General features: G+C 61.0%; 65 protein-coding genes (1 of these 65 cut by a window edge). 37 read left to right on the top strand and 28 right to left on the bottom strand.

Translation table 11 applies throughout. From position 1 onward, the window contains the following. Nucleotides 1-15: 15 nt before the first annotated feature. From ACE3O2_RS16605 to ACE3O2_RS16580, 6 genes are read right to left on the bottom strand one after another with little or no spacing between them, the layout of a single operon-like run. A complete protein-coding gene (locus ACE3O2_RS16605) occupies nt 16-1416 on the bottom strand; it encodes an RNA polymerase factor sigma-54 (RefSeq protein WP_374339406.1) in 1401 nt (466 codons plus the stop codon). Between the two features lie 9 nt (nt 1417-1425). Further along, a complete protein-coding gene (lptB, locus tag ACE3O2_RS16600; RefSeq protein WP_168878521.1) occupies nt 1426-2148 on the bottom strand; it encodes an LPS export ABC transporter ATP-binding protein in 723 nt (240 codons plus the stop codon). A gap of 40 nt (nt 2149-2188) precedes the next feature. Next, the gene (lptA, locus tag ACE3O2_RS16595; RefSeq protein WP_374339404.1) at nt 2189-2755 is read right to left on the bottom strand and encodes a lipopolysaccharide transport periplasmic protein LptA; all 567 of its coding nucleotides are present in this window, start codon (nt 2753-2755) and stop codon (nt 2189-2191) included. Next, nucleotides 2739-3317 carry an LPS export ABC transporter periplasmic protein LptC gene (gene lptC, locus ACE3O2_RS16590; protein ID WP_374339402.1) on the bottom strand — a complete coding sequence of 193 codons (579 nt, stop codon included), beginning with the start codon at nt 3315-3317 and terminating at the stop codon, nt 2739-2741. The genes lptA and lptC overlap by 17 nt, the downstream gene beginning before the upstream one ends. A gap of 2 nt (nt 3318-3319) precedes the next feature. After that, nucleotides 3320-3856 (bottom strand): KdsC family phosphatase, encoded by a 537-nt coding sequence (locus tag ACE3O2_RS16585; RefSeq protein ID WP_374339400.1) that lies wholly within the window; start codon nt 3854-3856, stop codon nt 3320-3322. Between the two features lie 11 nt (nt 3857-3867). Further along, nucleotides 3868-4875, bottom strand: a complete 1008-nt coding sequence (locus ACE3O2_RS16580; RefSeq protein WP_374339398.1) for an SIS domain-containing protein — start codon at nt 4873-4875, stop codon at nt 3868-3870. A gap of 129 nt (nt 4876-5004) precedes the next feature. Here ACE3O2_RS16580 and ACE3O2_RS16575 point away from each other — a divergent pair, with 129 nt between their 5' ends. The 26 genes from ACE3O2_RS16575 to tatC all read left to right on the top strand — a co-directional run bounded on the left by ACE3O2_RS16575 (nt 5005) and on the right by tatC (nt 23414). After that, nucleotides 5005-6987 (top strand): monovalent cation:proton antiporter-2 (CPA2) family protein, encoded by a 1983-nt coding sequence (locus ACE3O2_RS16575; protein WP_374339396.1) that lies wholly within the window; start codon nt 5005-5007, stop codon nt 6985-6987. 105 nt (nt 6988-7092) lie between these two features. Then, nucleotides 7093-7899 carry an ABC transporter ATP-binding protein gene (locus ACE3O2_RS16570; protein WP_374339394.1) on the top strand — a complete coding sequence of 269 codons (807 nt, stop codon included), beginning with the start codon at nt 7093-7095 and terminating at the stop codon, nt 7897-7899. Continuing rightward, nucleotides 7896-8687 carry a lipid asymmetry maintenance ABC transporter permease subunit MlaE gene (gene mlaE / locus ACE3O2_RS16565; RefSeq protein WP_168878527.1) on the top strand — a complete coding sequence of 264 codons (792 nt, stop codon included), beginning with the start codon at nt 7896-7898 and terminating at the stop codon, nt 8685-8687. The genes ACE3O2_RS16570 and mlaE overlap by 4 nt, the downstream gene beginning before the upstream one ends. Next, nucleotides 8687-9157 (top strand): outer membrane lipid asymmetry maintenance protein MlaD, encoded by a 471-nt coding sequence (mlaD, locus tag ACE3O2_RS16560; protein ID WP_374339392.1) that lies wholly within the window; start codon nt 8687-8689, stop codon nt 9155-9157. The genes mlaE and mlaD overlap by 1 nt, the downstream gene beginning before the upstream one ends. Before the next feature lie 58 nt (nt 9158-9215). Next, complete coding sequence (locus tag ACE3O2_RS16555) at nt 9216-9797, top strand: phospholipid-binding protein MlaC (protein ID WP_374339389.1); 582 nt, start codon at nt 9216-9218, stop codon at nt 9795-9797. Nucleotide 9798: 1 nt separating this feature from the next. Further along, nucleotides 9799-10104 (top strand): lipid asymmetry maintenance protein MlaB, encoded by a 306-nt coding sequence (locus ACE3O2_RS16550; protein WP_374339387.1) that lies wholly within the window; start codon nt 9799-9801, stop codon nt 10102-10104. A gap of 52 nt (nt 10105-10156) precedes the next feature. Next, nucleotides 10157-10912, top strand: coding sequence for a VacJ family lipoprotein (locus tag ACE3O2_RS16545; protein WP_374339385.1), 756 nt, complete (start codon nt 10157-10159; stop codon nt 10910-10912). A 66-nt stretch (nt 10913-10978) separates the two neighbouring features. Continuing rightward, complete coding sequence (locus ACE3O2_RS16540) at nt 10979-11890, top strand: ABC transporter ATP-binding protein (protein WP_374339383.1); 912 nt, start codon at nt 10979-10981, stop codon at nt 11888-11890. Beyond that, a complete protein-coding gene (locus ACE3O2_RS16535; protein ID WP_374339381.1) occupies nt 11887-12642 on the top strand; it encodes an ABC transporter permease in 756 nt (251 codons plus the stop codon). The genes ACE3O2_RS16540 and ACE3O2_RS16535 overlap by 4 nt, the downstream gene beginning before the upstream one ends. A 20-nt stretch (nt 12643-12662) precedes the next feature. Then, nucleotides 12663-12908 (top strand): BolA family protein, encoded by a 246-nt coding sequence (locus tag ACE3O2_RS16530; RefSeq protein WP_168878534.1) that lies wholly within the window; start codon nt 12663-12665, stop codon nt 12906-12908. Beyond that, nucleotides 12884-13021: a hypothetical protein gene (locus ACE3O2_RS16525; RefSeq protein WP_374339378.1), complete on the top strand. Its 138-nt coding sequence runs from the start codon at nt 12884-12886 to the stop codon at nt 13019-13021. The genes ACE3O2_RS16530 and ACE3O2_RS16525 overlap by 25 nt, the downstream gene beginning before the upstream one ends. Before the next feature lie 48 nt (nt 13022-13069). Next, nucleotides 13070-14323, top strand: a complete 1254-nt coding sequence (gene murA / locus ACE3O2_RS16520; protein ID WP_374339376.1) for a UDP-N-acetylglucosamine 1-carboxyvinyltransferase — start codon at nt 13070-13072, stop codon at nt 14321-14323. Nucleotides 14324-14328: 5 nt separating this feature from the next. Next, nucleotides 14329-14706, top strand: a complete 378-nt coding sequence (locus ACE3O2_RS16515; RefSeq protein WP_374339374.1) for a hypothetical protein — start codon at nt 14329-14331, stop codon at nt 14704-14706. Nucleotides 14707-14712: 6 nt separating this feature from the next. Further along, on the top strand, nt 14713-15354 hold the full coding sequence (gene hisG / locus ACE3O2_RS16510; protein WP_168878538.1) for an ATP phosphoribosyltransferase: 642 nt from the start codon (nt 14713-14715) through the stop codon (nt 15352-15354). 16 nt (nt 15355-15370) lie between these two features. After that, a complete protein-coding gene (gene hisD / locus ACE3O2_RS16505) occupies nt 15371-16663 on the top strand; it encodes a histidinol dehydrogenase (protein WP_374339565.1) in 1293 nt (430 codons plus the stop codon). 160 nt (nt 16664-16823) lie between these two features. Continuing rightward, nucleotides 16824-17903 (top strand): histidinol-phosphate transaminase, encoded by a 1080-nt coding sequence (hisC, locus tag ACE3O2_RS16500; protein ID WP_374339372.1) that lies wholly within the window; start codon nt 16824-16826, stop codon nt 17901-17903. A 4-nt stretch (nt 17904-17907) separates the two neighbouring features. After that, a complete protein-coding gene (gene hisB / locus ACE3O2_RS16495) occupies nt 17908-18501 on the top strand; it encodes an imidazoleglycerol-phosphate dehydratase HisB (RefSeq protein WP_374339370.1) in 594 nt (197 codons plus the stop codon). Next, entirely contained in the window at nt 18498-19151 is a 654-nt protein-coding gene (hisH, locus tag ACE3O2_RS16490; protein ID WP_374339368.1) for an imidazole glycerol phosphate synthase subunit HisH, read from the top strand. The genes hisB and hisH overlap by 4 nt, the downstream gene beginning before the upstream one ends. Nucleotides 19152-19171: 20 nt before the next feature. Then, a complete protein-coding gene (hisA, locus tag ACE3O2_RS16485; RefSeq protein ID WP_168878543.1) occupies nt 19172-19906 on the top strand; it encodes a 1-(5-phosphoribosyl)-5-[(5-phosphoribosylamino)methylideneamino]imidazole-4-carboxamide isomerase in 735 nt (244 codons plus the stop codon). A gap of 60 nt (nt 19907-19966) precedes the next feature. Further along, nucleotides 19967-20737, top strand: a complete 771-nt coding sequence (gene hisF / locus ACE3O2_RS16480) for an imidazole glycerol phosphate synthase subunit HisF (protein WP_168878544.1) — start codon at nt 19967-19969, stop codon at nt 20735-20737. A 79-nt stretch (nt 20738-20816) separates the two neighbouring features. Next, nucleotides 20817-21227 carry a phosphoribosyl-AMP cyclohydrolase gene (hisI, locus tag ACE3O2_RS16475; protein WP_374339563.1) on the top strand — a complete coding sequence of 137 codons (411 nt, stop codon included), beginning with the start codon at nt 20817-20819 and terminating at the stop codon, nt 21225-21227. Next, nucleotides 21220-21549 carry a phosphoribosyl-ATP diphosphatase gene (locus tag ACE3O2_RS16470; protein WP_374339365.1) on the top strand — a complete coding sequence of 110 codons (330 nt, stop codon included), beginning with the start codon at nt 21220-21222 and terminating at the stop codon, nt 21547-21549. The genes hisI and ACE3O2_RS16470 overlap by 8 nt, the downstream gene beginning before the upstream one ends. A gap of 14 nt (nt 21550-21563) precedes the next feature. Then, nucleotides 21564-21896, top strand: coding sequence for a histidine triad nucleotide-binding protein (locus ACE3O2_RS16465; protein ID WP_374339363.1), 333 nt, complete (start codon nt 21564-21566; stop codon nt 21894-21896). 22 nt (nt 21897-21918) lie between these two features. Further along, the gene (gene tatA, locus ACE3O2_RS16460) at nt 21919-22149 is read left to right on the top strand and encodes a Sec-independent protein translocase subunit TatA (RefSeq protein ID WP_374339361.1); all 231 of its coding nucleotides are present in this window, start codon (nt 21919-21921) and stop codon (nt 22147-22149) included. Between the two features lie 30 nt (nt 22150-22179). Next, on the top strand, nt 22180-22689 hold the full coding sequence (gene tatB / locus ACE3O2_RS16455) for a Sec-independent protein translocase protein TatB (RefSeq protein ID WP_374339359.1): 510 nt from the start codon (nt 22180-22182) through the stop codon (nt 22687-22689). Nucleotides 22690-22694: 5 nt separating this feature from the next. Next, nucleotides 22695-23414, top strand: a complete 720-nt coding sequence (tatC, locus tag ACE3O2_RS16450) for a twin-arginine translocase subunit TatC (protein ID WP_374339561.1) — start codon at nt 22695-22697, stop codon at nt 23412-23414. A 14-nt stretch (nt 23415-23428) separates the two neighbouring features. Here the strand turns inward: tatC and ACE3O2_RS16445 are convergent, their stop codons facing one another. After that, nucleotides 23429-24607 carry an NAD(P)/FAD-dependent oxidoreductase gene (locus ACE3O2_RS16445; protein WP_374339357.1) on the bottom strand — a complete coding sequence of 393 codons (1179 nt, stop codon included), beginning with the start codon at nt 24605-24607 and terminating at the stop codon, nt 23429-23431. A 117-nt stretch (nt 24608-24724) separates the two neighbouring features. Between ACE3O2_RS16445 and upp the strand changes: the two genes are divergently transcribed. From upp to ACE3O2_RS16430, 3 genes are all read left to right on the top strand, one after another. Continuing rightward, nucleotides 24725-25357: a uracil phosphoribosyltransferase gene (gene upp, locus ACE3O2_RS16440; RefSeq protein WP_168878551.1), complete on the top strand. Its 633-nt coding sequence runs from the start codon at nt 24725-24727 to the stop codon at nt 25355-25357. A 9-nt stretch (nt 25358-25366) separates the two neighbouring features. Next, complete coding sequence (locus ACE3O2_RS16435; RefSeq protein ID WP_374339355.1) at nt 25367-25861, top strand: DUF523 domain-containing protein; 495 nt, start codon at nt 25367-25369, stop codon at nt 25859-25861. 214 nt (nt 25862-26075) lie between these two features. After that, a complete protein-coding gene (locus ACE3O2_RS16430; RefSeq protein WP_374339353.1) occupies nt 26076-26648 on the top strand; it encodes a TMEM165/GDT1 family protein in 573 nt (190 codons plus the stop codon). Nucleotides 26649-26672: 24 nt separating this feature from the next. Here ACE3O2_RS16430 and ACE3O2_RS16425 read toward each other — a convergent pair whose 3' ends face one another. The 18 genes from ACE3O2_RS16425 to ffh all read right to left on the bottom strand — a co-directional run bounded on the left by ACE3O2_RS16425 (nt 26673) and on the right by ffh (nt 45240). Next, nucleotides 26673-27212 (bottom strand): adenine phosphoribosyltransferase, encoded by a 540-nt coding sequence (locus ACE3O2_RS16425; RefSeq protein WP_168878554.1) that lies wholly within the window; start codon nt 27210-27212, stop codon nt 26673-26675. 15 nt (nt 27213-27227) lie between these two features. Further along, a complete protein-coding gene (locus ACE3O2_RS16420; RefSeq protein ID WP_374339349.1) occupies nt 27228-28220 on the bottom strand; it encodes a class I SAM-dependent methyltransferase in 993 nt (330 codons plus the stop codon). Then, entirely contained in the window at nt 28217-28711 is a 495-nt protein-coding gene (gene coaD / locus ACE3O2_RS16415) for a pantetheine-phosphate adenylyltransferase (RefSeq protein WP_168878556.1), read from the bottom strand. Before coaD ends, ACE3O2_RS16420 begins: the two co-directional genes overlap by 4 nt. A 121-nt stretch (nt 28712-28832) precedes the next feature. Continuing rightward, nucleotides 28833-29816 carry a peptide ABC transporter ATP-binding protein gene (locus ACE3O2_RS16410; RefSeq protein WP_374339347.1) on the bottom strand — a complete coding sequence of 328 codons (984 nt, stop codon included), beginning with the start codon at nt 29814-29816 and terminating at the stop codon, nt 28833-28835. Then, nucleotides 29813-30811 carry an ABC transporter ATP-binding protein gene (locus tag ACE3O2_RS16405; RefSeq protein ID WP_374339345.1) on the bottom strand — a complete coding sequence of 333 codons (999 nt, stop codon included), beginning with the start codon at nt 30809-30811 and terminating at the stop codon, nt 29813-29815. The genes ACE3O2_RS16410 and ACE3O2_RS16405 overlap by 4 nt, the downstream gene beginning before the upstream one ends. Before the next feature lie 15 nt (nt 30812-30826). Then, the gene (locus tag ACE3O2_RS16400; protein ID WP_168878559.1) at nt 30827-31744 is read right to left on the bottom strand and encodes an ABC transporter permease subunit; all 918 of its coding nucleotides are present in this window, start codon (nt 31742-31744) and stop codon (nt 30827-30829) included. A gap of 36 nt (nt 31745-31780) precedes the next feature. Then, the gene (locus ACE3O2_RS16395; RefSeq protein WP_168878560.1) at nt 31781-32827 is read right to left on the bottom strand and encodes an ABC transporter permease subunit; all 1047 of its coding nucleotides are present in this window, start codon (nt 32825-32827) and stop codon (nt 31781-31783) included. 205 nt (nt 32828-33032) lie between these two features. Beyond that, the gene (locus tag ACE3O2_RS16390; RefSeq protein ID WP_374339342.1) at nt 33033-34616 is read right to left on the bottom strand and encodes an ABC transporter substrate-binding protein; all 1584 of its coding nucleotides are present in this window, start codon (nt 34614-34616) and stop codon (nt 33033-33035) included. Between the two features lie 81 nt (nt 34617-34697). Then, entirely contained in the window at nt 34698-36317 is a 1620-nt protein-coding gene (locus ACE3O2_RS16385) for an ABC transporter substrate-binding protein (protein WP_374339340.1), read from the bottom strand. A gap of 217 nt (nt 36318-36534) precedes the next feature. Beyond that, on the bottom strand, nt 36535-38418 hold the full coding sequence (locus tag ACE3O2_RS16380) for a potassium transporter Kup (RefSeq protein ID WP_374339338.1): 1884 nt from the start codon (nt 38416-38418) through the stop codon (nt 36535-36537). Between the two features lie 61 nt (nt 38419-38479). After that, nucleotides 38480-39388 (bottom strand): site-specific tyrosine recombinase XerD, encoded by a 909-nt coding sequence (gene xerD, locus ACE3O2_RS16375; protein WP_374339559.1) that lies wholly within the window; start codon nt 39386-39388, stop codon nt 38480-38482. After that, complete coding sequence (locus ACE3O2_RS16370) at nt 39384-39857, bottom strand: methylated-DNA--[protein]-cysteine S-methyltransferase (protein ID WP_374339336.1); 474 nt, start codon at nt 39855-39857, stop codon at nt 39384-39386. Before ACE3O2_RS16370 ends, xerD begins: the two co-directional genes overlap by 5 nt. Before the next feature lie 2 nt (nt 39858-39859). Beyond that, on the bottom strand, nt 39860-41521 hold the full coding sequence (locus ACE3O2_RS16365; RefSeq protein WP_374339334.1) for a hypothetical protein: 1662 nt from the start codon (nt 41519-41521) through the stop codon (nt 39860-39862). Nucleotides 41522-41690: 169 nt separating this feature from the next. Beyond that, a complete protein-coding gene (rplS, locus tag ACE3O2_RS16360; RefSeq protein ID WP_168878566.1) occupies nt 41691-42083 on the bottom strand; it encodes a 50S ribosomal protein L19 in 393 nt (130 codons plus the stop codon). 4 nt (nt 42084-42087) lie between these two features. Further along, nucleotides 42088-42906, bottom strand: coding sequence for a tRNA (guanosine(37)-N1)-methyltransferase TrmD (trmD, locus tag ACE3O2_RS16355; RefSeq protein ID WP_374339332.1), 819 nt, complete (start codon nt 42904-42906; stop codon nt 42088-42090). 23 nt (nt 42907-42929) lie between these two features. Beyond that, nucleotides 42930-43460 (bottom strand): ribosome maturation factor RimM, encoded by a 531-nt coding sequence (gene rimM / locus ACE3O2_RS16350; RefSeq protein ID WP_240947329.1) that lies wholly within the window; start codon nt 43458-43460, stop codon nt 42930-42932. A 30-nt stretch (nt 43461-43490) separates the two neighbouring features. Continuing rightward, entirely contained in the window at nt 43491-43730 is a 240-nt protein-coding gene (rpsP, locus tag ACE3O2_RS16345; protein WP_168878568.1) for a 30S ribosomal protein S16, read from the bottom strand. Nucleotides 43731-43881: 151 nt separating this feature from the next. Then, nucleotides 43882-45240: a signal recognition particle protein gene (ffh, locus tag ACE3O2_RS16340; RefSeq protein WP_374339329.1), complete on the bottom strand. Its 1359-nt coding sequence runs from the start codon at nt 45238-45240 to the stop codon at nt 43882-43884. 136 nt (nt 45241-45376) lie between these two features. On the opposite strand from ffh, the gene ACE3O2_RS16335 reads away from it, so the two are divergent. From ACE3O2_RS16335 to ACE3O2_RS16300, 8 genes are all read left to right on the top strand, one after another. Beyond that, nucleotides 45377-46177, top strand: a complete 801-nt coding sequence (locus tag ACE3O2_RS16335) for an inner membrane protein YpjD (protein WP_374339327.1) — start codon at nt 45377-45379, stop codon at nt 46175-46177. Between the two features lie 23 nt (nt 46178-46200). Next, complete coding sequence (locus tag ACE3O2_RS16330; RefSeq protein ID WP_374339325.1) at nt 46201-47466, top strand: CNNM domain-containing protein; 1266 nt, start codon at nt 46201-46203, stop codon at nt 47464-47466. Nucleotides 47467-47598: 132 nt separating this feature from the next. Further along, nucleotides 47599-49290, top strand: a complete 1692-nt coding sequence (gene pilB, locus ACE3O2_RS16325) for a type IV-A pilus assembly ATPase PilB (RefSeq protein WP_168878638.1) — start codon at nt 47599-47601, stop codon at nt 49288-49290. A gap of 19 nt (nt 49291-49309) precedes the next feature. After that, nucleotides 49310-50548, top strand: a complete 1239-nt coding sequence (locus ACE3O2_RS16320; RefSeq protein ID WP_374339323.1) for a type II secretion system F family protein — start codon at nt 49310-49312, stop codon at nt 50546-50548. Then, on the top strand, nt 50548-51456 hold the full coding sequence (locus ACE3O2_RS16315; RefSeq protein WP_374339321.1) for an A24 family peptidase: 909 nt from the start codon (nt 50548-50550) through the stop codon (nt 51454-51456). Before ACE3O2_RS16320 ends, ACE3O2_RS16315 begins: the two co-directional genes overlap by 1 nt. 2 nt (nt 51457-51458) lie before the next feature. Next, nucleotides 51459-52091, top strand: a complete 633-nt coding sequence (gene coaE, locus ACE3O2_RS16310; protein WP_374339319.1) for a dephospho-CoA kinase — start codon at nt 51459-51461, stop codon at nt 52089-52091. A gap of 67 nt (nt 52092-52158) precedes the next feature. Beyond that, nucleotides 52159-52914, top strand: coding sequence for a cell division protein ZapD (gene zapD / locus ACE3O2_RS16305; RefSeq protein WP_168878639.1), 756 nt, complete (start codon nt 52159-52161; stop codon nt 52912-52914). Further along, on the top strand, nt 52914-53105 hold the full coding sequence (locus tag ACE3O2_RS16300) for a DNA gyrase inhibitor YacG (protein WP_374339317.1): 192 nt from the start codon (nt 52914-52916) through the stop codon (nt 53103-53105). The genes zapD and ACE3O2_RS16300 overlap by 1 nt, the downstream gene beginning before the upstream one ends. Nucleotides 53106-53113: 8 nt before the next feature. Here the strand turns inward: ACE3O2_RS16300 and ACE3O2_RS16295 are convergent, their stop codons facing one another. The 3 genes in view from ACE3O2_RS16295 to ACE3O2_RS16285 are tightly spaced (each overlapping or abutting the next) and all read right to left on the bottom strand, a layout consistent with a single transcriptional unit that may run on beyond the window. After that, a complete protein-coding gene (locus ACE3O2_RS16295; RefSeq protein WP_374339315.1) occupies nt 53114-53542 on the bottom strand; it encodes a hypothetical protein in 429 nt (142 codons plus the stop codon). Next, complete coding sequence (gene mutT, locus ACE3O2_RS16290) at nt 53539-54309, bottom strand: 8-oxo-dGTP diphosphatase MutT (protein ID WP_374339313.1); 771 nt, start codon at nt 54307-54309, stop codon at nt 53539-53541. The genes ACE3O2_RS16295 and mutT overlap by 4 nt, the downstream gene beginning before the upstream one ends. After that, nucleotides 54306-54431: the final stretch of an ATP-binding protein gene (locus ACE3O2_RS16285; RefSeq protein ID WP_374339311.1), read on the bottom strand. 735 nt of this gene lie beyond the right edge of the window; 126 of the gene's 861 nt are visible here — the last part of the coding sequence; its start codon lies off the right edge, out of view; the stop codon is at nt 54306-54308. Before ACE3O2_RS16285 ends, mutT begins: the two co-directional genes overlap by 4 nt.

Genomic DNA, 54431 nt, shown 5'->3' with positions numbered 1-54431 from the left:
TCAACCGGCTCTGCCCTATAGCGCCTTGCGCAGATTGACGGGTGCAATGTGCATCGCTTCACGGTATTTCGCCACCGTGCGGCGAGCAACCACTACCCCCTGATTTGCCAACATGTCCGACAACTGACTATCACTCAAGGGTCTGGCTGGGTCCTCCGCTTGTATCAATTGCTTGATCAGCGCCCGTATGGCTGTGGCCGAACAGGCACCACCGGTATCTGTCTCTAATCGACTGCCAAAGAAGTACTTGAGTTCAAAAATTCCGCGGGGGGACAGCAAATATTTCTGGTTGGTGACACGGGAGACAGTCGATTCGTGCAAGTCCAGCTCGTCTGCAATCTCGCGCAGCACCAAGGGGACCATGCCCACGTCACCATGCTCGAAGAAACGCCACTGCCGCTCAACGATGGCTCGCGATACCCGAAGAATGGTGGCAAAACGCTGCTGCACGTTTTTCACCATCCAGCGCGCCTCCTGCAGTTGCTCCTGCAAGCCCTTGCCGTCGGCACCGCGATGTTGGGTCAGGATACTGGCGTACAACTGGTTCACTTTCAGCTTGGGGACGGCATCGGCATTCAAATGCGCCACCCATTTACCTTTTTGCTTGACCACCACCACATCCGGCACCACATAGCGTGGTTTCTCCGTCGAAAAGGGGCGCCCCGGCTTCGGATCCAGGCTGCCGATCAGCTGTTGCACCTGCCGCAGCATGTCGTCATCGCACTGTAGCCGTCTCTTCAGTTTGGTATAGTCTCGCGCACCTAGCAAGTCCAGATGATCAAGTACCAAGGTCAGGGCCATCTGCCGTACGTCGGAATCCGGCAGACGCAGCAGTTGCAGTTGCAGACATTCAGGCAATGCGCGGGCGGCGACTCCTGCGGGCTCACAATGCTGCACATAGCGCAGCGCGATGCGCCATTCCTCTTCGTCGACCTCCCATTCGTCCGGACCCAGGTCGATCAGCTCCTCCAGCCCGCCCAGCAGGTAGCCGTCCTCATCCAGCGCCTCCACGATCAGGCTGGCCAATACTGCATCGCGCTGGGGCAGCTTCATCTCCCCCAGCTGGGCCAGCAGATGCTCGCGCAGGGAGATGGACTCCGGCGTTTGCTGCATCCAGTCCCGCTCTTCATCCTCATCGTCCGGGCTGCCATTGCCCGCAGCGGCCCAGCTCAGCTCGCCCAGTGCCTCGCCTGCGGCTTGCCAGGCGTCATTCAGCTCGACCGAATCGCCTTCCGCCACAGGCTCCGCAACATCATCCGGCCCATCAGCCCGTTCCAGCATCGGGTTGAGTTCGATGAACTGATCGAGCTCCTGCTGCATGTCCAGCGTGGAGAGCTGCAGCAAGCGGATGGCCTGTTGCAGCTGCGGTGTCAGGGTCAGCTGTTGTGACAGCTTGAGTTGCAGGGTCGGTTTCATTGCTGCCCGCTACAGGGTGAAGCTTTCACCCAGATACACCTTGCGGACCGCCTCATTGGCAACCAGCTGCTCCGGGTGACCATCGGCCAGCACCTTGCCTTCGGCGATGATATAGGCCCGGTCGCAGATATCCAGCGTTTCACGCACCTTGTGGTCGGTGATCAGCACGCCAATGCCGCGATCCTTGAGAAAACCGATCATCCGCTGCACATCGGCCACGGCGATCGGGTCCACACCGTTGAACGGCTCATCCAGCAAGATGAACTTGGGGTTGCTGGCCAGTGCCCGCACGATCTCCACCCGTCGGCGCTCCCCCCCTGACAGGCTCTGTGGCATCTGGTCACGCAAGTGGGTCACGTGCAGCTCGCCAAGCAGGGTTTCCAGCCGTGCCATACGCTTCTTTTCGTTGGGCTCGTGCAGCTCCAGAATGGACAGCACGTTTTCCGCCACCGTCATGCGGCGGAAAATGGAAGCCTCCTGCGGCAAATAGCCCAGCCCGGCACGCGCCCGGCGGTGAATCGGCCAGTGGCGCATGTCCTTGTCGTCCAGATACACCGCCCCGCCATTGGCGGGCACCAGACCGATGATCATGTAGAAGCTGGTGGTTTTGCCTGCCCCATTGGGGCCCAGCAGACCGACCACCTCGCCACTCTCTACCGAGAGGCTGACATCATGCACCACGGTGCGTCCGCGGTAGCGTTTCTGCAATTGTTCTGCGCGCAGCTTGCTCATGAAATCATCATACCAGTATGCGGGCCCCTGCGCCCGGCTGTCATTGGGGTGCCGGAGCGGGCGTCGGGGTCGCAGCTGGCGCAGCGGGGCGCGGCTTCGGCGTAATGGTCACCGTGACCCGGCCGCCCCCTTCAGGGCTGGTGGTGGTACTGGCGCCGCCTTTGACGGAATATTGCTGCGTGACCGAGTCATAAAAGATGCTGGACCCTTTCACCTCATCCAGCCCCCGCTTCACCCGGGCGTTGCCCAGCAGTTGCAGCTGGTTCTTGGCGCTGTCGTACTCCATCCGGTCGCCATACCCTTCCACATACTCATCCACATTGTCCTGCTTCTGGCGGAACTGCACCGGCCGGCCCACGCCAACGGCTTTCATGTCGCCCACATCATTGGTGGTCACATCAATCCGCTCGGCCTGCACCCGCAGGGTGCCCTGCACGATCAGGACATTGCCAATAAACTGCCGGGTACCCTTGTTCATGTCCAGCGTCACGGTATCTGCCTGGATATTGATGGGTTTGTCCCGGTCAGCCGTCTCGGCGTGCGCCCATAGCGACAGCAACATCAGGCCACAGGCGGACGCCAGCCACCCCTTACTTCGCTTGTACATAATTTGCCCTCACATGATGTTTCAAGGTGATCTTGCGCGCCTGCTGATCCATCACCATCCCTACGGCATCCACCCTGCTGCTGCCCTGCACCAGCTGCAGCGGTGCTTCCGTCTGTGCCAGCTTGCGGTCTGTCCATACCGTCAGGTTGCGTGTGGTCAGGGTAATGGGAAGCTGCTTTTGCCAGGCGGCCTGGGTAATGATCACACCTTCATTGAAGATGACCCGCTTCTGGCTCCGGTCCAGCGTCGCCCGGCTGGCCACAATCACCAGCTGTGGCTGATTCGGCAGCATCTGCACCAGGCGCGCATCGCGCAGCTCGCTGCTGTCGGTATCCGGATAGTGCTCCAGATGCGCTGCGGTAAGGCGGTATTCCAGATTGCCGGCGGGTCCGTAGCGCTGGGCTTCAAACTGCTCAATGATGTAATCTGGGTCATGCCGGCTGCTGCCATCTCGTGCCGCGGCAGGCGCGTTGACCACGCGTTCGAGCCAGGCAGCCAGTCCGGACAGCAAGGCCAGCACCAGCACCAGAAACCAGGGCGCACCCTTGAGGAACTGTGGCATGCTCAGTCCAGATACCGCGCCAGTTGCGCATCCAGCGTACCTTGCGCGGCCATGATCAGCTCACACAGTTCCCGCGCCGCGCCCTCGCCACCCGCCCGCTGGGTCACCCAGTGGGCATGCTGCTGCACCACCGCCGGTGCTGCCGGCACAGACACCGCCAGCCCACTGCTACGCATGGGCGGCAAATCCACTACATCGTCACCCATGAAACCGGCCTGTGCCGGGCTCAGCTGCAACTCAGCCAACAGCGCCAGAAAACAGCTGCGCTTGTCTTCCACGCCCTGAAACACGTGCGGTATGCCGAGATTCGTCGCCCGCAGTTCCACCGTACGCGAGCGACGTCCGGTGATGATGGCCACCGCCACACCGCTGGCCTGCAGCATCTTCAGCCCGTGCCCGTCCAGCGTATTGAAGGCTTTCATTTCTTCGCCAGCGTCGTTCAGATAGAGCTTGCCATCGGTCAACACGCCATCAACATCAAATGCCATCAGCCGTATGGCCTGGGCTCTGCTACGCAGTTCTGGGGAAAGATCAGTCATTGTGTTCCGGCTCACAGCAAGCCTGCATTCAGCAGGTCGTGCAGGTGTATGGCGCCGACCAGCTGTTGTTGTTCATCCAGCACCAGCAAGCTGGTGATTTTGGGTGCCTGTTCCATCAAGGCTATCGCCTCGACGGCCAGGGTATCCGCCTGTACACAGCGTGGCTTCGGGGTCATGACTTGCCCCACGGTCACGCTGCGCAAATCCGCAAAGCGGGAGACCGCCCGCCGCAGGTCGCCATCGGTAAAGATGCCTACCAGGGCTCCCGTGTCATCCAGCACTGCGGCAAACCCCAGACGCTTGCGGGTAACCACTTCCAGCGCCTGCGGCAACACATCGCTGATGCGCACCACCGGCAAGTGCTCACCGGCATGCATCAGGTCAGCCACCTGAATCAGCAGGCGTCGTCCCAAGCGTCCACCGGGGTGTGACAGGGCAAAGTCATCCGCACCAAACCCGCGCCATTCCAGCAGCGCCACCGCCAGTGCATCACCCAGAGCCAGTGCAGCCGTGGTGCTGGTGGTGGGCGCCAACCCCAATGGGCAGGCCTCTTCCCGTACCCCGGCATCCAGCACCACCTCGGCGGCCTTGGCCAGACTGGAGCCGGGATTACCGGTGAGCACCACCAGCGGAATCTTCTGCCGTCTCAGATAGGGCAACAGGGCCAGCAGTTCATCACTCTCGCCGGAGTAGGACAGCGCCAGCAGCACGTCATCCTGGGTCAGCATCCCCAAGTCGCCATGGCAGGCCTCTGCCGGGTGCAGGAAAAATGCGGGCGTACCGGTACTCGCCAAGGTCGCCGCAATCTTGCCCGCGATATGGCCGGACTTGCCCATGCCACTGACCACCACTCGACCACGACAATCCCGCAGCACCTGCAAAGCTCGCAGCGCCTGACCATCCAGCCGATCGGCCAGTGCGGTCAGCGCCTCGGCCTCGACCCGCAATACGCGCCGCGTCGTCGCCAGCAAGGAATCGTCATCCGCCGGCATGGCGGACAGGGAGGAATAATCACTCATGGGTACACAGTATAGCAGCATGCGCGCGCCCTCCCAATGTACACACGGCATCTGGCCGGATTATTGCTTGGCTGTCGCATGAGCTGTGTTAAGCTGAAATGGTCTGCAACCTGACCCTTGGCCTAATCCATGAGTGGTGCCCTGCAACCCGTCCTGCTGCTCTTGGCCATTGCGGTGCTGGTGGTGGTGGCCTGCCGTTTGCTGAAGCAGCCGCCGATTCTGGGTTACCTGCTGGTTGGGGTATTGATCGGCCCGCATCTGCTGCACTGGATGCCGGAAAGCGAAGGCACCGAGATCCTCGGGGAGGTGGGTGTCCTGTTCCTGATGTTCTCCATCGGACTGGAATTCAGCTTGTCGCGTCTGAAGAGCATGCGCAGCAGTGTGCTCGGACTGGGTGGCGCACAGGTCCTGCTCAGCCTCGCGATCACCCCACTGCTGGCCATGCTGCTGCAACTGGACTGGAAAGCCGGGCTGGCGCTGGGGGGCATCCTAGCGATGTCCTCCACCGCCATAGTCAGCAAATTACTGAGTGAGCGCCGTGAGCTGGACAGCCCCCATGGCCGGCAAGTATTTGGGGTGTTGCTATTCCAGGATTTGTCAGTGGTGCCCTTGCTGATCCTGGTGCCGGCACTGACCCTGGCACCCAGCGGACCCGCCCTGCTTAAGCAGCTGGGTATTGCAGCTCTGCAGGCCGTGGTGGTGCTGGCCGCTATTTTCTATTTTGGCGACAAGCTGCTGCGCCGCTGGTTTCATCTGGTGGCACGGCAACACTCCAGTGAACTGTTCATCCTCAATGTCTTGCTGGTCACACTGGGCATTGCCTGGCTGACCTCGCTGGCGCAGCTGTCGCTGGCGCTGGGGGCCTTCCTCGCTGGCATGTTGATCTCGGAAACCGAGTATCGCTTTGAAGTGGAAGACAGCATTCGCCCGTTCCGCGATGTGCTGCTGGGACTGTTTTTCGTCACCATCGGCATGCGGCTGGACCTGCGCCAGCTGTGGCATGTCTGGCCATGGGTGCTGCTGTTCTTCGCCCTGCTGCAGCCGGGCAAACTGTTGATCATCAGCGGTCTGTCCCGACTCTTCCGTCACCCGAGTGGAGTGGCATTGCGCACCGGTTTGCACCTGGCCCAAGCGGGTGAGTTCGGCTTTGTGTTGCTGGCGCTGGCCACACCCGAGGGGCACAGCCTGTTGCCACCCGCCATTCAGCAAGGTCTGCTGGCCGCCATGGTGCTCAGCATGTTCACCGCGCCGCTGCTGATCCAGCGTAGCGACAAGCTGGTGCTGCGACTGGTGCGTTCCGAATGGATGAGCCAGTCGCTGCAGCTGACGCGCATCGCCATGCAGAGCATGGAACACGACGGTCATGTCATCCTGTGTGGCTATGGCCGCAGTGGGCAGTACCTGTCCCGCATTCTCAGTCAGGAAGACGTCCCCTTCATGGCGCTGGATCTTGACCCGGAGCGGGTCGCCGAAGCGACTGCCGCAGGCGAAACCGTGGTGTTTGGTGACGCCGGCAAGCGTGAAGCCCTGCTGGCCGCCGGGCTGAAACGTGCCCGGGCAGTGGTGGTGACCTTTGATGACACCCACCAGGCCCGCAAGATCATCAGCCATGTACATAGTCTGCAACCTGGCCTGCCGGTGATCGTCCGCACCCAGGGGCAAGGGGAAGTCGAGCACTTGCGGGAGGCCGGCGCTGCCGAAGTGGTGGCCGAAGTCCTCGAAGGCAGCCTGATGCTGGCCAGCCACACCCTGATGCTGCTGGGCACGCCCCTCTCCCGCGTACTGCGCCGCATCCGCGACACGCGGGAGCAACAGTATGCCTTGTTCCGGGGCATATTCGTCGGTGAGAGCGACAGCCATGACGGCCTGGACTGGCGTGAAGCACAGCTCCATTCCGTCACCCTGCCCGAGCACGCGCATGCAGCGGGCAAACCATTGGCCGAGCTGGACTTGAGCCCTTTCGAAGTATCCATCCGGACGGTACGGCGTCGGCAAGGCGGCCAGCTCACCCCGACACCCGACCTGTGCATTGCGGCTGAGGACACGCTGGTTCTATTGGGCCGCGCCGACAATCTGGCCGCCGCCGAGCGCTATCTGCTGCAAGGGCCGTAAGCATCTTTGGTTACCCTTTTTTACCATTTTGCCTGACGCGCATTTAGGCTATGTCCCGGCTTTCTGCGTTAGAATTGCAGCCGACCCCACGATCAGGTAATACCTTTGCGCCCTTCCGCTCCGCTCCTGGATTTGAACGACGTCAGCTTCAGCTATGGCCTCACCCCCGTTCTGCAAGGGGTCAGCCTGCGTCTTGAGCGAGGTCAGATGATCGCGCTGATGGGCGGCAGCGGCAGCGGCAAAACCACGCTACTGCGTCTGATTGGTGGGCAACTGCAGCCGTCGCAGGGGCAAATCCGCTTCAATGGCGAGAGCACGCTCGGTTTCAACCATCGCCAGCTGTACGCGATGCGCAAACAGATTGGTATGCTGTTCCAGTTTGGCGCCCTGTTCACCGACCTCTCGGTCTACGACAACATTGCCTTTCCTTTACGCGAGCACTTTGATTTACCCGAAGTCATGGTGCGTGACCTGGTTCTGATGAAGCTGCATGCGGTGGGCCTGCGCGGTGCCGCCCGCCAGATGCCGCACGAGCTGTCCGGTGGCATGGCACGACGGGTGGCGCTGGCCCGTGCCATCGCCCTTGACCCGCTGCTGATGCTGTATGATGAGCCGTTTACCGGGCTGGATCCCATTTCCCTGGGTACCGTTGCCAAACTGATCCGCGAATTGAACGATGCCTTGGGCACCGGCGCCATTCTGGTGACCCATAATGTGCAGGAATCCCTGCAGCTGGTGGACCATGTCTACTTCCTGTCACGGGGGCGCATCGTGGCCGCAGGCAAGCCCGCTGACATCCTGCAGGAGAACGACCCCTTCGTGCACCAGTTCATCCACGCCGAACCTGACGGCCCGGTTCCCTTTCATGTCCCGGCGGGGGACTACCTCAGTGAACTGGGGCTGCGTCCATGAACCCGCTCAAGCCGTTGACCTTGCTGGGCGGCCGCACCCGGCGCATGATTGAGCGCCTGGGCTTTGCCACCCGCTTCATGCTGTTTCTGTTGCGCCAGTCCGGCACCAGCCTGCGCCGCTTCTCGCTCACCGTGCGTGAAATGTATTTCAGTGGTGTGCTGTCGCTGGTCATCATCAGCGTCTCTGCCTTGTTTGTCGGCATGGTACTGGGCCTGCAGATGTACGAAACCCTGAAGCGATTTGGTTCCGGAGATGGCGTTGGCACCGTGGTAGCCCTGGCCCTGACCCGAGAGCTCGGGCCGGTACTGGCCGCCTTGCTGTTCGCCAGCCGTGCGGGCTCAGCCATGACCGCAGAAATCGGCCTGATGAAAGCCACCGAGCAACTGCGTGCGATGGAAATGATGGCGGTAGAACCCGTCGCACGTGTGGTCGCGCCGCGTTTCTGGGCCGGTGTCTTGACCATGCCGCTGCTGGCCAGCCTGTTCAACATGATCGGCATCCTTGGCGGCTATCTGATTGCCGTGCCGGTCATCGGCATTGATGCCGGTGCTTTCTGGGGGCAGATGCAAGCCAATGTCGACTGGCAGCATGACCTGCTCAATGGCCTGATCAAAAGTACAGTTTTCGGGATTGCGGTCTCTTTCATTGCCGTGTTTGAAGGCTATGATGCGCACCCCACCGCAGAAGGGGTGTCCGCTGCGACAACCCGCACCGTGGTGACCTCTTCACTGGTCATCCTGATGCTGGACTTCATCCTGACTGCCTTCATGTTTCAAGGAAATGCCTGATGAACAAATCCGTGATGGATACCTGGGTGGGTCTGCTGGTGGCAGCCGGGATGGGAGCCATGCTGTTTCTTGCCCTTAAGGTAAGCAATCCGGCCGGCTTTGGCGATGAACCCAGCTTGATACTGAACGCATCGTTCAATAACATTGGGGGCCTCAAAGTCAACGCCCCCGTCAAAAGCTCGGGCGTGGTCATCGGCCGGGTGAACCGCATCCAGTTCAACCCCAAAACCCATCAGGCCGATGTCACCCTAACCCTGAATACCACCGCCGCTTTCAGCACCGACACCTCGGCCGAGATCCTGACCTCTGGCCTGCTCGGTGAGCAGTACATCGGTCTGGCGACCGGGGCCGAGGCAACTAATCTGAAATCGGGTGGTCGCATCCAGTATGTCAGTGATGCACTGGTACTGGAACAATTGATCAGCCAACTTATAATGAACAAGGCAGCGGACGCCAAACCGTCGCCTTGACCGAACAGGACGTTTCATGATGTTGTTTGCCGCACTCAGAAAATATTTTGCCGTTTGCATGTTGCTATGTAGTTCCTTGGCCTTCGCCGCTCACCCGGCCGAGACCTTCGTGGAATCCACCAGCAATGATGTGCTGGCCATCCTCAAGCGTGAAAGCCGTGCCGGCAACGAGAAAGCCGTGCGCGACCAGATCATGGCCCGGGTACTGCCCCACTTCGACTTTACCCGGATGACTGGGCTTGCCGTCGGCAAGCACTGGCGCAGTGCCAGCCCGCAGCAACAGCAGGCATTGACCCAGGAGTTCAAAACCCTGCTGATCTACAGCTACGCCAACGCCCTGACGGCCAACAAGGTCGAAGCCATCAATGTCAAACCCGTCACCGCCGTCAGTGACAACGGTGAGGTCACGGTACTGACCGAGGTGATGGTCAGTGGCAAGAAACCGATTACCATTGACTACCGTCTGTCACCCAGCGGAAATAGCTGGAAAGTGTTTGACGTGATGGTGGCTAGCGCATCCATCGTTACCACTTACCGTAACAGCTTCAACCAGTCCATCTCGCAAAACGGCGTGGATGGCCTGATCAAGCAGCTGACAGACCGTAATCAGCAATTGGCCAAAGGGGCCACGGGTAGCTGACATGCTCAAGCGCGAAGGCCAGATCTTGTTTCTGCCCGAGCGGGTTACCCTCAGCACGGTAACCGCGCTCGGCTCGGCTTTTGCGGAAGCCCTGCGCCATAACCAGGATGCACTGGTACTGGATTGCGCGCAGGTCACGGAAGTGGATTCGTCAGCGGTCAGCCTGCTGCTGCATGCACATCGGCTGGCCAATGAAGCACGCACCACCTTGACCATCGCGCATATCCCGAGCAATCTGGCCCAGCTGATCAGTCTCTACCACCTGCCGGACTTGCGGCACAGCCCCCAGCCGGGCCCCAGCGACTGATCCTGCAAACCCTGCTAAAGTACATACAATCCCCATTGGCTTCATCACGTCTATGTCAGCCCGCTTACCACTCTCCAGCCTGATCCTGGTCGCCGCCCTTGCCGGGTGTGCCACCCCACAAAACCAGAATGACCCGCTGGAGGGCATTAATCGCCCCATCTATCGCTTCAATACGGCGGTTGATCAAGCCTTGCTGCGCCCGCTGTCCCAAGCCTACACCGCGGTCGTCCCCGCCCCTGCACGGCATGGCGTGCATAACTTCTTTGGCAACCTGAACGATATCTGGATCGGCATCAACAACCTGCTGCAAGGCAAGCCCAAAGCGGCCGTGTCTGATTGGGGCCGGGTGCTGATCAACAGCACGGTAGGCGTCGCTGGCCTGGTGGATGTCGCCAGCAAAATGGACCTGGAAAAGCACGACGAAGACCTGGGCCAGACCTTGGCAGTGTGGGGCGTGGGCAATGGCCCCTACCTGGTGCTGCCGTTCTTGGGCAGTACCACCTTGCGGGACAGCACCGACCTGATCGCTGAGCATGCCCTGTATCAGGACATGATTCCAGACAACTCCACCCGTGACGGCGTCACGGCTTTGCGCATTCTGGATGTTCGCGCCCAGTTGCTGGGGGTCGACCACGTGATCAGCGAGGCGGGCGGGCTGGATGAATACGCTTTCATCCGTGACGCTTACCTGCAGCGCCGCGCCAGTCTGGCTGCGGATGGCGCCACACCCGCAACGGCAGACGAGGATGATCCCGGCCCGACCCCGGAACCCGCCACACCCGCAACAGCCACACCAGCAACACCCTGAGTAGATATCCTCCGTTCCGCTGGGGCAGAAATGGGGTAGAATCGGTTTTTGCCTTTCCTTCACCCCATGTCTGCCGCCATTGATATCCAGTCCGTCAGCAAGCGCTTTGGCGCATTGCAGGCGCTCGACCAGGTCAGCCTGACCGTACAGGAAGGCGAATTCTTTGCCCTGCTCGGCCCAAATGGCGCTGGCAAAACCACCCTGATTTCCATCCTGGCCGGTCTGACCCGCGCAGACAGTGGCACCATCCACGTCATGGGGCACGATGTACGGGGCGACTACCGCGCTGCCCGCCGCAAGCTGGGAATTGTGCCGCAAGAGCTGGTGTTCGACCCCTTCTTTACCGTGCGGGAAACCCTGCAGTTCCAGTCGGGTTACTTTGGCTTGCGGCAGAATGAGGCCTGGATTGACGAGCTGCTGGTCAACCTCGGGCTGGACAGCAAGGCCAACCACAATATGCGAAGCCTGTCCGGCGGCATGAAGCGGCGGGTGCTGGTGGCACAGGCCTTGGTGCACAAACCACCGGTCATCGTACTGGACGAACCTACCGCCGGGGTCGATGTGGAATTGCGGCAATCGCTGTGGGAATTTATCCAGAGGCTGAACCGGCAGGGCCACGCCATTGTGCTGACCACCCATTACCTGGAAGAAGCGGAAGCGCTGTGCAGCCGCATCGCCCTGTTGAAGCAGGGGCGGGTACTGGCCCTGGAAGACAAGCAGAAATTGCTGTCACGCGCCGCACCGCGCCAGGTCTTGCTGCGGCTGGCACAGCCCTTGCCGGAAGCATTGCGTCAGCGCAGCCTGGGGCAGCAGCCCGATGGCTACTGGGCATTTGAGCTGAACGATGTGGCTCAGCTCGAACCCCTGCTGCACAGCCTGCGTGACGCCGCACTGACCATACAGGACCTCAGCATCACCCAGCCCTCGCTGGAGCAGGTATTCGTGCAGATGATGCAGACACAGCAGGTGGCAGCATGACCGGCTTCCTCACCCTGTTCTACAAGGAAGTGCTGCGCTTCTGGAAAGTCAGCACCCAGACCATCCTCGCCCCGGTGGTGACCTCTCTGCTGTATCTGACCATTTTTGCACACGCCATTGGTCAGCATGTTCAGGCCTACGGCAAGATTCCCTACGCCAGCTTTCTGGTGCCGGGGCTGGTGATGATGGCCATGCTGCAGAATGCCTTTGCCAACACCTCTAGCAGCCTGATCCAGAGCAAGATCACCGGCAACCTGGTGTTCATCCTGTTGCCGCCACTGGCACACCATGAGTTCTTTGCCGCCTATGTGCTGGCCGCCGTAGTGCGCGGACTGGCAGTCGGTGCGGGTGTGTTTGTCGCCACCATCTGCTTCTTCCCGTTTGCCCTGCCCCATCCACTGTGGGCGCTGCTGTTTGCACTGATGGGCTGTCTGATGCTGGGAACCCTGGGGTTGATCGCCGGTATCTGGGCTGACAAGTTCGACCAGCTGGCGGGCTTTCAGAATTTCATCATCATGCCGCTCACCTTTCTGGCCGGGGTGTTCTACTCGACCCACAGCCTGCCGGGCGCATGGATGACCCTGTCACGACTCAACCCTTTCTTCTACCTGATTGATGGTTTCCGCTTTGGTTTCATCGGCGCATCGGATATCGCGCCGACCACCAGCTTTACCATCATTCTCGCCAGTACCGCCCTGTTGACGGTACTGGCCTTGCAACTGCTGAAGTCCGGCTACAAGCTGCGCCGCTGAGCCGGATACTGGAGAGACTCATGCTGACACCCGAACAACTGCATGCCTATATTGAAGCTGGCCTGCCCTGTGACCGGCTGGAAGTACGCGGTGATGGCCATCACTTTGAAGCCCTGATCGTGTCACCGGAATTTGCCGGCCTCAATCGGGTACGCCAGCACCAGCGCGTCTATCAGGCCCTGGGTGATCGCATGCGCGCCGAGATTCATGCCCTTTCGATGCAAACCTTCAGCCCGGAAGAATGGCAAAAACAGAACCCGAACTGACCCCGGAGCGGGGACGGAAAAAACGCGAACCCGGTCTGGCCGGACTGGTCTTGCTCAGCAACCTGCCACTGCTGATCGCCTTGGTGGCCTGGTTGCTGTGGCGATACGGCTGAGCCACACCTTCCGCATTGATACAACGCTTGACCTACAGGCCACGCAATATGGACAAACTGAATATCACGGGCAATGGCCCGCTCAACGGCCAGATCCGCATCTCCGGTGCCAAAAACGCCGCCCTGCCGATTCTCTGCGCCGCCCTGCTGACGCCGGAGACCCTGCGCCTGACCAATGTGCCGCAGCTCAAGGATGTACACACCATCCAGAAGTTGCTGCAAGGCATGGGCGCGCGGGTGATGACCGACAACGTACACGAATTCGAGCTGACCTGCGCCCACCTCGACAAGCTGGAAGCCCCCTACGAGCTGGTCAAGACCATGCGCGCATCCATTCTGGTGCTGGGCCCGATGCTGGCCCGCTTTGGCGAGGCAAGGGTCTCGCTGCCGGGTGGCTGCGCCATTGGCCAGCGCCCGGTTGAGCAGCACATCAAGGGGCTGGAGGCGATGGGCGCCACCATCACCATCGAGCACGGCTACATCCACGCCCGCGCCCCACGCTTGCAAGGTGCCCGCATCGTCACCGACATGGTCACCGTCACCGGCACCGAAAACCTGCTGATGGCGGCGGTGCTGGCTGAGGGCACCACCATCCTGGAGAACGCCGCGCAAGAACCGGAAGTCACCGATCTGGCCGAATGCCTGGTGAAGATGGGAGCCAAAATCAGTGGCATCGGCACCAATACCCTGACCATTGAAGGGGTGGAGCGCCTGCACGGTACCGAGCATGCGGTGATGGCCGACCGGATTGAAACCGGCACCTTCCTGTGCGCCGTCGCCATGGCAGGCGGCGATGTCACCCTCACCCATGCGCGCCCGGATACCCTCGATGCCGTCCTGGACAAGCTGAAGGAAGCCGGGGCCGAACTGAGCTGTGGCGACGACTGGATCCGCATCGTCATGAAGCAGCGCCCCAAGGCTGTCAGCCTGCGTACCGCGCCTTACCCGGCCTTCCCTACCGACATGCAAGCCCAGTTCATGGCGATGAACACCATCGCCGAAGGCACCAGCAAGGTGACCGAAACCATTTTCGAAAACCGCTTCATGCACGTCTCCGAGCTGTGCCGCATGGGAGCCAATATCGAAGTGGAAGGCAATACCGCCATCATCCAGGGGGTTGAACGTCTGTCCGGTGCCACCGTGATGGCAACCGACCTGCGCGCCTCCGCCTCACTGGTGATCGCGGGGCTGATCGCCGACGGTGTCACCACCGTGGACCGCATCTACCACCTCGACCGTGGCTACGAGCACATCGAGGCCAAGCTGGGTGGGGTTGGCGGCCTGATCGAGCGGGTGAAGTAAACACCGTGGTCCAAGCAGAAGATAGCCGCCTGCTGGCACAGCTCTCCGAACAGATCCAGCGCATGGATCATGATGCGGCGGGCTGTGAAAATGCAACGGATCGGGAAAAATTTCGCCGCTCCGCCTTCCGCTTGCGTACCATGCAGGCGGAAAGCCAGCTGTATCAGCTGGTCGGCAAGCATGCCTCGCTTGCCAAGTTCCGCAACCGGGAAGCCGCAGAACACTTGCTGGACGCGCTGGCCACCCACGCCCGCACCGCCGGAGAGCTGGCCCAGGTCGCGCAATTGCGCCATGGCCTGCAACGCAGCCTATACGCCGTGACCCTGCCTTTTGTAATGTTTGCGGTGCTGATCCTGATCGGTGCCGTAATGACCCTGTGGTAGATCGCCATGATTACGCTTGCACTGTCCAAAGGACGCATCTTTGAAGAAACCCTGCCGCTGCTGGCGGCAGCAGGCATTACCCCACTGGACGACCCGGACAAGTCGCGCAAGCTAATCATCGGCACCAACCGCGATGATGTTCAGCTGGTGATCGTGCGCGCGTCCGACGTACCCACCTATGTGGAGCATGGCGCGGCCGACCTTGGCATTGCCGGGTCGGATGTGCTGCAAGAGCATGGCGGCAATCGTCTGTACATGCCGCTCGACCTGCAGATTGCCCGCTGTCGGCTGATGGTGGCGGTGGCCAAAGGGTTTGACTACAACGGCTCGGTGCAACGCGGCGCGCGCCTGCGGGTCGCTACCAAGTACACCGAATCCGCCCGCCGCCATTTTGCCGCCAAAGGCGTGCATGTAGATTTGATCAAGCTGTATGGTTCAATGGAACTGGCCCCGCTGGTCGGGCTGGCCGATGCCATTGTCGATCTGGTCAGTACCGGTGGCACCCTCAAGGCCAACAGCCTGGAAGCAGTCGAGCATATTTATGAGGTCAGCTCCCGCCTGATCGTCAACCAGGCGGCCATGAAGCTTCGCCGCAATCGCCTGCAACCCATCATCGACGCCTTTGCCTCTGTCACCTCAGCCGCCTGATACCACCATGACCCTCATTCGCCGCCTCTCCGCCCGCCAAGCCGACTTTGCCGACCAACTGGCGCAACTGCTGGCATTTGACGCCGCCTTGTCACCTGCCGTTGAACAAGGAGCACGCGACATCATTGCCGCCATCCGCAGCCGGGGTGATGAAGCACTGCTGGAATACACCCGCCGCTTTGACCAGCGCGAGGTAGGGCATGTCGGCGAACTGGAGTGGCCCGCTGCGGAGCTGGAAGCGGCTTACCAGCGCTTGCCTCAAGCAGAGCAAGAGGCGCTGCGCATCGCAGCAGAGCGCATCCGCCGGTTTCATGAGCGACAGAAGCAGGACTCCTGGCAATATACCGATGCCGATGGCACTTTGCTGGGCCAGCAAGTCACCGCACTGGATCGGGTCGGTATCTACGTACCCGGCGGCAAAGCCGCCTACCCGTCTTCGGTGTTGATGAATGCCATTCCGGCCCAGGTCGCCGGGGTGAGTGAGGTCATCATGGTCTCGCCGCTGCGTGGCGGTGCCGAGCAGGACAGGGTGCTGGCGGCAGCCTGGCTGGCCGGGGTACACCGCTTCTTCAGCATTGGCGGCGCCCAGGCCGTCGCTGCACTGGCCTATGGCACCGCCACCATTCCCGCTGTGGACAAGATCACCGGACCGGGCAATGCCTGGGTCGCGGCTGCCAAGCGGCAGGTGTTTGGTCAGGTGGGCATCGACATGATCGCCGGTCCCTCGGAAATTCTGGTGATTGCCGACGGCCAGACGCCCGCAGACTGGGTGGCGATGGACCTGTTCAGCCAGGCTGAGCATGATGAAGTGGCTCAGTCCATTCTGCTGTGCCCGGATGCTGCTTACCTGAACGCGGTGGAGGCCAGCCTTGCCCGCCTGCTGCCCACCCTGCCGCGCGCGGATATCATCCGTCAGTCACTGGCCAACCGGGGCGCGCTGATTGAAGTCGCCGATCTGGCCGAGGCCTGCCTGATCGCCAACCAGATTGCTCCGGAGCATCTGGAACTGTCGGTGGCCGACCCACAGGCGCTGTTGCCGCAGATTCGCCACGCCGGAGCCATCTTCATGGGCGCACATACCACCGAATCGCTGGGTGACTACTGTGCCGGGCCTAATCATGTCCTGCCCACCTCACGCAGCGCCCGCTTCTCCTCTCCGCTGGGGGTCTACGACTTCCAGAAGCGCAGCAGCCTGATCCAGGTCAGCCCTGAGGGGGCGGACCAACTGGGACAGGTGGCCGACCTGCTGGCACAAGGCGAAGGCCTGATGGCGCACGCACTGGCCGCCCGCTACCGGACGCGTCGCTAAGCCAGCTGTTTCACCACCTCTGGCACACCCGGCAACCCGCCGGGTGGTGACACAGACTAAGCATGGCGCCGCAAAATCTAAGCCTCAGACGGCACAAGGCGATGACAGGCTGCTACAATGGCCTGATTCAACGACTCTTTCACCGTGCCTCGCCTTGGTCATGCCAATTTCACCGGAAGCCTTGATTCGCGATGATGTGCGCGCCATGCGCGCCTATCAGGTTCACGACAGCAGCGGTTGCATCAAACTTGATGCCAATGAAAACCCGCATGCCTTGCCCCAGCCTCTACGCACAGCCCTGGCCGCGCGTCTGGCCGAGGTCGCCCTGCATCATTATCCGGATGGCAGCGTCGGTGCGGTGAAACAGCAACTGCGCGCTCACCTGCAACTGGCGGACGAGTACGACATCCTGTTTGGCAATGGCTCGGATGAGTGCATCCAGTTGCTGGTGCATGCGATCGCGGCAGACGGCGTGAAGGTGATGGCCGCTGAGCCCACCTTTGTGGTCTACCGCATGGCCGCACAAGCCTGTCGGGTTACGTTTGTCGGCGTAGAACGCCGGGCGGACCTGACAGTGGATGTCGAGCGCATGCTGGACGCCATCGCCACCCACCAGCCGCAACTGCTGTTCCTCACCTCGCCCAATAACCCGACCGGTGACGTGATTGTCGAAGCAGACCTGCGCCGCCTGATCGCAGCGGCACCGGGGCTGGTGGTACTGGATGAAGCCTACATCGCCTTTGCAGAAACCCCCATGCTGGGGCTGCTGGACGACTACCCCAACCTGCTGCTGATGCGCACCTTCTCCAAGATCGGCGCTGCCGGGCTGCGCCTGGGCTATCTGATTGGTCGCCGCGCCTGGCTGACCGAGCTCGACAAGCTGCGCATGCCTTACAACATCAACAGCCTGACGCAGACCGCCGCCTGCTTCCTGCTGGAGCACCATGACGCCATTGAGCAGCAGGTGCAGCAGATTCGACGTGACCGTGACCAGCTGATGGCCGACCTCGCCACCTTCCCGGCGCTGACGGTCTTGCCCAGCCAGGCCAATATGTTTCTGGTGCGCAGCGAGCACGCCGAGGCGCTATACCATTTCCTGCACGAGCGCCGCATCCTGGTACGCCTGACGAACTGGCACCCGCTGCTGAAACACTGCATCCGTATTTCAACCGGCACCCCGGACGAGAACGCCAGCCTGCTGGCTGCCGTCCGTGACTTTTTTGCGACCCGACAAGCCTGAAACCATGCGTCAAGCCACCGTCACCCGCAACACCCTGGAAACCCAGATCACCGTCAGCCTCAATCTGGACGGGACAGGCCAGAGCCAGCTCGATACCGGCGTCGCCTTTTTCGATCACATGCTGGACCAGATTGCCCGCCATGGCCTGTTCGACCTGAACATTCAGGCCAAGGGCGATCTGGAAGTCGATGCCCACCACACCGTGGAAGATGTCGGCATCACGCTGGGGCAAGCCTTTGCCCAGGCGGTGGGGGACAAGAAAGGCATCGTCCGCTACGGCCACAGCTATGTGCCGCTGGATGAGGCCTTGTCCCGCGTGGTGGTGGATCTGTCCGGCCGCCCCGGCATCGAGTACCACATCCCGTTTACGCGAGCGACCATCGGCCAGTTTGACGTCGACCTGCTGCTGGAGTTTTTCCGCGGCTTCGTCAACCACGCGGCCGTCACCCTGCATATCGACAATCTGCGGGGTACCAACAGCCACCATCAGGCCGAGACGGTATTCAAAGCGTTTGGCCGGGCGCTGCGCATGGCCGTGGCGGTAGACGAGCGCATGGCCGGGCAAACCCCGTCGACCAAGGGGACGCTGGTCGGATGAGCACGCCGCAATGTATCGCCGTCGTAGACTACGGCATGGGCAATCTGCGCTCGGTTCATCAGGCCATGCGCCATGTTGCGCCTGAGCACGAGGTGCTGCTGACCGGTGATCCAGACGTGGTCGCCCGAGCAGACCGGGTGGTGTTCCCCGGCCAAGGTGCCATGCGCGACTGCATGGCCCACCTCAATGACTCTGGCCTGCGCACCGCGCTGATGCAAGCTGCCGATGAAAAGCCCTTTCTGGGTATCTGTGTCGGCATGCAGATGCTGTTTGAGCACAGTGAAGAAGCCGCCACGCCCGGCATCGGCCGCTACGCGGGCCGTAGCCTGCGCTTTCCGGCAGCGCTGATGGTGGGCGACGATGGCAGCAAGCTGAAAGTGCCGCACATGGGCTGGAACCATGTCCGTCAGGTCAAAAGCCACCCGATCTGGCAGAACATCGAGGATCACAGCCGTTTCTATTATGTGCACAGCTACTTCGTACACCCGGCAGACAGCCAGCTGGTGATCGGCACCACCGATTACCCCTTCTCCTTCTGTGGAGCAGTGGCCGACCGCAAGCTGGTTGCCGTACAATTCCACCCGGAAAAGAGTGATCGTGCAGGCCTGCAATTGCTGCACAATTTCGTCAACTGGAACGGTAACGTTTAACGCACCCCACGACCACAGCTATGTTGATCATTCCCGCTATTGACCTGAAAGATGGCCAGTGTGTCCGCCTGCAACAAGGCGACATGAATGCCGCCACCGTGTTTTCTGAGGACGCCGGTGCCACTGCCCGCCACTGGCGTGAGCAAGGCGCCCGTCGGCTGCATGTGGTGGACCTTAACGGAGCCTTTGCCGGCAAGCCGGTCAACCTGCCCGCCATCCGCGACATCCTCTCGGTCGCCGGTGACATGCCGGTGCAACTGGGCGGCGGCATCCGTGATCTGGACACCATCGAAAAATACCTCGATGCCGGTATCAGCTACATCATCATCGGCACGGCTGCGGTGAAAACCCCAGGCTTCCTGCACGAAGCCTGTGATGCCTTCCCCGGCCACATCATGGTGGGGCTGGACGCCAAGGATGGCATGGTAGCCACCGATGGCTGGAGCAAGATCACCAAGCATGAAGTGGTCGACTTGGCCCGTCGCTTCCAGGACTATGGTGTGGAAGCGGTGATTTATACCGACATTGGCCGCGACGGCATGCTGTCTGGCGTCAATATTGAAGCCACCGTCCGGCTGGCACAGGCGCTGACCATTCCGGTGATTGCCTCCGGCGGCCTCACCGGCCTCGACGATGTGCGCGAGCTATGCAAGGTGGAGGGCGAAGGCATTTCCGGCGCCATCACCGGCCGTGCCATCTACCAGGGCACCATCGACTTCCGCGAAGCCCAGGAACTGGCAGACAGCCTGAGCTAACCGCCCCCATACCGCCCGCCCTTGCGGGCGGGCTGCTGCCGATCCAGAAGTGAAGTCATCATGACCTTAGCCAAGCGCATCATCCCCTGTCTCGATGTCACCGACGGCCGGGTGGTCAAAGGGGTCAATTTTATCGGCCTGCGTGACGCGGGTGACCCGGTCGAGATTGCCCGCCGCTATCAGGAGCAGGGTGCGGACGAGCTGACCTTCCTCGACATCACCGCCAGTTCTGACAACCGGGATCTGATCCTGCACATCATCGAAGACGTCGCCAGCCAGGTGTTCATTCCGCTCACCGTGGGTGGCGGGGTGCGCGAAGTCGAGGATGTACGCCGCTTGCTCAACGCCGGCGCCGACAAGGTCAGCATCAATTCCGCTGCCGTCAACCACCCGCAGCTGGTGGCCGAAGCCGCTGCCCGCTATGGTTCGCAGGCGATTGTCGTCGCCATCGACGCCAAGAATACCGGCTGCGACGAGCTGCCAAAATGGGAAGTGTTTACCAAAGGGGGCCGCCACAATACCGGGCTGGACGCCATTGAGTGGGCCTTGAAGGTTGAAGCACTGGGTGCCGGGGAAATCCTGCTCACCAGCATGGACCGTGACGGCACCAAGGCCGGCTTCAACCTGCCGCTGACCCGTGCCATTTCGGACATCGTCAACATCCCGGTGATTGCCTCCGGTGGCGTCGGCAACCTGCAGCATCTGGTGGAAGGCGTGCTGGAGGGCCATGCGGATGCAGTGCTGGCCGCCAGCATCTTCCACTTTGGCGAGTACACGGTGCAACAAGCCAAGGCAGCGATGCGCGCCGCGGGCATCGAAGTACGCGACTGAGCCCCCTCAACCGGTGCTTCATGGGTAAAATGGAGCGCTGTCATGAAACCGCAATACGGGATACACACAATTGAGCGCCTTGCACTGGCTGGATAATGTCGCCTGGAACGAGGATGGCCTGATTCCAGCCATCGCGCAGGATGCCGCCAGCGGGCGGGTACTGATGGTGGCGTGGATGAACCGCGAAGCCCTGCAGCTGACGGCGGCGCGCCATACGGCCACCTACTGGAGTCGCTCCCGCAACAAGCTGTGGCACAAAGGCGAAGAATCCGGTCATGTACAGGTGGTGAAGGAAATCCGGCTGGATTGTGATGGTGATGTGGTGATCCTGCAGGTGGAACAGCAAGGCGGCATTGCCTGTCATACCGGGCGGGAAAGCTGTTTTTACCGGGTGCTGGCGCAGGAAGGCGATGCACCACAGTGGGAAATCCGCGACGCGGTGCTGAAAGACCCCGCGCACATTTACAGCAAGGGCTCAGGCCATGAGTGACAGCAGCCGGATTCTGGCACGGGTTGCCGAGACCATCGCCACGCGGCGTGACGCCTCGCCGGACAGCTCTTATGTGGCCAAGTTGTTCAGCAAGGGGCCGGACGCTGTGCTGAAAAAAATTGGCGAGGAAGCCACCGAGGTGGTGCTGGCCGCCAAGGATGGCGACGCGCAGCATCTGCTGTATGAAGTGGCCGACTTGTGGTTTCACTGCATGGTGCTGCTAGAGCAGCATGGTTTGCGTCCGGAGCAGGTGGAGCAGGAGCTGGCCCGGCGTGAGGGTTTGAGTGGTCTGGCTGAAAAAGCAGCCCGTCCGACAAAGTGAGCAAAGGAAGAACGATGGACGATTGCCTGTTCTGCAAGATCAGCCGTGGCGAGATCCCCTGCCGCAAGGTGTATGAGGACGATGAGGTGCTGGCGTTTCATGACATCCGCCCGGCGGCCCGGGTGCACTTCCTGATCATCCCCAAGCAGCACATCGAATCCATGCTGTCGGTGGAGCCCGCTCACGCGGCCCTGATGGGCAAGCTGATGACGCTGGTGCCACAATTGGCCCGCGAGCAAGGCCTGGGCGAGGGTTTCAAGGTCAACATCAATACTGGTCGTGCTGGTGGGCAGGAAGTCTTCCACCTGCATCTGCATGTGTTTGGCGGTGGTCCGGCGGCTGCCTGACCCCATTACAGGAGTATCTATCATGCGCGCATCCCGTAATCTCCGGCGTCAGGCTGGTTTTCTCAGCATTCAGCATCTGCTGATCCTGCTGGTGATCGTGGTTCTGGTGTTTGGCACCAAGAAGCTGCGTAACGTCGGCCAGGACCTGGGCTCGGCCGTCAAAGGCTTCAAGGATGGCGTCAAGGGTGAAGGCGAGGCCGAGGCCAAGCCAGAAACCAAGGCCATTGAGCAGAAAGACGACAGCAAGGCATGAGGCTGATCCACCCGCCTGCGGGGTGCCGCCGTGTTTGATATCAGCTTTGGCGAGCTGTTCATCGTGTTCGTGGTCGCACTGCTGGTGCTCGGCCCCGAGCGCCTGCCCAAGGTCGCCCATACCCTGGGCCGCCTGATTGGCCGCTTGCAGCGGCAGGTCTCCGACATCCGCCACGAGCTGGCACGCGAGGGGGAGCTGGCCGAGCTGCGCAAGGCGCACGAGGAGGCCACCCGATCGCTGCAAGACCTGAGCCAGCAGATGCTGGCGCCGCTGCACGAGGCGGAGCGCAGCCTGCAAGACGGCGTACAGGCGGTCGAAACAGTTGTGCATGAACCGGTGGTAACGGAACCGCTGTCGATTGCCTCCCCAGCCGTCAAGGCTACGCCGCCCGCCGAGACACTGGCAACACCAGACCTGTTCAGCCCGCCCGAAGTGGCGACCCTCTCGCTTGAGCCTGCAGTAGAAACCCTGCCGGTCCGTGAAGTGGACGAGCGCCAGCTGGACCTGTTTGATGAACCTCCGCGCAAGGAACCGGTGTGAGCAGTCTGCAAGGTGAATCCCTGATCTCGCACCTGATCGAGCTGCGCAATCGCCTGCTGTGGGTGGTGCTGGCTTTTGTGGTAGTGTTCTTTGCCGGGCTGTATTTCTCCAATGCACTCTACAGCTGGCTGACCGCCCCGCTGCTGAAGATTTCCCCCGCCGGACTGATCTCGACCGGGGTGACCGCCCCTTTCGTGATCCTGATGAAGATTGCGGCACTGGTGGCCTTTGTACTCACCCTGCCACACACCCTGTACCAGATCTGGGCGTTTGTGGCGCCGGGCCTGTATGCGCATGAGAAGCGGCTGGTTCTGCCCTTCATCATTTCGGCCACCGTGCTGTTCCTGATTGGCATGGCCTTTGCCTATTTCTTTGTCTTCGGCATGGTGTTCAAGTTCATTGCCGCCATCATCCCGCCCAATATGCGCTGGACGCCAGATTCCGCTGCCTACTTTGAATTCATCCTCAACATGTTCTTCATGTTCGGGCTGACCTTTGAAGTACCGGTAGCCGTGGTGCTGCTGGCCAAGCTGGGGGTGGTGCCGGTGACCAAACTGAAAACCGCTCGTCCCTATGTCATCGTAGGCGCCTTCGCCGTCGCCGCCGTCGTCACCCCGCCGGATGTTGCCTCGCAACTGATGCTGGCGATCCCCTTGTGGTGGCTGTACGAGCTGGGGGTGGTGGCCGCCGGGATCATGGTGCGGCCCAAACCGACGCGGGAATAACCCTCCCGCACCGCTTATACCGCCTGCGCTGCCGCAAAGGCGCTGGACCAGGCCCACTGGAAGTTATAGCCGCCCAGCCAGCCGGTGACATCCACCACTTCACCAATGAAGTACAGACCGGACCGCTCGCGTGCCATCATGGTGCGGGAATCCAGCGCGCGGGTGTCCACGCCGCCACGCATCACCTCGGCCTTGCGGAAGCCCTCCGAGCCATCTGGCCGCAATGCCCAGTGCTGCAATCCGTGCGCCAGTTGCCGCAGGGTCTTGTCACTCACCTCCGCCAGCGCCCGCCCCAGCAAATCATGACGTTGCAACCACAGTTCAGTCAGACGACGCGGCAGCAGTTGCGACAGTACGGTGAGCAATTGCTGGCGGCTGCCCTGCTTGGCCTCCAGTAGCAAGGCGGCCAGATCCTGCTCGGGCAGCAGGTCCACCACCAGCTCGTCGCCATGCTGCCAGTAGGAGGAAATCTGCAGGATGGCAGGGCCGGACAGCCCGCGATGAGTCAGCAGCAGGTCCTCACGAAATTCACCCTCATTGCAACGAAGCATCACCTCTAGCGCGACCCCGGCCAGTTCTGCGAAAGGGGCCCAGTCTTCACGGGCAAAGGTGAGTGGTACCAGCGCCGGGCGTGGCGACACCAGGGGCAAGCCTTGCTGCTTGGCCAGCCGCAATCCCCAGTCCGTCGCGCCAATCTTGGGGATGGCCATACCACCGGTCGCCACCACCAGTGACGGCGCTTCAAATGTGCCCTGATCGGTGGCAATCGCCCAGCCGCCCGCCTCAGGCGTCACCGCCGTTACCGAGCACGGCATGCGCCAATCCACCCGGCCATCGTCACATTCAGCCTGCAGTAGGTCGATGATGCGCTGACTGCTGTCCTCACAGAACAGCTGCCCCTTGTGTTTCTCGAACCAGCGGATGCCGTGGTGCCGCACCCGCTTGAGAAAATCCTGCGGGGTGTGCCGCGCCAGTGCAGAGCGGCAGTAGTGTGGATTGTCCGACAGGTACTGTGCCGGGCTGGCGTGCAGGTTGGTAAAGTTGCAGCGTCCACCACCGGAGATGCGAATCTTCTCACCGAGCCGGGTGGCATGGTCGATCAGCAACACCCGGCGACCGCGCTGTCCGGCCAGCGCCGCGCAGTACATGCCCGCCGCGCCCGCTCCGATCACCAGCACATCATATTGCGCCATATGGCCCCGCAAGTACGCCGATGAACCAGCGTTTAGAGTAAAATGGCGCCCATTATAGCAAGCCGGGCCCACCCTGCCCGTGCAGCTTCCCCCATACGCCAGCCCAGGAGACCCCGCATGGCCGTTCATCTCGTGAGCCACCCCCTCGTACAGCACAAAGTTGGTCTGCTGCGCGAAGTCGATATCAGCACCAAGAAATTCCGCGAACTGACCGGCGAAGTCGGTCGCCTGCTCGCCTATGAGGCCAGCAAGGATTTTGCGCTGGAGACCGTAACCATCGAAGGCTGGTGTGGCCCGGTGGACATTCAGCAGATCAAGGGCAAGAAAGTCACCGTGGTGCCGATCCTGCGCGCCGGTATCGGCATGCTCGATGGCGTACTCGACATGATCCCCAGTGCCAAGATCAGCGTGGTGGGCCTCTCGCGCAATGAGGAAACCTTGCAGCCAGAGCCCTACTTCGAGAAGTTCGTGGGGGACCTCGGCGAACGCATGGCACTGATCATTGACCCGATGCTGGCCACCGGGGGCTCCATGGTTGCCACCATCGACATGCTGAAGCGCGCGGGCTGCAAGTCGATCCGCGCCCTGGTGCTGGTGGCTGCGCCGGAAGGCATCCGCACGGTCGAAGCCGCCCATCCGGAGGTGGACATTTACACCGCAGCAGTCGATTCCCACCTGAACGAGCATGGCTACATCATCCCGGGCCTGGGTGATGCAGGCGACAAGATCTTCGGCACCAAGCATCGCTAAGGCCCGCTGATGCAGAAGATTCTGGTCAGCGCCTGCCTGTTTGGTGCGCCAGTCCGCTACGATGCACGTCCGGTGCCGGTGCCCCATCCGCTGTGGCAACAGTGGCTAAATGAAGGTCGTCTGGTGTCGTTGTGCCCGGAGATGGCCGGTGGCTTGCCTGCACCACGCGCTCCGGCAGAAATCCTCGGTGCCGGTGGTGGTGATGCGGTCTGGCGCGGGCTGGCCCGGGTTGTGGACAAGGATGGCAACGACTATACCCGCCCTTTCCTTGCCGGCGCTGAGCAGGCACTGCAGCTCGCCCGGCAACACGCTTGCCGGGTGGCGGTGCTCAAGGCCGGTAGCCCCTCCTGTGGCCATGGCCTGATTTATGATGGCCGCTTTAGCGGTGGCAAAACCGCAGGAGACGGTGTCACCGCTGCGCTGCTGCGTGCTAACGGTATCCATGTGTTTGATGAGCACCAGCTTGAGCAGGTCGCGGCCTGGCTGGCGAGCGTGGACAGCTGAACCCGCGCCTGTTATGATTTGCCCCGTCTTGGGGGAGTAGCCAGCCGGTCGCCCCGACCGGAACCCGTTGTCAACATACTTGCCGGAAAGCGCGGCATGGCACGGGCAGGCAGACGGCAAGTCTGTCGTGGCAAGACCTTTGACCCTGATGTCGCCCCTGTGGGAGCTGCGGCGCATCTTGGGTCATCGGTATGGCAGCTCCCGAGGTATTCCCATGCATCCTTTCCTGACCTCGACCGGCGTGGTTGCGCTGGCGGAAATTGGCGACAAAACCCAGCTACTGGCCTTGATGCTGGCTGCACGCTATCGCCGCCCTGCTCCCATCATTCTGGGTATTTTCCTCGCCACCGTGTTCAACCATGCCGGGGCCGCCGCATTGGGCCACTGGTTGACCCAGCTGGTGCCACCACACTGGATGCGCTGGCTGCTGGGTGGCAGCTTCATTGCCATGGCGGCCTGGCTGCTGGTACCGGACAAGGTGGATGAGGAAGAGGCGCAAACCCGGGGGCACTTTGGCGTGCTGCTGACCACCATCGTGGTGTTTTTCATGGCGGAGATGGGAGACAAGACCCAGATCGCCACCGTGGCGCTGGCCGCCCGTTATCACGACATGCTGGCCGTGGTCATGGGCACGACGGTGGGCATGATGCTGGCGAATGTCCCAGCGGTGCTGATGGGTGAAGCCGCCGCTCACCGCCTGCCCACTCGCTGGGTGCATGCGGTGGCGGCACTGGTGTTTGCCGTGATCGGCGTGGCAGTGCTGAGCGGGCTGTCGTTCGGGTTCTAGCGGCCTGGCGCGGGCTTGCCGTGCTCAGTGGCCGTCAAACTGGCAGACGGTGAACAGCGGAATCTGCTCCTGCGCAATCAGGCGGGAGCCGCCCAGCTCCGGCAGGTCCACGATGACCGCGGCTTCCACGACTTGTGCGCCCAGGCGGTTGAGTAGCCGGTTGGCGGCCAGCAGGGTGCCGCCTGTGGCGATCAGATCGTCGATCAGCAGCACCCGGTCGCCCGACTTGCAGGCATCGGCATGCAGCTCCACCGTGGCGCTGCCATATTCCAGCTCGTAGTCTTCCGACACCGTCTGGAACGGCAGTTTGCCCTTCTTGCGAATCGGCACGAAGCCCAGGTTCAGCTCATAGGCGACCACCGCACCGAGGATAAAACCACGGGCATCAATCCCCGCCACCACGTCCAGCTGCTGGTCCATATAGCGGTGGACAAAAATGTCGACCAGCACGCGGAAGCTCTTGCGGTCCTGCAGCAGCGGCGTGATGTCGCGGAACTGCACCCCAGGCTGTGGCCAGTCCGGCACAGTACGAATACGGTCACGAATGTAATTGGCGTCCAGCATGGGGGCTTTCCTTGCTCAAGCCGCGCGATGGCGGATGCGGTAGCAGTGGTGGATTTTCTGGTTGCGGAAGTCTTCCGGCACACTGCGGGCCGACAAGTCCTCGACCTGAGCCATGGCGCGGATGCCCGCATCGAGCTCAAACTGCCGCAGATTGTTGGAGAAGAACAGCGTGCCAGTGGGGGACAGCAGGCTGAGGCACTGCCGGATCATCCATGGATGGTCTCGCTGCACATCCAGAATGCCCAGCATCTTCTTGGAGTTGGAGAAGGTGGGCGGGTCGAGCACGATGAGATCGTAACGATCTCCCCGCCCAACCGCCTCCCGCAACCAGCTGAACACATCCGCTCGGTGCAGTCGGTGCTGCGGGCCGGTAAAGCCGTTCAATTCCAGATTGCGAGCAGTCCACGCCTGGTAGGTATTGGACAGATCAACGGTATCGGTACTGACCGCCCCACCCGCCGCCGCATAGATGGTGAAGCTGCCGGTGTAGGCAAACAGGTTGAGGAAGCGCGCACCGTCCGCCAGTTCACCCACCCATTGCCGCGCATTACGATGATCCAGAAACAGGCCGGTATCCAGATAGGCCCCAAGGTTGACCCAGAAGCGGTGGCCGCGCTCGCTGACCACAAAATCCTCACCTTCCTCGCCGGTCTTCTGGTACTGGGTTTCGCCACGCTGACGCTGGCGCAGCTTGAACCAGATCTGCTCTTTCGGCACCTGCAGGGTTTCGCTGACCGCCGATTCCACCGCCATCACCCAAGCGTAGTGCTGCTCTGGGGTCTGCTTCCAGCCGGTATCAAACTCCTGCAGGTGCAGGCGACCATCGTACCAGTCCACTGCCAGCGGGAAGGCCGGGATGTCCCGATCGTACAGACGGTAACACTGGAGATCGTTGCGTCGCGCCCACTTGTGCAGGTGACGGGCATTCTTGGCCAAGCGATTGGCAAAGGGGGCGATGTCTACCGCCTGCAGCAGGGTTGCACTATCTGGCAAAACGGGTTCAGTCATCGGTGTGTAGCTTTGGCTTTCAGCAAATCCAGTACTGCAGGGGGCACGTACTTGCCCAAAATCAGCTCCCAGCCTTCCGGGCCCACCATGCCCTTGACCATGGTGGAGCTGACTTCCGCGATCTCGCGAGGCGGCATCAGGAAGACGGTGGTGATGGTGGGTACCAGATCATCGTTGACGTAGCGCATATTGCGCTCGAACTCGTAGTCGCTGTTGCCGCGCACGCCACGCAGGATGTAATTGGCCCCGACCGTCTGGGCATAGTTCACCAGAAACTGGTTATCAAAGGCATCCACCTTGAGGTTGGGCAGGTGGCGCGTGGAATCGCGCAGCATCATCAGCCGCTCTTCGCGGGTGAAGGTGTATTTTTTGTCCGGATTCACCCCCAGGGCGACCACCAGTTCATCAAACAGGTTTACGCCCTGTTCGATCATCCACAGATGGCCCTTGGTGACCGGATCAAAGCTGCCTGCATATACGGCTTTGGACATGGCCCTGCCTCGTTGAATGTTGCGCAGACTATACCGCGCATCGGGTGGATACGCTACCCATGCGGCCCAAAGTAAAAATGCCCGCCGGACCAGCCGGCGGGCATCATGCGCTTGACCTGTTTTACTGGTTGATCTGTTCGACCAGATGGCAGGCAATCTGCCGGTCTTCTACCTTGCGCAGTTGCGGTACTTCGCTGCTGCAACGGCTGTTGGCATAAGGGCAGCGCTTGTGGAAGGTGCAACCCGATGGCGGATTGAGCGGCGATGGCAATTCACCGGTGATCTTGATCTTGATCGTACGGTGTGCCGGGTCAATGGTGGGCGTGGAGGACAGCAGCGCCTTGGTGTACGGGTGCAGCGGGCGGCTGAAGATCTTTTCCTTGTCGCCGAACTCGACCGCGCTGCCCAAGTACATCACCATCAGCTGGTCGGCAATATGTTCCACCACCGACAGGTTGTGCGAGATGAACACGTAACCGACTTTGGTCTCTTCCTGCAAGTCCATGAACAGGTTGAGGATCTGTGCCTGAATCGACACATCCAGTGCGGAGGTCGGTTCATCGGCAACGATGATCTTCGGGTTCAGCATCATGGCGCGGGCGACTGCAATCCGCTGGCGTTGACCGCCAGAGAACATGTGCGGGTAGCGCTGCACGAACTCCGGACGCAGGCCGACCTTTTTCATCATCGCCTGCACCTTCTCGCGCCGCTCGTCACGGCTGAGCTGGGTGTTGATGATCAGCGGCTCTTCCAGCATCTGGCCGACGGTCTTGCGCGGGTTCAGCGAGCCGTATGGGTTCTGAAACACCATCTGCACCTTGCTGCGCATGTCTTTCAGTGTCGCGGTATTGGCAGTGACAATGTCCACACCGTCAATCGCCAGCTCGCCACTGGTGGGGCGCTCGATCAGGGTCAACGCACGGGCCAGGGTGGACTTGCCACAGCCAGACTCACCGACCACCGCCAGCGTCTGCCCAGCGCGCAGGTCAAACGATACGCCGTTCAGCGCCTTGACCGTGGCGTGCGGTTTCATGAAACCGCGCGACACATCGTAGTAGCGGGTCAGGTTGCGCGAAGAGAGGATAATGGGTTGTGGCTTGCTCATGCCGGCACTCCTGGTTGGTCGGCACGCGTCTCGGCCAGATTCAGGGGGAAGAAACAGCGCGCTGCGCCACCGTTAACCGGGGTCAGCTGCGGGCGTTCCTTACGGCAGCGATCGGTCGCAAACTTGCAACGCGGTGACAGCAAGCAGCCTTGCGGACGGTCATACGCACCCGGCACCACACCCGGCAGGGTGGGCAGGCGAGCCGCACCCTTGCTGTGCTCCGGAATCGAGTCCAGCAGCGCCTGGGTGTAGGGGTGATGCGGCGCTTCAAAAATCGCCGGGACACCCGCGGTTTCCACCACCTGACCCGCGTACATCACCGCCACGCGTTGAGCGGTCTCCGCCACCACGGCCAGATCGTGCGTGATCAGGATCAGGCCCATATTGTTCTGCTTCTGCAGGCGAACCAGCAGCTCCAGCACCTGCGCCTGAATGGTCACGTCCAGCGCGGTGGTCGGTTCATCGGCAATCAGCAGCTTGGGATTACAGGCCAGCGCCATGGCAATCATCACCCGTTGCGCCATCCCACCCGACAACTGGTGCGGATAGGCGGTCAGACGCGATGCCGGATCAGGGATCTCCACCAGCGAGAGCAGCTCCAGCGCACGGTCCTTCATGGCCGAGCGGCTGGCCGGCTGGTGCTCCTTCAGGGTTTCAATGATCTGGTGACCCACCGTGTAGCTCGGATTCAGGCTGGTGCCCGGATCCTGGAAGATCATCGAGATGTCCTTGCCGATGATCTTGCGACGCTGACGCGGCGTCATCTTCAGCATGTCCTGCCCATCGAACATCAGCTTGTCCGCCGTGACCCGACCTGGGGCATCAATCAGGCCCATCATGGCCAGCATGGTGACGCTCTTGCCCGAACCGGACTCACCCACAATACCAACCAGCTCACCCGCATCCACCGACAGGTCCATGCCTGATACGGCGGCAAACGCTTTACCGACCGGTCCGAACTCGACCGACAGGTTTTTGATTTCCAGCAAACTCATGGATTCAGTCTCCGCTCAGGACAGGCGCTTCAGTTTCGGATCCAGCGCATCGCGCAGGCCGTCACCCATCAGGTTGATCGCCAATACCGTGATCAGGATGGCCAGACCCGGCAGGGTCACCACCCAGCTGGCGGTTTCCATGTAATCACGGGCGTTAGCCAGCATGGTGCCCCACTCCGGCGTCGGCGGCTGTGCGCCCAGCCCCAGGAAGCCAAAGGCAGCCGCTTCCAGAATGGCATTGGAGAAGCCCATGGTAGCCGTTACGATGATCGGTGCCATGCAGTTCGGCAACACGGTATTGAACATCAGACGCAGGATGCCCGCCCCGGCTACGCGGGAGGCAATCACATAATCCTTGGCCAGCTCGGCCATCACCGACGCGCGGGTCAGCCGCACGTAGCCCGGCAAGCCCACCACCGCAATGGCGATCATGGTGTTCACCAGCGAGGGCCCGAGGATGGCAATGATCACCAGCCCCAGCAGCAGGGAGGGCAGCGCCAGCATGATGTCGGTCAGCCGCATGATGGTCGTCCCCAGTGCACGCGGGAAGAAGCCCGCCAGCAGGCCGAGAATCACCCCCGGAATCATGGACATCAGCACCGAGAACAGGCCGATCAGTAGCGACAGGCGAGCACCAGACAACAGGCGGGACAACATGTCACGACCTACATCGTCGGTACCCAGCAGAAACGTCGAATTGCCCCCCGCCCAGGAAGGCGGTTGCAGCATGGCTTCGCGATACTGCTCGATCGGGCTGTGGCTGACCAGCATGGGGCCGAACAAAGCGCACAGGATCATGAAAATGAAGACGAACAGCCCCGCCACGGCCCCCTTGTTCTGGGAAAAACTACGCCAGAACTCTTTCAGTGGGTGCGGATACTGGGCTACGGGTTCCTCTGCGGCTACTGCCGCCAGGGTTTGATTTTGACTCATGCTAGTGTCTCACTCAGTGCATGCAGGGGCCACGCCTTAGCGGGCATGACGGATACGCGGGTTGACGACGCCATAGAGCAGGTCCACGATCAGGTTAACCAGAATCACCATGGTCGCTGTGATCAGGATACCGCCCTGCACCACCGGGTAGTCGCGGCGGCTGATGGCATTGATCAGCCAGCTGCCCACACCAGGCCAGGAAAAGATGGTCTCCGTCAGCACAGCACCCGCCAGCAGGGTACCCACCTGCAGACCAATCACGGTAATCACCGGGATCAACGCATTGCGCAGGGCGTGTACAAAGATCACCCGCATGGACGACAGTCCCTTGGCCCGAGCAGTACGCACATAGTCCTCACGCAGCACTTCCAGCATAGAGGAGCGGGTCATCCGGGCAATCACTGCCAGCGGAATGGTGCCCAGCACCACCGTCGGCAGAATCAGGTGGGTCCATGCTGAGCGGAAGGCACCCGCATTGAGCTCCGGATCTGCAGATTCGGCCATCCAGCTGTCGATCAGCATGAAGCCGGTCTTCGGCACAATATCAAACTCCAGATCCATCCGGCCGGATACCGGCAGGGCTATCTCTGGCCACAAGGTCCGCATGTAATTAGAGAAAAACATGATCAGCAACAAGCCCCACCAGAAGATCGGCATGGAGAAGCCCGTCAGCGAGATGCCCATCACGCCATGATCAAAAATGGAGCCACGCTTGATGGCGGCCAGCACCCCGGCCAGGATACCGAACACAGCGGCGAACAGCAGCGCACAGACCGACAGCTCGACGGTGGCCGGGAACAGCTTGATGAATTCACCCCAGACAGGCTCATGTGTTACCAGGGATTTGCCCAGATCCAGATGCAGTGCATGCTTCACATAGTTCAGATACTGCTCATACAGCGGCAGATCCAGCCCCAGGTTGTGCATGGCACGTTGATAAAACTCGGGATCCAGCTTGCGCTCGCCCACCATCAGCAATACCGGGTCGCCGGGTATCAGGTGAATCAGGGCAAAGGCGATGATGGTAATCCCGATAAAAGTAGGGATCACCAACAGCAAGCGGCGCAGAATGAACGAAAACATAGGGGTTCGCCTGTGGTTGGTGGGGGTGAACCATGCCTGACGGACACGGCTACCGGTTAACAGAAGTGCCTGACCTCATTCTAGGTAATTTTACGTAGAGGCGGGCGCGATAATACCCGCGCAAGGCGGCTTGTTCAAGCAAATCAACTGGTTGCAGTGCAACAAAAAACAGGGTTTGTGTTTTAGTGCAACAAAAAACAACTGTTCAATCGGTCAGATAGACTTTATAAAAATTGTGGCTGCCAAACGGGCTTTGCACAAAGCCCCGAACCGACTTGCGCATGGCAATCGGCTGCATCGGGTATACGGTCGGTATCCAGGGCGCTTCTTCATGAAACAGTTGTTGCGCTGCTTCATACAGCCGCGCACGCTCCCGGATGTCCGAAGAGGCACGGGCTCGGCTCAGCAACATGTCAAAATCCGGGTTGCACCAGCGCGAGCGATTCCCCCCGCTGGCGACAGCCGCACAAGAGAGATTGGGCGTGAGGAAGTTATCAGGGTCACCATTGTCACTAACCCAGCCAAACAAGGCCAGATCGTGCTCGCCACGCGCGGTTCGGCGCAATACCTCACCCCATTCCATCTGCACCACTTTGAGTTTGACGCCAATTTTGGCCCAGTCGGCCTGCAGCAGCTCGGCCGCTTTCTTGGCATCAATCAGGCCGCCCGTTCGCGCCAGCATCACCAGCTCCGTGCCGTCGTAGCCGGATGCTTTGACGAGCTTGCGGGCTTTGAGCAGATCATAGGGGTAATCGGATGTCGTAGTACTATACGACCACATACCGGGCGGGATCGGGTTCCAGGCCGGTGTCGCATTGCCGCTCAGTACCGCCTTGATGTAGGCGGCCTTGTCCATGGCCATCCAGAGCGCCTGGCGGAAGCGCTTGTCCGACAGCCAGCGCCGGGAGGTATTGGGAGCCACATACATGGTCCACAGCGCCGGGATGCTGTTTACCTGAATCTCAGGGTGGCTGCGCAATTGCGGCAGGCTTTCCGGCTTGGGTTGAATGGCAATCTGGCACTCATTGGCCAGCAAGCGCTGCACCCGCACAGCATGGTCCGGCGTGATGGAAAAGTACAAATTTTCAATACGAGGTGCGCCGCGCCAGTAATCGGCGTGCGCCTGATAGCGGATGGTCGCATCCTTGTCATAGCGCTTGAACAGGAACGGGCCGCTGCCAATCGGGTGGGTATTCAAGTCTTCCAGACGGCCCGTCCGCAGCAGCTGATCGGCATATTCCTTGGACAGAATGGATGCAAAGCCCATCGCCAGATTGGCGATGAACGGTGACTCGGTCCGCTGCAAGGTAAAGCGGACCACATAGGGGCCCTGCTTGTCGATGGACTTGATCAGCCCCGCCAGGCCCAGGCTACTGGCAAAGGGATAGCCGGAGGGTGCAGAAGCATACCAGGGGTGATTGCGATCTAGCATGCGCTGGAAGGTGAACAGGACATCATCCGCGTTCAGCGTCCGCGTTGGGGTGAAATACTCGGTGCGATGGAAGCGCACGCCCTGCCGCAGATAAAAGGTGTAGCTCAGCCCGTCGCGGGATACCTGATAGCGCTCCGCCAGACTGGGGATGACCCGTGTGGTACCGCGCTCAAAATCCAGCAGACGATCATACAGAGCCTCACTGGAGGCATCATTGGTCACAGTCGACTGGTAGCGCGCCATGTCGAAACCTTCCGGCGCATTCTCGGTGCATACCGTCAGGCTCTTGCTGGCACTCCAAGCGGAGAGGGAGACGCCGCAAGCCATCGTCAAGGCAACCAGGAACCGTAACCGCACTGTTTGGCCACTCCACCGGGACGCTACAAACAAAAACCGCCGGGCAGCCAAAGCCACCCAGCGGTTTCACGGGTTACTGCATTACTTCAGGCTAACACCCTTGAAGATCATGTCACCCAGCGGGCTTTGCACGAAGCCTTGCACATTCTTGCGCATCGGCACATACACCACCGAGTGGGCGATGGTTTGCCACGGTGCTTCACGCTTGAATACGTCTTGGGCTTGCATGTAGTACTTGGTGCGTTCCTTGACGTTGCTGGTCAGCTTGGCACGGCCCACAAGGTCGGAGAACTCGTTCTGGCACCAGCCCGCACGGTTGTTGCCACCTGCGACAGCATCGCAGGACAGCAACACGTACAGGAAGTTGTCCGGATCCCCATTGTCACCGGTCCAGCCCAGCAGCATGGTGTCATGCTCACCAGCCTTGGTACGCTTCAGGTACTCACCCCATTCGTAGGTCACGATCTTGGCCTTGACGCCGATCTTTTCCCAGTCTGCCTGGATCAGTTCGGCCATCTTCTTGGCATCCGGGTTGTACGGACGCACGACCGGCATGGCCCACAGGGTGGTCTCAAAGCCATTCGGGAAACCGGCCTTGGCCAGCATGTCCTTGGCCTTGGCGGTGTCGTAGCCGTAGTCTTTGGTGCCCTTGTTATAGGACCACATGGTCGGCGGGATCGGATTCACAGCAGCGTTACCGATGCTGATGTCACCACTTTTGTACACCGCATCCAGAATGGCTTGCTTGTTGATGGCCATCGACAGGGCCAGGCGCACATCACGGTTGTCGAACGGCTTGTGACGCACGTTGTAAGCCAGATAGCCAACGTTCAGGCCAGCCTGGTTGGTCATCTTGATGTTCGGATCACCCTTCAGGCTGCTCAGTTCTTGCGGCTTCGGGGCAAAGGCCACCTGGCACTCATTGGCCTTCAGCTTCTGGGCGCGGACAGCGGAGTCCTTAGTGATGGCGAAAATCAGATTGTCGATGGCTTGCTTGCCGCCCCAGTAGGTCGGGTTGGCGGCAAAGCGAATCTGCGCATCCTTTTCGTAGCGCTTGAACACAAAGGCGCCGGTGCCGATCGGGGCGTTGTTCAGTTCATTGGCCTTGCCTTCAGCCAGCAGCTTGTTGACGTATTCGGCGGAGATCACGGTGCCGGTCGGCGGCAGCGCGATGTCGGCCAGGAAGGTGGCGGACGGCTTGTTCAGCACGAAACGCACGGTCAACGGATCAACCTTTTCCACCGACTTGATGGTGGTGTCCAGGCCCATGTCGCCAAAGTACGGGTATTCCGGAGCCGGGCTCACTGCCTTGTTGTACGGGTGGTCTTTCTTCAGCTGGCGTTCGAAGGTCAGCACCACGTCATCAGCGTTGAAATCACGAGTCGGCTTGAAGTATTCGGTGGTGTGGAATTTCACACCCGGACGCAGCTTGAAGGTATAGGTCAGGCCGTCTGCCGACATTTCCCAGCTGGTAGCCAGTGCAGGAACCACTTTGGTGGTGCCGCGTTCGAATTCAACCAGACGGTTACCCACGGTGTGGGAGGAGGCATCAAAGGTGGTACCCGCGGTATAACGGGCCGAATCGAAACCTTCCGGGCTGCCTTCGGAGCAGTACACCAGGGTCTTGGCTGCCTGTGCGCCCATGGCGCTCAGCGCCAGTGCGACAACAGCGGCTACTTTCACAGTGCGAAGCTTCATCATGTAGATCGTCCTCTCTCAGAATACCTTGGCTTTTTGGTTTATATGAACCACCACGGCGACATACCGAACTGCAGCACATATGGCGCGCAAATTAGCATAGTCCAGCGTGCAGGTGAACAGGATTTTTTGCCCTCGCCAAACTTTTTCTTTAGCAATTTGACAAGAGCATGAACACTGTCCACCCGAACAGGTCGCCGCAACAACCCTGCAAGCCGCATTACAACTCGACTTGCGTACCCAGCTCCACCACCCGGTTGGTCGGGATGCGGAAAAAGTCTGTCGCCTTGGTCGCATTCTTCGACATCCAGGCAAACAGCTTCTCCCGCCAGATGGCCATACCCGGCACCTTGCTGGCAATCAGCGTCTCACGGGTCAGGAAGAAGGAGGTTTCCATCATCTCGAAAGCCAGGTTGTGCTGCTCGCCACTGATCTTGAGAATCTCATGGATATCCGGCTCCTCCTTGAAACCGTAAATGGCTTCAACCTGCCAGAAGTTATGACCGAGGCTCTGCACCCGTAGCCGGTCAATATCCGGCACATAGGGAATGTCCTCAGTAGTGATGGTCAGCAACACGTTGCGCTCATGCAACACCTTGTTGTGCTTCAGGTTATGCAGCAGGGCATGCGGCACCCCGGTTTTGCTGCCTGTCATGAACACGGCGGTGCCCTCCACCACGTGCGGTGGGTGCGCCCCGACACTCTCGACAAACATTTCCAGCGGCAGGCTGTCTTCGTTCAGGCGTTTGAACAGGATGCTGCGGCCACGTTTCCAGGTGGTCAGCAGGGTGAAGGTCACGGCACCAATCGCCAGCGGGAACCAGCCGCCCTCCGGAATCTTGATGGCGTTGGCCGAGAAGAAGGCAATATCGACAATCAACAGCATCGCAATGCCGGTGCTGATCAAGCCGATATGCCACTTCCAGATGCGGCGCATCACCACAAAGGTCAGGATGGTGGCCATCACCATTTCGGTGGTCACCGCAATACCGTAGGCTGCACCCAGATTGCTGGAGGAGCGATAGGTCAGCACCAGCAGCAACACGATGATCATCAACACCCAGTTGATGAAGGGGATGTAGATTTGACCAATTTCCCGTTCAGACGTGTGCAGGATGTCCAGCCGTGGGCAATAGCCCAGTTGCACCGCTTGGCGTGCCACCGAGAATGCACCGGAGATGACAGCCTGCGATGCAATCACGGCAGCACAGGTAGCCAAAATCACCATCATCCAGCGGAACCCCTCGGGCACCAGCAGATAGAACGGGCTCTTTACAGCGGTTGGGTCTGCAATCAGCAGGGCGCCTTGTCCAAAATAGTTCAGCACCAAGGATGGCATCACAAAACCAAACCAGGCGGCCCGAATCGGAAAGCGTCCAAAATGCCCCATATCGGCATACAGCGCCTCAGCGCCCGTAATCGCCAGCACTACAGAGCCCATCACAAAGAAGGCCTGCACCTTGTGCTGCAGGATGAAGCTGAGCCCATACCATGGGTTAATGGCTTTCAGCACTTCCGGATGATGCACAATTTGCGCCAGACCCAGCACCGCTAACGCGCCAAACCAAAGCAACATGACCGGTCCAAACAGCTTGCCCATGCTGGCCGTACCGAAGCGTTGAATCGCAAACAGCAGAAACAGGATCACCACGGCAGCCGGCACAACATAGTGCTCAAATACCGGGTTCAACAGTGACAACCCCTCGACCGCCGACAACACGGACATGGCCGGGGTAATCATGCCATCGCCAAAGAACATCGAGGCCCCAAAGATGCCCAGCACCATCAGGAACCAGCGCGTGGTTTTACGCTCGGTACCACGCAGCGCGAGCGTCATCAGCGCAAGAATGCCGCCCTCGCCGTTGTTGTCGGCGCGCATGATGAACACCACGTACTTGATGGACACCACGATCATCAGCGCCCAGAAAATCAATGACAGCACGCCATAAATACTCTCCGCGGTGAACGGAATGGCATGCGGGCCACCAAAGCATTCTTTCAAGGTATACAAGGGGCTGGTGCCGATATCGCCATACACCACGCCGATTGCGCCCACAATCAGTCCGGCAGCTTTCTGCGGACTGGTGGCTGAGGACGAACTCATTTGGGAGGAACTCCAGAATTTGGAGTAAGCATGCTAACAGTTTGCACTGCAGCACGAAAGCTCAGCCCCGAGGATGATGCTCGCTGTGCAGGGCTTTCAGTCGCGCGCGCGCGACATGGGTGTAAATCTGGGTGGTGGAAATATCGGCATGCCCCAGCAGCAGCTGCACCACGCGCAGATCGGCACCGTGGTTGAGCAAGTGGGTGGCAAATGCATGGCGCAGGGTATGCGGGGAAATCGTACGTGAACTTCCCGCAGCGACGACGCCCCCCACCAGCAGATAGCGCTTGATCAACTGCCAGAACATCTGCCGTGTCATTGCCTCGCCCCGGCGGGTAACAAACAGGGCTTCACTCTGACGTCCTTGCAGCAGCTCAGCACGCGCCTGCCGCAAGTAGCGCTGCAGCCAGTCCAGCGCCACATCCCCAAGTGGCACCAGCCGCTCCTTGTTGCCCTTGCCGAACAAGCGCACAAAGCCCGCGGTCAATTCGGTCTGGGCCAAGGTCAACTCGGTCAGCTCGGTAACCCGCAGCCCCGTTGCGTACAGGGTCTCCAGCATCGCACGGTCGCGCAGCCCCAGCGGGGTCGCCACATCAGGGGCCTGCAGCAAGGCGACGACCTCCGCTTCAGACAGGGTACTGGGCAACGGTCGCGGTGCGGCTTTCATCTCCAGTGCCACGCTCGGGTCTTGCAGCACGGCAGACTCACGCAGCAGATATTGATAGCAACGCTTGATGGACGACAGCGCACGCCGCACGCTGCTGGCCTTGCTGTGTTGCAGGCGCTCACCCAGGTACGTTCCCAACAGACTGGCATCGGCCTGGCGCAGACCTAGCCCTTGCGACGCCAGCCACACCATCAGTTGCTGCAGATCCAGCTGATACGCCGCAATGGTCTGCCGTGACAGACCATCCTCCAGCCAGATGGCATCCAGAAAACGCGCCAGCCACTGCTGGCTGTCGGCATCAATCGAAGAGGCTGGCTTGTCGGGATTCATGTTGCAGTAACCAGTGCTTGATGGACAGGGGGCCATCCTGTTTGCCCTGCATGAAGCCTCCCAGCCCGTCCTGCCCCACCACCCGGTGGCAGGGAATCAGCAAGGGAATCGGATTACGCCCGCAGGCATTACCCACCGCTTGGGCACTCGAACCCAGCACGGCTGCACCCTCGCCATAGCGGGCAGGCTGCCCAGCCGGCAGCTGGCAAAGCCATTGCCATACCTTGCGATCATGCTCACTACCCTGCGGTTGCAAGGGTAGCGTAAAACTGAACTGCCCCTGCGCCCGATATTGCAGCAGTTGCTGCCAGAGCGTACGGGCCAGTGCAGACGCCCCTTCCTCGCCGGGATGTACCGGCAAAAAGGCGGCTTCCAGCACGGCATCGGTGCTACAGCGCACGCCCAGCGAGAAATCCGGAAAGGGAAAACGCAGAGTCCACATGCTCACTTCTTGCGCGGCTTGGCGGGGGATACCGGCTTGTTTGCCGCACCCGCAGTTTCCGCGGCAGGCGCCGCCTCCAGCGCTTGCGCTTCGGTCACCGCACCCAGCCGATACAAGGCCTGCCGTGCCAGCAGGCTGGCTTCCTGTCGAGCTGCGCCCGTCAAGCCTTGCCGTGCAACCATGGCGTGTGCAGCCGTTTCCGTCCACAGGCCCAGCCCCAAGGCGGACCTGGCACGCTGCAACTCACGTTGCGCACCCACTTCCGTGCCCGCGCTACGTACCAGCGCCTGCCACAGTGCAGCCAGTTCGCCCGGTTTGGCTTTTTCTGTCCACAGCGGCAATGCGGTCAACCATTCATCCGTGGCACCTGGTTTGGCCCATGCCAGCAAGCGCTTGCGCGCCTCATCCCGGGCACCAATCGCCAGCAGGTCACGCTGGCGTGCCAGCTGCGCCGGGGCGGGCAAGTCATCGGCCAGCCCCGGCCACCATTTGGCGGCCAACAGCGCGTCGCCCCCCTCTCGGCCTTGCGGCCCCAGACCCAGCTGCATCGCCAGCTCCTGCCGTTGCGGTGCGGATAGCTGCGCCTGCCATTCAGCCTGCCCCTGCGGCATGAGTTGCGGCAGCAATTGCCATTGTGCTACCGGCTGGTTAGACCATTGCGCCAGCAGCGCCTGTGCCGCTTGGCTACGACGCTCCGGGCTGCTGGCTTCACGGTTCTGGTAAGCCAGCAGCGGGATGGCCTGCCATTGCTGTTCGGGGGGCAGCTTGGCCTGCAAAGCCCACCAGGCGTCATCATCACCGGTCAGCAATTGCGCCTGGTTACCAATGCGCTCACCCTGCCGGGCCCATTGCGCCAATAGCGCCGGGGCCTCCACGCCCTTCGGCAGCCGGGCTTGCGACAACAGCACGCGTCCGATCTCGACTTGCAGGCGGGCATGATTCAGATCGGTCGACACCCGATACAGCAGCTGCAGTTCCTCAGCTTGCCACGTCATGCTCGGGTTTGTCAGTTGTTTGAGCAGCCAGGCCACGAGCACCGCTTCATTGGCCTGACCACTGCGCCAGGCCAGTACCTGCGCAGGCAGGCTGTCTGCCGGGAGCGGCAGAGCCTTCACGGCAGCAAGGTCGGGCTGGCTTTGCAGCAAGGCCTGCACCGCCAGTTGGCGCAACAATCCCTCAGGCAAGCGCAGCCCCAGCCCACCGGCTCGCCCCGCCTCACGCAAGGCATCGTCCAGTTGATTGTCGCGCAGCAGGCTCTCCAGCAACGCGGCTGAGGCTTGCGCCCGCATCTCGGGGGGCAGGGTATTTTCTGCCGCCAGCAGCGGCGCCAGATACTGCCGTGCGGCGGTCAACTGCCCTTGCTTCAACGCTTGTTGCGCCACCCACAGATTGGCCGCAGGCCACAACAAGGGCGCGCCGGGTAGCAGATGCTGCTGCAGGGCGGGCAGTTGCTGCTGTTGCAGCAAGGCTTGCAGGCGGAAGGTTTCGCGGTTGGGCCAGGCAGGGTCGGTAGGCTCCACAGCGGGCTGCTGATCCAGCCAGTACAATACCGCCGTCGCCTGCCCGTCCTTCAGCCACTGCGCCAAAGGCATATTGTCTGCCAGCGCCTGCCCGGTTAACCATAGCCCGGCACACAGGCCTATCCACCATGTCTTGCTTTGCATCACGCCTCAGTCCATCCACAACAGAATCCTGGCGGCATGTTGCTTGGCCCGTTCCGCAAGAGCAAGAGCAATCATGCATTTTTTACATCTTTAGCCGCAAAAAAAAACGCGGAGCTTGCGCTCCGCGTTCTCCGGATCAGGGGATGCTCAGGCATCCCGAAGTCCTGACTTACTCTGCAGCCGGGGCAGCCACGGCAGCAACCTTGCGTGCCGGCAGCTTTTCCTTGATGCGGGCCGACTTGCCGGAACGCTCGCGCAGGTAATACAGCTTGGCGCGGCGCACGTCACCACGGCGCTTCACTTCAATGGCAGCCACTTGCGGCGAGTACAGCTGGAACGTACGTTCCACGCCTTCGCCGGAAGAAATCTTGCGCACGATGAAGGAGCTGTTCAGACCACGGTTACGCTTGGCGATCACCACGCCTTCGTAAGCCTGCAGACGTTCACGGTTTCCTTCCTTCACCTTCACTTGCACCACTACGGTGTCACCCGGGGCGAATGCCGGAATGGTTTTGCCCAGGCGGGCGATTTCTTCTTGTTCCAGAATCTGGATCAGGTTCATGATGCTATTCCTGTTGCTTGGTGTCTTGTTCCTGCGGCGGACAACCCGGGGCGCTCGCATCTGGGCGAGCGGCCTGCCGCGTTTCCTCCTGAAACGCAGCCAGCAGACGAGACTCCTCTTTCGACAGCGGGCGTTGTTGCAGCAGATCCGGCCTACGCAGCCAGGTGCGCCCCAACGCCTGTTTCAACCGCCAGCGGTTGATCTCTTTGTGGTGACCGGACAGCAAAACACCGGGCACCGCCATATCTTCATACACTTCCGGCCGCGTGTAATGCGGACAATCCAGCAAGCCGGAAACAAACGAATCTTCTTCTGCCGACGCGGCATCATTCAGCACGCCCGGCAATAGCCGGATCAGCGCGTCCATCAGTACCATCGCCGGCAGCTCACCGCCAGACAGTACATAATCGCCAATCGACAGCTCTTCATCCACCTGGCGTTCGATCAGGCGCTCATCCACGCCCTCGTAACGCCCGGCCAGCAAAATCAAACCTTCACGCTGGCGCAAATTCTGTACTGCAGCGTGATCCAGTCGCCGCCCCTGCGGCGACAGGTACACCACACGCGGCTGCGCCACGCCAGCGGCCTGCTGTGCGGCGCGCGCGGCAGCCAGTGTTTTCTCCAGTGGCTCCGGCAGCATCACCATGCCCGGCCCGCCCCCGTACGGACGATCATCCACCGTACGGTAGGCATTGCTGGTGTAATCCCGTGGATTCCAGCATTGCAGGCTGCACGCCCCAATGCGGAAGCCTCGTGCGCTGACCCCCACATCAGTCAACGCCTTGAACATCTCCGGAAACAAGGTCACCACATCAAAGCGCATGACCCTGCCCCCGCACCAAGCGCTTAATAGTCGCGCTCCCAGTCCACCGTAATCTGCCGGTCAGCCAGGCTGACTGCATGCACAATCTGCCGCACAAACGGAATCAGCCGCTGCGGCTCACCTTGCAGCACCAGCAAATCATTGCCGGCAGACTCCAGCAAGTGGTCCACCACACCCAGCGCCTCGCCACGCAGGTTCACCACCGACATGCCAACCAGATCAGACCAGTAATACTCGTCCTCTTCCGGCACCGGCAGCTCGCTGCGAGGCACAGCCACCGTCAGGTTGCGCAACAGGGCGGCCTGATCGCGGTCATCACAGCCCACGAACTTGGCAACCAGCCCCTTGCCGTGCAGCTTGGCGGTTTCCAGCTGATAGGGTCGCCAGACCTTGCCGTTACCCAGATGCCACTGCTCGTAATCGAACAGGCTGTCCGGATATTCGGTATCGGCATAGACATGCACCCAGCCGAGCACCCCAAAAGGCGCGCCGACCTTGGCCATGGGCACGAGGTCGGCGTCGGGTACCGCGACAGGCGTGTCAGCGCGTTGCAAGGTGCTCACCCGCAGCTGGCCTGTACAGACTTACTTGGTGCGCTTGACCAGCTTGGCAACCGAGTCGGACACTTGAGCGCCAACACCGATCCAGTAGGCCAGACGATCCTGAGCCAGACGCAGGCCTTCCTCGCCCTCGGCAGCCACCGGGTTGTAGAAACCGATGCGCTCGACGAAGCGGCCATCACGACGGTTGCGGGAGTCCGTTACCACCACGTTGTAGAACGGACGGTTCTTTGCACCGCCACGAGCCAGACGAATTACGACCATGATTCTCTACCTGAATAGTAAAATGGGTGTTATGCCAAAGAGGGCAGATTTTACGCGCACATTCAACTGTTTGGCAAGTCTTTGCACATATCAGCCCTAGCCACCACACCAAGCTGTTGCAAGACCGCCAAACACCGCCGTCCGCGCCGGCTCAGCGCATGCCGGGGAACATGCCCTTCATGCCACGCATCAGCTTGCCGATACCGCCCTTGCTGAATTGCTTCATCATTTTTTGCGTGGTTTCAAACTGGTTCAGCAGGCGGTTCACTTCCTGCACCGTTACCCCCGCCCCCGCCGCGATACGACGCTTGCGTGAAGCCTTGATCAGCTCGGGCTTGCTGCGCTCCTGACGGGTCATCGAATTGATGATGCCTTCAATGCGGTTGATGGCCTTCTCGTCCGCGCCGGCAGGCAGCTGCCCGCCCAGCTGTCCGGTCAACTGCGCGGGCAGTTTGTCCATCAGCCCGCTGATGCCGCCCATCTTGCGCATCTGCACGATCTGCATCTTGAAGTCTTCCAGGTCAAAGCCCTTGCCGGACTTGACCTTGGCCATCATCTTCTTGGCCTCTTCCTGATCGACCGACTTCTGCGCTTCTTCGATCAGGCTCAGCACATCGCCCATGCCGAGCACGCGGGACGCCATCCGCTCCGGATGGAAAGGCTCCAGCCCGCCCACTTTTTCAGCCACACCGACAAACTTGATCGGCTTGCCGGTAATCTGCCGCACGGACAAGGCTGCACCGCCACGAGCATCACCATCCAGCTTGGTCAGCACCACGCCGGTCAGCGGCAGCGCCTCACTGAAGGCGCGCGCGGTATTGACAGCATCCTGGCCCTGCATGGCGTCCACCACAAACAGGGTCTCGATCGGATTCAAGGCGGCGTGCAGCGCCTTGATTTCCTGCATCATGGCCTCGTCAATAGCCAGGCGACCCGCCGTATCCACCATCAACACGTCGAACAGATGGCGGCGGGCATGTTCCAGTGCCGCGCGGGCGATGGCCACCGGCTCATCGCGGTCGGACGAGGGGAACCATTCCACCCCTACTTGCTCGGCCAGCAAGCGTAGCTGCTCTATGGCCGCCGGGCGGTACACGTCACAGCTGACGACCAGCACTTTCTTCTTGTGCTGCTCGCGCACGTACTTGGCCAGCTTGCCCACGGTGGTGGTCTTGCCCGCCCCCTGCAGACCGGCCATCAATACGATGGCCGGAGGCTGTGAGGCAAAGTTGAGGTCGACATTGGCCTCACCCATCAGCCGCGTCAGCTCCTCATGGACCACACCGATCACGGCCTGGCCCGGGCTCAGGCTGCCAATCACCTCCTGCCCCATGGCCCGTTCCTTGACCTGGGCGATGAAGGCCTTCACCACCGGCAAGGCCACATCGGCCTCCAACAGCGCCATGCGCACTTCACGCATCGCATCGCTGATATTGGATTCAGTCAGCCGCGCTTCACCGCGCAGCGTTTTCATGATGGTCGACAAACGACCGGTCAGATTATCAAGCATGGCGTCACATTACTCACCGGTTTGACCGGCGGAAGGTTCAGGAAAGCAAAGGTGTGCCCTGTTGCACACCCGCAAGCAGTGCAAGTGATGATAGACTGCCATTCTGTCGATTTTACCCGACTCACACGCGGCTTACATGTTTTCCTTTGTCATAGCCCTGATTTACCTGATGCTGGCCTGGCACTTCCAGCGCACCCGCTGGGCCGGGCGCTCGCCTTTGCTGCCGGTTCGAGTCGAGCCTTACGTGCTCGGCGTCGCCCTGCTGGCCCACGCTGCAGTCCTGGGGCTGGCGGTAGTGACCCCACTGGGCGTTAACCTGGGCATTGGCAACGCCACCTCCATGCTGGCCTGCCTGATCTTGCTCATGGTGTATTGCAGCGCGCACTGGCAAAACCTCTCTGGCCTTTACCCTTTGCTACTCCCACTGGCCGCGCTCGGCACCGGGCTGCAGGCCATCCTGCCGGCCCAGCACTTGCTGGTGGATGCCAGCCAGCCCTGGTTCAAGCTGCACCTGTTGCTGGCGCTGATGGCTTACAGCCTGTTATCCGTGGCCACGTTGCTGGCGCTGTTCATGACGGTAGTGGAGTACAACCTGCATCATGTTCAGAACCATCGCAGCCTGCAGCAACTTCCGCCGCTGCTGGGACTGGAGCGATTGCTGTTCAATACCATCCTGGTGGGATTCCTGCTGCTGACTGCAGCGCTGATTTCTGGCGCGCTGTTCTCTCACAGCCGTCTTGGTGCCTGGTTCCTTCCCAATCACAAGAATATTTTCTCGCTGATCTCCTGGCTGGCCTTTGGTGGTCTGCTACTGGGCCACCACACCCTGGGCTGGCGCGGACGTCTGGCCACGCGCTTGACCCTGCTGGGCTCCGTCTTCCTGTTGCTGGCCTATGTCGGCAGCAAGTTTGTGCTGGAAGTGGTGTTGCGGCGCTGACGATCCAGCCCTGAGGCCCTGCTTTGGACGACATCCCCTCCTACCGCCTGCTGTGGCTCACATTGGGCTTGCTGGCCGGTTGCGGCCTGCTGGCGGCAGCAGAATTCAGCCTGCTTTCTGTCAACCGCCTATTGCTGCGCCAGCATGTCCAGAACAAGCACTGGGGGGCTCGACTGGCGCTGCGCCTGCTGCAGCAACCCGAGCAGCTGCTGGCGACCCTCCTGCTATGCCGCATTGCGCTGTATCTGAGTCTGGCCGGTTTCGCCACGCTGTGGGCAGTCGATCATTTTACCGAGCTGGCCTTGCCCGCCATGCTGTTGACCTGGGCATGCTGCCTGCTGGCCATCGTGGCCGTCAGCGAGCTGGCACCACGACTGGCGGCATTGCTGCCCGCACCGGCCCTGGCCTACGCCTGCAGCTATCTTCTGTATGTGCTGCGGGTCATCTGCCTGCCGCTGAGCCAGGGCTTGCAATGGAGTATCCGGCAATTGCTGCGGCCACTGGCCAATGCCCGGCCGCAGGATGACCATGATGCCCTGCGACTGCTGCTCGGCGAGTCGCCGCACTTGTTTCAGGCGCAGCATCGCACCCTGCTACTGAACCTGCTGGACCTGTCCTCCCGCACGGTGAATGACATCATGACGCCGCGCCAGCACATGGAGCGATTTGACCTGTCGCAGCCTGCCGGACAAGGCTGGCATCAACTCGCCATGGCCCGGCACACCCTGCTGCCAGCCTATCAGGGGGACGACGAGCAGATCAGCGGCATCCTGCACGCCCGCAAAGCCCTCTCCCTGCGCCAGCGGGATGACAGCCCCTTGGCCACCCTGCAGCCACTGATTCGCCCTCCCCTGTTCATCCCCTCCGGCACCCCCTTGCTGACGCAGCTACGGGAATTCCAGCGGCAGCGGCAGCGCATGGGGCTGGTCGTGGACGAATATGGGGAGATTCAAGGCCTGCTGACTTTGACCGATATACTGGGCGAGGTGCTCGGTGAACTCCCCTCGGAGGGCCGCAATCAGGCTGGCTGGCAAGCGGCCGAGTCGGGCTCGGTACTGGCCGATGGCGCCTGCCTGCTGCGCGACCTGCAGCAACAGTGCGGGCTGCCGTTACCGCTGGATGGTCCGAAAACCTTGAATGGCCTGATTTTGCAGCAACTGGAAGGACTACCCGAAGTGGGGACCTGCCTGCGCCTGGGCGAGGTCATCATCGAGGTCATCAGCATGCAGGAACGGGGCGTCAAGCGGGCCCGCCTGAGCCACAGAGTGTCGCAGGCAAGCAACACTTGAAGGTTTTGCTGGGCAGTCCAGCAATAATTCCATTATCATTGCGCCGCTCCCGGCCTGCTCTAACGCCGGAAATTGCGCTAAAGTTAAAGACGAATTGTTAGCGAAAGCGATACCGTGGCAATCTCTCCCAACATGCTTCCTGGCCTGGCCCGGGCCCTGATCCAGCAGAACCTGCTGAGCGAAGCCGATGCGCTCACCCTGCAGGAGCAAGCCCAGCAAGGCGGGATTGGCTTTGTACAGCAGCTGGTGCAAAGCAAGAAGATGCCCGCTCGCAAGGTCGCCGAATTTGCAGCCAATACCTTCTGCTTCCCGTTGCTCGATTTGTCCAGCTTCAACCTGGACTATCTGCCCAAAAACCTGCTCGACCAGAAACTGATGATGTCACGCCGGGCGGTGCCGCTGTACAAGCGCGGCAACACGGTGTTCATCGGCATTGCAGACCCCACCAATAACGACGCGCTGGATGAGATCAAGTTCAAGCTCGGTTCAACCATCGAAGCCGTGGTGGTCGAGGACGACAAGCTGGGCAAGCTGATTGACGCCCAGATTGAGGCCAGCGGTGCCAATCTGAAAAACCTGATGCTCGACGACTCGGACCTGCAGCTGTCCGCGGGCGAGGAAAAGCAGGAAGAGGCCGATGGTGGTGCGGACATTGATGATGCACCTGTCGTCCGCTACATCCAGAAGATCCTGATGGACGCCATCAATGGTGGCGCCTCGGATATTCACTTCGAGCCTTACGAGAAGTTCTACCGTATTCGCTACCGTACCGATGGTGTATTGCATGAGGTTGCACAGCCCCCGCTCGCCATCAAGGAAAAAATTGCCTCCCGCATCAAGGTGATTTCCAAGTTGAACATCGCCGAGAAGCGGGTGCCGCAGGATGGCCGCATGAAGCTGGTGCTGTCCAAGAGCCGCGCCATCGACTTCCGGGTGTCCACCCTGCCGACACTGCATGGCGAAAAGATCGTAATGCGTATTCTCGACCCCAGCAGCGCCACGCTGGGTATCGACGCGCTGGGCTATGAGCCGGAGCAGAAAGAAAGCTTGATGAATGCCATCAAGCGGCCTTACGGCATGGTGCTGGTCACCGGGCCCACCGGCTCCGGCAAGACGGTGTCGCTCTACACCTGCCTGAACATCCTCAACGAGCCTGGCATCAATATTGCCACCGCTGAAGACCCGGCTGAAATCAACCTGGCCGGGATTAACCAGGTAAACGTCAATGACGCAGCGGGTCTGACCTTTTCCGCCGCCCTGAAATCCTTCCTGCGGCAGGATCCAGACATCATCATGGTGGGTGAAATCCGGGACCTGGAAACCGCAGATATTGCCATCAAGGCCGCGCAGACCGGTCACATGGTGTTCTCTACCCTGCACACCAATGATGCGCCTACTACGCTGACGCGCCTGATGAACATGGGCGTGGCCCCGTTCAATATTGCCAGCTCAGTGATTTTGATCACGGCGCAGCGGCTGGCGCGGCGCCTGTGCAGTGCCTGCAAGAAGCCGATTGACCTTCCGCCCGCCGCCTTGTTGCGTGCCGGTTTCACCGAGGATGACCTGGACGGCAGCTGGAAGCCCTACCAGCATGTGGGCTGCGATGCCTGCAAAGGCTCCGGCTACAAAGGTCGCCTGGGGATCTATCAGGTGATGCCGATCAGTGAAGAAATGCAGCGTATCATCATGTCCAACGGCAACGCCATCGACATTGCCGATCAGGCGAAGCGCGAAGGGGTTCGTGACCTGCGACAATCCGGCTTGCTGAAAGTCCGCCAAGGGCTAACCTCGCTGGAAGAGATCGAAGCCGTTACCAACGAATGAACCATTACGGATAACTGCCATGGCCACCGCAACTGCAGTCAAGAAAACCGCCGGCAAGTCCGGAACCCAGGAAGCCCTGTTCCTGTGGGAAGCCAAAGACAAAAGTGGCAAGACCGTCAAAGGCGAAATGCGCGCGGCTACCCGCGAGGCCATCGCCTCCCAACTGCGCAAGCAGGGGCTGAAACCTGCCGTGATCAAGAAGGCCCGCCGCTCACGCGGCAAGCGGATCTCGGAAAAGGACATCACCCTGTTCACCCGCCAGCTGGCCACCATGATGAAATCCGGTGTGCCGCTGCTGCAAGCTTTTGACATCGTGGGCAAAGGCCATGGTAACCCGTCGGTGGCCAAGCTGCTGATGGACATCAAGTCGGATGTGGAGACCGGTAGCAGCCTGTCGCAAGCCTTCCGCAAGTATCCGCTTTACTTCGACAACCTGTTCTGCAATCTGGTCGAGGCCGGTGAACAGGCTGGTATTCTGGATACCCTGCTGGACCGCCTGGCCATCTACAAGGAAAAGATCCTGGAAGTGAAGGGCAAGATCAAGTCTGCCCTGTTCTATCCGGTATCCATCATTGTGGTGGCTTTCGTCATCACCGCCGTGATCATGATTTTCGTGATTCCCGCGTTCAAGGAGCTATTCACCAGCTTTGGCGCGGACCTGCCAGCACCTACCCTGTTCGTGATGGCGCTGTCAGATGCCTTTGTCGAGTGGTGGTGGGCCATCTTTGGTGGCATCTTTGGCGGCCTGTATGCCTTCTTCTACATGTGGAAACGCTCCCGCACAATGCAGATGCGCATGGACAAGCTGATGTTGCAGCTGCCGGTTTTTGGCGATGTGATCCGCAAAGCCACGCTGGCGCGCTGGTCGCGTACGCTGGGTACCATGTTTGCGGCTGGCGTTCCGCTGGTGGAGTCACTGGACTCGGTGGGGGGCGCGTCCGGCAACCAGGTCTATGTCGAAGCCACCAAAAAGATTCAGGCTGAAGTCAGCATGGGTACCAGCCTGACCATCGCCATGCAGAACAGCAAGGTGTTCCCCAATATGGTGCTGCAGATGACGGCCATTGGTGAGGAATCCGGTTCGCTGGACTCCATGCTGGCCAAGGTGGCCGACTTCTACGAAGAAGAAGTGGACCGTGCCGTCGAAGCCCTCTCCAGCCTGATGGAACCGATGATCATGGTGGTACTGGGTACCCTGATCGGCGGCATGGTGGTAGCCATGTACCTGCCCATCTTCAAGATCGGTCAGGTTGTCTGATGCAGGAACTGTTCGGTAGCATGCCACCCGCAGTATGGGTGGCCATTGCGGGTGGGTTTGGTTTGCTGGTGGGCAGCTTTCTCAACGTGGTCATCCACCGTCTGCCGAAGATGCTGGAAACCGGCTGGCTGAGTGATGCCCGTGACATCCTGGGTCAACTGGGCGAGGACGGTGGCCCCCATGCGGCCGCCTATCAGCAAGCCTCCAAGGTGGTGGGTGGCACCCTCAGCCCGCAGCGCTACAGTCTGGTAGTGCCGCGCTCAGCCTGCCCGCACTGCGGTCATGCCATCAGCGCGCTGGAAAACATCCCCTTGCTGAGCTATGCCTTGCAAGGCGGCAAGTGCAAAGGCTGCCAGGCGCGCATTTCGCCGCGTTACCCGCTGGTGGAGCTGCTCAGCGGGCTGGCTGCGGCCAGCTGCATGGCACAGTTTGGCGGCCATGACCTCTGGCTGGCACTGGCGCTCTATGGGCTGTGTGCCATCCTGCTGGCCTTGACCTTCATTGATCTGGACACCATGTACTTGCCGGACGATCTCACCCTGCCCCTGGTGTGGGCCGGCGTATTGCTGGCGTGGGCCGGTCACGGTCTAGTCGCCCTGCCACAGGCCGTGCTGGGTGCAGCCGCTGGTTACCTGCTGCTGTGGAGCGTGTACTGGCTGTTCAAGCTGTCCACCGGCAAGGAAGGCATGGGTTATGGTGACTTCAAGCTGCTGGCCGCGCTGGGTGCCTGGCTTGGCTGGCAAGCCCTGCCGCAGATCATCGTGATCGCCTCAGCGGTTGGCGCGGTGGTGGGCATCCTGATGATCGTGCTGGGCAAGCATGCCTGGCAGAAGAAGCTGCCATTTGGTCCCTATCTGGCAATGGGCGGGGTCATCACCCTGTTTGCCGGCAACCTGATTCTGCACTAGGCATGCACCGCCCCTGGGTCCTGGGCCTCACCGGCGGCATCGGCTCCGGAAAGTCTGCCGCTGCGGACATCCTGCAGCAGTGGGGTGCCACCGTGGTGGATACCGATCAGCTCGCCCATCAGCTCACCGCACCGCAAGGCGCAGCCATGCCCGCCCTGATCCAGGCTTTCGGCACTACCATTGCTGCAGCGGATGGCAGCATGGATCGCGCAGCGATGCGTGAGCGGGTGTTTCATGACCCCGCCGCCCGTCAGCAGCTGGAAGCCATCCTGCACCCGATGATCCAGCAAGCCGCTGAAGACGCCGTGCAGCAGGCACCGGGCGCATATGTGGTGTTGGTGGTGCCCTTGCTGTTTGAAACCGGCCATTACACGCAGCGGGTGCACCGTACGCTGGTGGTAGACTGTCCGGAAGACCTCCAGATTGCGCGCGTGATGCAGCGTAGCCAGCTGGATGCGGACATGGTTCGCCGCATCATGGCGCAGCAATGGAATCGTCAGTGCCGCTTGGCTGCTGCCGACGATGTGGTCGATAATCAGGGCAGTTTGGCCGAGCTGCAGGTGCAATTATGGCCTTTGCATCAGGCTTACCTTGAAAAAACCCGCCTATGGCGCGCCAATACAGGCTTTGCATGATGAAGCGGTTTGTATATTTGAGCTTGTTGGTGCAGAATGTGGCAAACCTTACTCCTGCCAGGCCATCGTGATCCAGTACGAGTTCCCTTTGAGCGAACGCATCCGCAGCTTGCTGCGGCTGGAAGACCTGTACGAGCGCTTTGAGCACTTTTCCGCCAAGACGGCGGGATTTGAACACCACTTTGCCTTGCAGACCCTTTTCGAGATCATCGAAATTGGCGCGCGTGCGGATTTGAAGTCTGATCTGCTGCAAGAGCTGGAACGCCAGCGCACCACGCTGGAAGCCTTGCGCAGCAATCCACAGATTTCAGAAGATGCGCTGGACCGCATCCTGCAGGAGATCGAACAGACCAGTGCCCGCTTGCTGGAAGTCACCGGCAAGTTTGGCCAGCACATCCGCGAGAACGAGTGGCTGATGGGCATCAAGCAGCGCATGAGCATCCCGGGTGGGGTCTGCGAGTTTGACATCCCGTCCTACCATTTCTGGCTGAACCACGAAGCCATGGTGCGGCAGTATGATCTCGTTGCCTGGATGAAGCCGCTGCTGCCCATCCGCGATGGCGTCGCCATCGTGCTGCGCCTCTTGCGAGACTCCGGCAAAACCCATCAGTACGTTGCCCGCAACGGCATGTTCCAGCAGATGTCGGGCGGCAAGCTGGTGCAGCTGCTTCGCGTCGACATGCCGGACGAGTTGATTGGCGTACCCGAGCTCTCCGCCAACAAATATGCCATCAATATCCGCTTCACCAGCCCGGGCGGCGAAGTCCGCCCGAAAACGCTGGATTGCGATGTGACGTTCACCCTGACCTACTGCAACCTGTAATGCCTTCCCGTACGATCCGGCAGGTTCCCTGCCCTAGCTGTGGCACCCTCACCCCGTTTTCACCGGATAACCGCTGGCGTCCCTTCTGCAGCGAGCGCTGCAAGCTGATTGATCTTGGCCAATGGGCCACGGAGCAATACCGGGTTGCCGCAGAAGATCAGGACGAAACCGGCGCAGAGCGTCTGAACTAAGCAGCGCCTCAGCGTGATGGCTGCTGGAACTGAAAGCGGTAGGGCGTACCATCCGCCCAGACCGTCACCTGCCAGTCATGCCGCCCCTGCACACATACCGGCAAGATGGCTGCACCCTGCCAGGAGCCTGCTTGCTGTTGCAGGGCAAAGCGAGCAGGCGGCATCTGCATGCCTTGCATATCAAACTGCACCGATAGCTGCTTTGCTTGTACGCCACTGACCGTGACGGCAAACCGCTGCAGGCCAGAGGCAGGCTGTAAAAAGCGCAATTGCAATGCCGAGCCGGTCTGATTAGGCCAGTGGCAACCTTGCAATGGGTCTGCACAACTTACCACGTGGCCCGTCAACTGGCTACGCTGCTTCAGCCAGCCCCAGGCCAAGGCCCCCACCACCAGCAGGGTCAGCAGCAACCACCCTGCGCGAAACAGCAACTTCATCGCAGCAATCCGTGCACCCCGATGTAACGGGCCGCCGCCAGCCCCTTAGGGAAGCGGTGCGTGCTGGCAAACAAGGGCAAGGGCGGGCCATCCACACACCATGCCTGTATCTCCGCCAGGGTCACGCTGTCATCCGCCCACACATAGTCCAGCCCCAGCCGGGCGGCATGCAGCAGCTGCTCGTGCAACTGGACCTGCGCTCCGCACCAGGTCACCGCGGCAGGCCGAGCCGACTGCAGCATCAAATCGCTGGCCGACCAATGCTGCAAGGGCTGTGGCCCAAGTACACCACACACCTCGCCACGCTGGCTCTGCTGCGGCGGCTGTGGCAGCAATACACCCTCTGCCGCGGCACTGCCCACCTGCATCTGGTCCGGCAGGGCCAGCCAGCGCAGGATCGCGGCATTGGCCGGCAACACCGGTTCAACCGCATGATGCGCAGGTGACACCCACGCCAGCTGCTGGCCCTCGTGCGCCTGCGGTTCACCCTGCCATTGCTCCACCTGGAAGAAGTGCAGGCGCACCCGCGCATGGGTGTAATCAAAGTTCTGCGTCACCCACGGCAGTGCTTGCTGTACGGTAATGCCCAGCTCCTCATGCAGCTCACGCTGCAGGGCCTCCGCAGCGGACTCTCCAGCCTCGATCTTGCCGCCGGGAAACTCCCAATAACCCGCCATCGGTTTGCCTTCGGGACGGCTGGCCAGCAGGAACGTGCCATCCGGGCGCTTGATCACGCCTGCCGCAACGTGCACGAAGCGCTTGGTCATGACTGTACCCCGCTTTGCCGACCGGCATAATCGCGGGCAAACTGCCACGCCACCCGCCCGCTACGCCCGCCACGAGACAGCGCCCACAGCAGCGCCTGCTGGCGTGCGGCCTCATCCATCAC

This window comes from Leeia sp., from assembly GCF_041909055.1.
In the GTDB taxonomy this organism is placed as follows: Bacteria; Pseudomonadota; Gammaproteobacteria; order Burkholderiales; family Leeiaceae; genus Leeia; species Leeia aquatica.
This window is presented reverse-complemented; position numbering and strand designations above follow the sequence as displayed.

Bases quoted from the DNA above. Each gene is read 5' to 3' on its own strand.
- lptB (WP_168878521.1), bottom strand. From the start codon at position 2,148: ATGAGCAAGCTGCGCGCAGAACAATTGCAGAAACGCTACCGCGGACGC.
- lptA (WP_374339404.1), bottom strand. From the start codon at position 2,755: ATGTACAAGCGAAGTAAGGGGTGGCTGGCGTCCGCCTGTGGCCTGATG.
- ACE3O2_RS16545 (WP_374339385.1), top strand. From the start codon at position 10,157: ATGTCAGCCCGCTTACCACTCTCCAGCCTGATCCTGGTCGCCGCCCTT.
- hisC (WP_374339372.1), top strand. From the start codon at position 16,824: ATGCCAATTTCACCGGAAGCCTTGATTCGCGATGATGTGCGCGCCATG.
- tatA (WP_374339361.1), top strand. From the start codon at position 21,919: ATGCGCGCATCCCGTAATCTCCGGCGTCAGGCTGGTTTTCTCAGCATT.
- lptC (WP_374339402.1), bottom strand. From the start codon at position 3,317: ATGCCACAGTTCCTCAAGGGTGCGCCCTGGTTTCTGGTGCTGGTGCTG.
- ACE3O2_RS16605 (WP_374339406.1), bottom strand. From the start codon at position 1,416: ATGAAACCGACCCTGCAACTCAAGCTGTCACAACAGCTGACCCTGACA.
- ACE3O2_RS16445 (WP_374339357.1), bottom strand. From the start codon at position 24,607: ATGGCGCAATATGATGTGCTGGTGATCGGAGCGGGCGCGGCGGGCATG.
- ACE3O2_RS16320 (WP_374339323.1), top strand. From the start codon at position 49,310: ATGGCCACCGCAACTGCAGTCAAGAAAACCGCCGGCAAGTCCGGAACC.
- ACE3O2_RS16430 (WP_374339353.1), top strand. From the start codon at position 26,076: ATGCATCCTTTCCTGACCTCGACCGGCGTGGTTGCGCTGGCGGAAATT.
- ACE3O2_RS16540 (WP_374339383.1), top strand. From the start codon at position 10,979: ATGTCTGCCGCCATTGATATCCAGTCCGTCAGCAAGCGCTTTGGCGCA.
- rplS (WP_168878566.1), bottom strand. From the start codon at position 42,083: ATGAACCTGATCCAGATTCTGGAACAAGAAGAAATCGCCCGCCTGGGC.
- ACE3O2_RS16575 (WP_374339396.1), top strand. From the start codon at position 5,005: ATGAGTGGTGCCCTGCAACCCGTCCTGCTGCTCTTGGCCATTGCGGTG.
- hisA (WP_168878543.1), top strand. From the start codon at position 19,172: ATGTTGATCATTCCCGCTATTGACCTGAAAGATGGCCAGTGTGTCCGC.
- coaE (WP_374339319.1), top strand. From the start codon at position 51,459: ATGCACCGCCCCTGGGTCCTGGGCCTCACCGGCGGCATCGGCTCCGGA.
- ACE3O2_RS16585 (WP_374339400.1), bottom strand. From the start codon at position 3,856: ATGACTGATCTTTCCCCAGAACTGCGTAGCAGAGCCCAGGCCATACGG.
- ACE3O2_RS16555 (WP_374339389.1), top strand. From the start codon at position 9,216: ATGTTGCTATGTAGTTCCTTGGCCTTCGCCGCTCACCCGGCCGAGACC.
- ACE3O2_RS16420 (WP_374339349.1), bottom strand. From the start codon at position 28,220: ATGACTGAACCCGTTTTGCCAGATAGTGCAACCCTGCTGCAGGCGGTA.
- ACE3O2_RS16405 (WP_374339345.1), bottom strand. From the start codon at position 30,811: ATGAGTTTGCTGGAAATCAAAAACCTGTCGGTCGAGTTCGGACCGGTC.
- ACE3O2_RS16410 (WP_374339347.1), bottom strand. From the start codon at position 29,816: ATGAGCAAGCCACAACCCATTATCCTCTCTTCGCGCAACCTGACCCGC.
- ACE3O2_RS16380 (WP_374339338.1), bottom strand. From the start codon at position 38,418: ATGAGTTCGTCCTCAGCCACCAGTCCGCAGAAAGCTGCCGGACTGATT.
- ACE3O2_RS16525 (WP_374339378.1), top strand. From the start codon at position 12,884: ATGGCAAAAACAGAACCCGAACTGACCCCGGAGCGGGGACGGAAAAAA.
- ACE3O2_RS16385 (WP_374339340.1), bottom strand. From the start codon at position 36,317: ATGATGAAGCTTCGCACTGTGAAAGTAGCCGCTGTTGTCGCACTGGCG.
- ACE3O2_RS16550 (WP_374339387.1), top strand. From the start codon at position 9,799: ATGCTCAAGCGCGAAGGCCAGATCTTGTTTCTGCCCGAGCGGGTTACC.
- ACE3O2_RS16535 (WP_374339381.1), top strand. From the start codon at position 11,887: ATGACCGGCTTCCTCACCCTGTTCTACAAGGAAGTGCTGCGCTTCTGG.
- upp (WP_168878551.1), top strand. From the start codon at position 24,725: ATGGCCGTTCATCTCGTGAGCCACCCCCTCGTACAGCACAAAGTTGGT.
- ACE3O2_RS16315 (WP_374339321.1), top strand. From the start codon at position 50,548: ATGCAGGAACTGTTCGGTAGCATGCCACCCGCAGTATGGGTGGCCATT.
- hisF (WP_168878544.1), top strand. From the start codon at position 19,967: ATGACCTTAGCCAAGCGCATCATCCCCTGTCTCGATGTCACCGACGGC.
- hisG (WP_168878538.1), top strand. From the start codon at position 14,713: ATGATTACGCTTGCACTGTCCAAAGGACGCATCTTTGAAGAAACCCTG.
- ACE3O2_RS16435 (WP_374339355.1), top strand. From the start codon at position 25,367: ATGCAGAAGATTCTGGTCAGCGCCTGCCTGTTTGGTGCGCCAGTCCGC.
- coaD (WP_168878556.1), bottom strand. From the start codon at position 28,711: ATGTCCAAAGCCGTATATGCAGGCAGCTTTGATCCGGTCACCAAGGGC.
- rpsP (WP_168878568.1), bottom strand. From the start codon at position 43,730: ATGGTCGTAATTCGTCTGGCTCGTGGCGGTGCAAAGAACCGTCCGTTC.
- ACE3O2_RS16470 (WP_374339365.1), top strand. From the start codon at position 21,220: ATGAGTGACAGCAGCCGGATTCTGGCACGGGTTGCCGAGACCATCGCC.
- ffh (WP_374339329.1), bottom strand. From the start codon at position 45,240: ATGCTTGATAATCTGACCGGTCGTTTGTCGACCATCATGAAAACGCTG.
- ACE3O2_RS16365 (WP_374339334.1), bottom strand. From the start codon at position 41,521: ATGCAAAGCAAGACATGGTGGATAGGCCTGTGTGCCGGGCTATGGTTA.
- hisB (WP_374339370.1), top strand. From the start codon at position 17,908: ATGCGTCAAGCCACCGTCACCCGCAACACCCTGGAAACCCAGATCACC.
- murA (WP_374339376.1), top strand. From the start codon at position 13,070: ATGGACAAACTGAATATCACGGGCAATGGCCCGCTCAACGGCCAGATC.
- hisH (WP_374339368.1), top strand. From the start codon at position 18,498: ATGAGCACGCCGCAATGTATCGCCGTCGTAGACTACGGCATGGGCAAT.
- ACE3O2_RS16465 (WP_374339363.1), top strand. From the start codon at position 21,564: ATGGACGATTGCCTGTTCTGCAAGATCAGCCGTGGCGAGATCCCCTGC.
- ACE3O2_RS16580 (WP_374339398.1), bottom strand. From the start codon at position 4,875: ATGAGTGATTATTCCTCCCTGTCCGCCATGCCGGCGGATGACGATTCC.
- ACE3O2_RS16335 (WP_374339327.1), top strand. From the start codon at position 45,377: ATGTTTTCCTTTGTCATAGCCCTGATTTACCTGATGCTGGCCTGGCAC.
- ACE3O2_RS16300 (WP_374339317.1), top strand. From the start codon at position 52,914: ATGCCTTCCCGTACGATCCGGCAGGTTCCCTGCCCTAGCTGTGGCACC.
- ACE3O2_RS16530 (WP_168878534.1), top strand. From the start codon at position 12,663: ATGCTGACACCCGAACAACTGCATGCCTATATTGAAGCTGGCCTGCCC.
- pilB (WP_168878638.1), top strand. From the start codon at position 47,599: ATGCTTCCTGGCCTGGCCCGGGCCCTGATCCAGCAGAACCTGCTGAGC.
- ACE3O2_RS16400 (WP_168878559.1), bottom strand. From the start codon at position 31,744: ATGAGTCAAAATCAAACCCTGGCGGCAGTAGCCGCAGAGGAACCCGTA.
- ACE3O2_RS16425 (WP_168878554.1), bottom strand. From the start codon at position 27,212: ATGCTGGACGCCAATTACATTCGTGACCGTATTCGTACTGTGCCGGAC.
- ACE3O2_RS16395 (WP_168878560.1), bottom strand. From the start codon at position 32,827: ATGTTTTCGTTCATTCTGCGCCGCTTGCTGTTGGTGATCCCTACTTTT.
- ACE3O2_RS16370 (WP_374339336.1), bottom strand. From the start codon at position 39,857: ATGTGGACTCTGCGTTTTCCCTTTCCGGATTTCTCGCTGGGCGTGCGC.
- mutT (WP_374339313.1), bottom strand. From the start codon at position 54,309: ATGACCAAGCGCTTCGTGCACGTTGCGGCAGGCGTGATCAAGCGCCCG.
- mlaE (WP_168878527.1), top strand. From the start codon at position 7,896: ATGAACCCGCTCAAGCCGTTGACCTTGCTGGGCGGCCGCACCCGGCGC.
- ACE3O2_RS16295 (WP_374339315.1), bottom strand. From the start codon at position 53,542: ATGAAGTTGCTGTTTCGCGCAGGGTGGTTGCTGCTGACCCTGCTGGTG.
- trmD (WP_374339332.1), bottom strand. From the start codon at position 42,906: ATGCGCTTTGATGTGGTGACCTTGTTTCCGGAGATGTTCAAGGCGTTG.
- mlaD (WP_374339392.1), top strand. From the start codon at position 8,687: ATGAACAAATCCGTGATGGATACCTGGGTGGGTCTGCTGGTGGCAGCC.